The sequence below is a fragment of the Brevibacterium album DSM 18261 genome, from assembly GCF_000426445.1.
In the GTDB taxonomy this organism is placed as follows: Bacteria; Actinomycetota; Actinomycetes; order Actinomycetales; family Brevibacteriaceae; genus Brevibacterium; species Brevibacterium album.
Genome location: NZ_KE384526.1, coordinates 391,324 through 448,994, shown reverse-complemented (window position 1 = coordinate 448,994; position 57,671 = coordinate 391,324). Strand labels below are relative to the sequence as shown.

Here is a 57,671-nt window from a genome sequence, read left to right as displayed (position 1 = left end):
GACAGCGGCCCGGCCAGGCACCCCGCTCACGGCTCAGGCCGTGCGGCGCTGGGAGCGCCTGGCGGAGTGGACGGAGGCCGGAGGTCAGCTGTGGCTGAGGGTGCCTCCGCACGCGGCCGCCGCGCCCGAGGCCGTCACAGGCTGGGTCGAGGCCGTCGCCGAGCCCTGGCAGGCCGTCGGGATGAACCGGGAGGGCCTCGCCGCATTCGGTATCCTCACGGGGGAGGAGCTGCCGGTGGGCGCTCACCCGCTGCTGCCGGAGGACGCGAACCCGGAGCGCAGCCGCGCGCATCTGCGCATGGCCTCTGGCCTCGCCCGGGCACTCGCGGATCAGGCCGGGTGAGCAGCGTGCACCACTACCTCGAGGAGAACCAGCGATGAGCGGCCAGGCGGAGAACCAAGACACTGTGTCCGAGGCGGAGGCGGCCGGGACGCAGGCCCCGGCCGAGGAGGAGACGACCGGTGCGGGAGCCGCAGCCGGGACGACCCTGACCGAGCCCGGAGCCCCGGCCGAGAGCGCGGATGAGCTCGCCCGCCGGGTCCACGACCTCACGGCACGCATCGAGGAGCTGCGCGAGGCCTACTACCAGGAGAACGCCTCGCCGCTGCCGGACGCGGACTACGACGGCCTCGTCCGCGAGCTCGAGGCGATCGAGGAGAGGCACCCCGAGCTGCGCCGAGACGATTCCCCCACCCAGCACGTGGGCGGCTCGGTAGACACGACGACGTTCGATGCCGTCGAGCACATCGCGCGCATGTACTCCCTGGACAACGTCTTCTCCCACGACGAGCTGCGCGCCTGGTTCGCGCGCGAGCGCCACGCCGTTCCGGAGGGCACGCGCTGGCTCACGGAACTCAAGATCGACGGGCTCGCGGTGAACCTCCTCTACCGCGACGGCGAGCTGGTGCGGGCGGCCACCCGCGGCGACGGCACGACGGGCGAGGACATCACCCCCAACGTCCGCACGCTCGCCGACGTCCCCCAGCACCTCGACACCGAGCACCCGCCCGCTCAGGTCGAGATCCGCGGCGAGGTCTTCTTCCCGGTCGAGCGCTTCGCGGAGCTGAATGCCGCCCTCGTCGAGGCCGGGCACAAGCCCTTCGCCAACCCCCGCAATGCGGCTGCCGGCTCGCTCCGCCAGAAGAACCCGCAGATCACCGCCCAGCGGCCGCTGCGCATGCTCGTGCACGGCATCGCCGCGTGGATCCCGGCCGACGCCTCCCACCCGGAGCCGGAGACCCAGTCGGAGGTCTACGGGCAGCTGCGCTCCTGGGGCCTGCCCATCAGCGAGCACTACCGCGTGTGCGACAGCGCGGACGAGGTGATCGACTACATCGAGCACTATGCGGAGCACCGGCACTCCGTCTCGCACGAGATCGACGGCGTCGTCGTCAAGGTTGACGACCTCGCCGTCCAGGAGGAGCTCGGATACACCTCCCGGGCACCGCGCTGGGCGACGGCCTTCAAGTACCCGCCCGAAGAGGTCACCACCCGGCTGCTGGACATCCGCGTGCACGTGGGCCGCACCGGCCGGGTCACGCCGTACGCCGTCATGGAGCCGGTGCTCGTCGCCGGCTCCACCGTGGAGCGGGCCACGCTGCACAACGCGCACGAGGTCAGGCGCAAGGGAGTGCTGATCGGCGACCTCGTGGTCATCCGCAAGGCCGGTGACGTCATCCCCGAGGTGTTGGGCCCGGTCGCGGACCAGCGCGACGGCACGGAGACCGCCTTCGCCATGCCCGAGACGTGCCCCGCCTGCGGATCCCAGCTCTACGAGCAGAAGGCCGGGGACAAGGACCTCCGCTGCCCCAATGCCCGCTCCTGCCCCGAGCAGCTGGTCGGCCGCGTCATCTACCTCGCCTCGCGCTCCGCGCTGGACATCGAGGCGCTGGGGGAGCAGGCAGCCTACGCGCTCACCGCCCCGGACGCCTACGAGGGCGGGGACGCGGACAGCGTGGTGCCGCTCGTCTCCGAGGCGTTCCTCTTCGACCTCACGCGCGAGGAGCGCGCCGGCGATCTGCGCGGCGTGCTCACCTGGCAGACCGTGCGGGAGGGCGGCGAGGAGCGCAGGGAGCTCGTGCCGTACTTCTGGACGCGGCCGGAGCTGTACAGGACGAAGGCGCGCAGGGGTGAGGTGAAGACGCCCTCACGCGCCCGGAAGAACACGGACACCCTGCTGGCGGAGCTCGAGAAGGCCAAGCGCAATCCGCTGTGGCGCGTCCTCGTGGCGCTGTCCATCCGGCACGTGGGTCCCGCCGCCGCCCGCGAGATCGCGGCCGCCTTCGGCTCGATGGCCGCCGTCCGCCGCGCCTCGGCCGATGAGCTCGCGGCCGTGGAGGGCGTGGGAGAGGTGATCGCCGCGAGCCTCAAGGAGTGGTTCGAGGTCGACTGGCACGTCGAGATCGTCGAGCGCTGGCAGGCCGCGGGCGTGGTCATGGACGACGGCGTGCTGCGCGGCGGCGCTCCCGGCTCGGCTGACCCTCATGCCGGGGGGCCGGCCGGGGCGGACCCCGAGACGGCCTCGGCCCTGACCGGTGAGATCGAGGGCGTCGCGGAGGAAGCGGCCCCGCTGGTGGCCGAAGCCGCCCGGCGCCAGGTGCTCGCCGGTCTCACGCTCGTGGCGACGGGTTCGCTCGAGCGCTTCACCCGCGACGGCATCGCCGAGGCCATCCGCGCGCTCGGCGGCAAGCCGGCCGGCTCCGTCTCCAAGAAGACCGACTACGTGGTCGCCGGTGCCAAAGCCGGGTCCAAGCTCGCCAAGGCGGAGTCCCTCGGCGTGCCGGTGCTCGACGAGGAGGCGTTCCTCGAACTGCTGGAGCACGGTCCTGCGGAGACCGAGGCGGACGCGGAGTCCGGGGGCGCGTAGGCCACCGACGCCGGCGCCGAGGCCGTGGAACCAGAGTGCGCGCAGGGCGCCGGGCCGGACACCGCGGAGCCGGACAGCGCACGCCCGTCCGGAAGCTGAGCTCACAGCGCTCATCCAGCGGCGACCTGCCTCACATTCAGATGCGGGTGCGAGAGTGGGGGCCATGAACATCGGAACGCGCCTGCTCATCTCCGCGGCGCTCGCCGTCGGCTCGACGATCGGGGCAGCGGCACTCGGGAATTCCCTCCAGCGCGACGGCTCCGCAGAGCTCGCCGCCGAATCCGCCGCCGTCGCCGGTGCCGAGAGCGGCGGGCCCGCCGCCCTCCCGGAGGCCGGTGACGGGGACGACAGCACGGCCCGGACCCGCGCCGAAGGAGTGCGCGCGGAGCTCATGGCCGCTGCCGCCTCGGGCGAGATCTCCTGGGACGCGGCCCAGCGCGTGAGCGACGACCTGGGCTCCTACATCCGCGGCGAGCGCAGCGCAGCCCTCATCGCCTGAGGCCTGGCCAGTCGCATCAGCACAAGCGGGCACCCCATCGGCTCAGGTATGTGCGAGATGCGCGCTCGCACCAAGTTCGCCGCACGGACTGCATACGCGCACGGCTCCCTCCGTCTGCGGGCAGGCCCTTCGCAGACCACAGCCGTGCGTGCCGGTGCGCGGCGAGCCAGCAACTAGACTGTCCTGCGGATCAGTACGGACGAACAGATGGGGTGAGGATGGCGGAAGCAGCCGCGATCACCGCTGAGCAGGTCAAGCACCTGGCTGAGCTGGCGAGGATCGCCATGACAGACGTTGAGCTGGAACGCATGGCGGGGGAGATCGACACGATCCTGTCCCATGTCGCACGGGTCTCGGAGGTGGCGACGGACGAGGTGCCGGCCACGAGCCACCCGATCCCGCTCTCCAACGTCCTCCGCGAAGACGTCGTGGGGACCTCGCTGAGCGCCGAGCAGGCGCTCTCCGGAGCGCCGGCGCAGGACCAGGGCAAGTTCCTCGTCCCGCAGATCCTGGGGGAGGAATGAGCATGGGCGAGCAGAACTCCCCGAACAGCACCGGTGCAGCCGACAGGGACCTCACCTCGCTGACCGCCGCGCAGCTGGCGGCAGGTCTCACCGCCGGTGAGTACAGCTCCACGGAGGTCACCCGCGCCCACCTCGACCGCATCGAGGCCACCGAGGCGCAGATCGGCTCCTTCATCACCGTCACGCCGGATGCGGCACTGGCCGCCGCCGCGGATGTGGACCGCCGCCGGGCCGCGGGCGAGGAGCTGCACCCCTATGCGGGCGTGCCGGTGGCGCTCAAGGACCTCGTCGTCACGCAGGGCATCCGCACGACCGCCGGTTCGAAGATCCTCGAGGACTGGGTGCCTCCCTATGACGCCACCGTCTACGCGAAGATCAGGGCCGCGGGCCTGCCGGTGCTCGGCAAGACGAACCTGGACGAGTTCGCGATGGGCTCGACGACGGAGCACTCGGCGTTCCACGTCACCCGCAACCCCTGGGACACGGACACGGTGCCCGGCGGCTCCTCCGGCGGGGCGGCCTCGGCTGCGGCGGCCTTCCAGGCGCCGCTGTCCGTGGGTACGGACACCGGCGGCTCCGTCCGCCAGCCCGCAGCCTTCACCGGCACGGTGGGGGTGAAGCCCACGTACGGCTCCGTATCGCGCTACGGCATCATCGCGATGGCCTCGAGCCTCGACCAGGTGGGCCCCATCGGGCGCACGGTCGCCGATGCCGCGGCCCTCCACCAGCTCATGGCCGGCCACGATCCGCACGATTCGACCTCGCTGCGCGAGCCGGTCCCGGACTTCCTCGCGGCTGCTGCCGCGGGAACGCGGGAGGGCTCGCTCAAGGGCAGGCGCCTGGGTGTCGTCAAGCAGATCATGAGTGATGGCTGCGCCTCCGGCGTGGCGGCGGCCTTCGACCGTGTGCTGGCTCTCGCCGAGGCCGCCGGCGCGGAGATCGTCGAGGTCGATATGCCCTCGCTGTCCTATGCGCTCGACGCCTACTATCTGCTCATGCCGTCCGAGGTGTCCTCGAACCTCGCCCGCTACGACGGCATGCGCTTCGGGCTGCGGGTGGAGCCGGAGACCGGTCCGGTCACCGCCGAGACCGTCATGGCGGCGACCCGGGCCGCAGGCTTCGGCTCCGAGATCAAACGCCGCATCCTCCTGGGCACGTACGCGCTCTCCGCCGGCTACTACGATGCCTACTACGGCTCCGCCCAGAAGGTGCGCACGCTGGTGCAGCGGGACTTCGCCGCCGCCTTCGAGCAGGCGGACGTGCTCGTGTCCCCCACGGCCGCCACGACGGCCCTGCCGTTCGGCGAGGAGGAGTCCGGTGACCCCATGGCCCTGTACGTGGGCGATTCCTCGACGATTCCGGCCAACCTCGCCGGGATCCCGGGCATGAGCCTGCCCGCGGGACTGGCCGAGGGGATGCCGGTGGGCTTCCAGCTGCTCGCGCCTGCGCGGGAGGACGCACGCCTGTACGAGGTGGGGGCTGCGGTGGAGGCGCTCGTCTCCGCGGACCGGGGCGGGCCCGTCTGGCAGAGCGCTCCCACCCAGTACTCCTCCGAGGCCGCTGCCGCGACCGCCACGAACGCCTGAGGAAGCAGATATGAAGTACCAAGACGCAGTCGCGAAGTACGATCCGGTGCTCGGCATCGAGGTGCACGTGGAGCTGGGCACGGCGACGAAGATGTTCGACGCCGCCCCCAACACCTTCGGCGGCGGCCCCAACGAGAACACCACCCCGGCCTCGCTCGGCCTGCCCGGGGCCCTGCCCTCGGTCAACGGGAAGGCCGTCGAGTACGCGGTCCGGATCGGTCTGGCGCTGGGCTGCGAGATCGCGGAGTCCTGCCGGTTCGCCCGGAAGAACTACTTCTACCCGGACGTGCCCAAGAACTTCCAGACCTCGCAGTACGACGAGCCCATCGCCTTCGACGGGCAGATCGACGTGGAGCTCGAGGACGGGACGATCGTGCCCGTGCAGATCGAGCGCGCGCACATGGAGGAGGACGCGGGCAAGAACACGCACGTGGGCGGTGCCGCCGGTCGCATCCACGGCGCCGAGCACTCCCTCGTCGACTACAACCGCGCGGGCGTGCCGCTCGTGGAGATCGTCACCCGTCCCATCGAGGGCGCGGGCGAGCGCGCTCCCGAGGTGGCCGCTGCCTATGTCCGCACGCTCCGCGACATCTTCCGCGCCCTCGACGTGTCCGAGGCCCGCATGGAGCAGGGCAACGTGCGCGCGGACATCAACGTGTCCCTGCGCGAATCCCCCGATGCGCCGCTGGGCACGCGGACGGAGACGAAGAACGTCAACTCGTTCCGCTCCATCGAGCGGGCGGTGCGCTTCGAGGTCGCCCGCCAGGCGGATGTGCTCGACGCGGGCGAGGCCGTGGTCCAGGAGACCCGCCACTTCCACGAGGACACCGGCGGGACGAGCCCCGGACGGCCCAAGTCCGATGCGGACGACTACCGCTACTTCCCGGAGCCGGACCTGGTGCCGGTCGCGCCGCCGCGGGAATGGGTCGAGGAGATCCGTGCCGCACTGCCGGAGCTGCCCGCAGCCCGTCGCCGTCGCCTCCTGGGTGAGTGGGGCATCGGCGAACTGGAGATGCGCGACATCATCAACGCCGGCCTGCTCGACCAGGTGGAGGCGACGGTGGCGGCAGGTGCTGGTCCGGATGCCGCGCGCAAGTGGTGGATGGGCGAGATCGCCCGCCTGGCCAAGCAGAGTGAGGTCTCCCCTGAGGCCCTGGCCACGCCCGAGGCCGTGGCCGAGCTGCAGCAGCTCGTGGAGGCCGGGAAGCTCAACGACAAGCTGGCGCGGAAGGTGCTCGCCGGGGTCGCCGAGGGCAGGGGCATGCCCGCCGAGGTGATGGCCGCGGACGGTCTCGAGATCGTCCAGGACGACGGTGCGCTCGAGGCCGCGGTCGAAGCCGCGCTCGCGGACAACCCGGATGTGGTCGAGAAGATCAGGGGCGGGAAGATGCAGGCCATCGGAGCGCTCATGGGGCCGATCATGAAGGCCACCCGCGGCCAGGCGGATGCCGGCAAGGCGCGTGAGCTGATCCTCGCGAAGATCAACGGCTGAGGCAGACCTCCGCCGCTCAGCAGTCCGCCGCTCAGCGATGAGCTGAGCGGCGGACGAGCCTGAGCGGCGAACGCACGCTGCCGAGGGCGGAGACGCGAGAGCGGGCCGTGGGCAGCTTCCCGGAAGCCCACGGCCCGCTCTCAGTCTGCGGTGTGCCGGGGCTCAGCCCAGCGAGACGCTCGCGGCCTCGGAGAAGATTCCGCCCTGGAACTCCAGGTGGCTGGGGGAGACCTCCGTCGGCACGTCGAACACGAGCACTCCCTCGGCGGTGTTGCCGGGGTTGATCTCCTCGAGGAAGAGGGCGTCCTCGTCGGCGTAGATCCCGGCCTCGGAGTCCGAATTGTAGGAGTTGCCGCTCTCGTCGCTGAGCGTGATGTTGTTCTCGAAGAAGTACTCGGGGCTGGATCCTGCGTTCTTCACCGCGAGGTCGACGACCACGAACTGGCCCTGCGCGGTGGCACCGAGGTACTCGTTGCCGACCTCGGCGACGCCCTCCTCCACCGCCTTGACCGTGACCTCCCAGTCACCGGAGACCACGGTGTCGCCCAGGCCGTACTCGGCCGCCGGCTCCTCCTCTGCCGCTCCGCCCTCCTCCGCGCCGCTCTCCTCCGCGCCGCTCTCGGCTGCTCCGGCCTCCGCGGAGGAGCCCCCGGCGTCCTCGGCGGAGTCGTCGCCGCCGCCCAGGGCTGCGCCGATCACGATGACGGCCAGCACGACGAGAACCCAGAACCACCAGCGCTTCAGCAGCGGCTTCCTGGGTCTGCCCCGCTGCGGCGCAGGTGCCGGCGGTCCGGGCTGGGGCGCCCACTGCTGCGCCGGCTGCTGTGCCCACTGCTGTGCCCACTGCGGGTCGGCAGGACCCTGGGGGTGCGGCTGGCTGTGGGGCGGCTGCGGGGTGTGTGGGAGTGACATCGTGCTCCTCCGGTGACGCTGTTCGGTGCTTGCGGCGACATGCCCCTGCTCCCGACCGAAGCCCGGACACAGGGGTGGTGCTGTTGACGTGACCAGCTTTCCGCGGAGGGCCGTGGGCGGGCATCCGCTGATCGGCTCGATGCGGGGCGCCGATCGGCTGAGGCTCGTCACCCGGACGGATGACCGCCGGAGCCCGCGTCCGGGGATACCGTGTCGCCTGTGCCAGGTCAGCAGTTCCCGTCTCCGCCGCCTCGACGGCCGGCCCGTCCCCCGAGGCCCGTGCCGCCTTCCGCCGGGGCGCCCCCTCCTCAGGGTGCTCCCATGCCGCAGGGTGCTCCGCGCTCACCGGCGGACGGATTCTCCGGCGGTGCGCCGTTCGCGTCCGGGCAGGCGCACTCCTCGCCCGAGGCCGGGCCCGGTCTGCCGCCGGGGATGCCGCCGGCACCCCGGGATCCGACGTGGCGCGGCCGGACGGCGGAGCGCGGAGAGAGCGCTCGCCGCGGGCTCCGTCGGGCCGGGCGGACAGGTTCCGGCGTGCTCATCCTCGTCCTGGGGATCTGCGTCTCTGCGATGGGTCTCGTGGCGGTGCCGGGGGCGCTCGACGGCACCGGGACGCTGAGCGACGCAGGCGTGCTGGTCTTCCTCCTGGCCGTGGTGCTCTGGACGACCGTGTTCCTGCGCGCACGCATCCCGTGGGTGACCTTCCTCGCCGGGTGCGTGCTGGCCGCGGCATGGGGCGACTGCCTGCTGCTCCTGGTGGGCATGTTCCACATGGTGGTGCGGGCCAGGCGCGCGCATGCGGTCCTGGCTGCGGTCCTCGGCAGCGTGCTCGTGCTCGTGGGCATGCTCCGCCTGTGCCTGGGACCGTCCGCGCGGAATCCCTTCAGCCTCTTCTTCGTCGACGATCCGGACAGGGCCTTCATGCTCAGCGCACCGCCTCCTCCCGCGGAGTCGATCCTCGCGATGAACATCATGACCGTGCTGGCCGGGGCGGTGGGCCTCGGAGTGAGCATCGGCTTCGGCATCCTGCTCAGACGCACGCGCCGGATGAAGGCCGTGGAGACCTATGCGCAGCGGGAGGCTCGGCGCAGCGAATCGCTGACTGCGGAGCTCGCACGTCGTTCCGAGCGCGAACTCCTCGCCCGCGAACTGCACGACACCCTCTCGCACCGCCTCTCCGTGATCTCCCTCCACAGCGGTGCGCTCGAGGTCGCCGAGGGGAGGGACGAGGCGGTCTCGGAGACGGCTGGCGCGCTGCGCCGGGAGGCGCAGGCCTCGCTCGCGGAGCTGCGCGATCTGGTGGGCGGCGTGCGCGAGGGGACTCTGGGGGCGCGAGGACCGCTGGCTGAGGCGGCAGTCCCGCCCAGCCTCGCCTCACTCCGCTCCCTGCCGCAGCTGCTCGCCTCCGTGCGGGCGACGGGGACGGCGGTGCGGCCGTCGATCATCGTGCAGGACGCGGAGGCCGCGCCCACGGTGCTCCATCGCGCCGTGTACCGCATCGTGCAGGAGGCTCTCACGAATGCCCTGAAGCATGCTCCCGGGGTGCCGGTCACCGTCGAGGTCGAGGTCGCGGGGGACCTCGGTGCCCGCATCCGCGTGGAGAATCCCGTCGTCGAGGCCGCCCCGGCGACCGCCGCCGGCCTCCATGAGCTCGCCGTTTCCGGTTCCGGTTCGGGGCTCGAGGGCATCCGCGAGCGCGTCCACGTCCTCGGCGGCACGGTGCGGATCGGGCCGCGGGGAGAAGTCTTCGTCGTGGAGGCGACTCTGCCGCCGTTCGCGGCTCCGCAGGTGTGAAGGCAGGTGCGGCTGGAAATCGCTGTCGGCAGAGCCTATCCGTGAGGACGCGAAAGGGCACCGCCTTCCTTCACGTCCTGGATTCTGCCGCTCTCATCCCCTGCCCGGCGGCAGAATCCAGGCCGCGAATGCAAGAGGCCGCCGCCCCGTACCGCCTCCTCGCGAGCACAGGCGACGGGCATGACGGGGCGGATCGCCTAGCATGGCTCCCATGTCCGAATCCCGCACCGCCATCCGCGTCCTGCTCGTCGACGACGACCCGATGGTGCTGACTGGCCTCGAAGCGATTCTCCGCGCGGTCGCGGACATCGAGGTGGTGGGCCGCGCCCACGACGGGGAGACTGCGCTGAAACAGACGGCGCTGCACTTCCCGGACGTCGTGCTCATGGATGTGCGGATGCCGGGGATGGGCGGCATCGAGGCGACGGAGCGCCTCGCGAACAGCGTCCGCGCGCCGAGAGTCGTCGCGCTCACCAGCTTCGACACGGACGACCACCTCTTCCGTGCGCTCGAGGCTGGGGCCGACGGCTTCCTCCTCAAGGACATCGGGCCGGACGAGCTGGCCCAGGCGATCCGCACCGTCCATGCGGGCGAGGCGATCCTCGCGCCGTGGGCCACGGCTCGGCTCATCCGCTCCTTCGCCTCGGGTGAGGATCACAGGGCCAGGCGGGACGCTGCGGGACTGGTCGCCTCCCTCACCGCCAAGGAGCGCGAGATCGCGCTGCTTGTGGCCCGGGGACTGTCCAACCGGGAGATCGCGGCCGAGACCTACTCCAGCGAGGCGACGGTGAAGACGCACCTGGCAAGGATCAGCGCGAAGCTGGATGCGAACAACCGCGTGCGGATCGCGGTGGCCGTGGAGCGGGCGGGCATCGTCGAGGAGTGAGCCGGGGCAGGCGTTCGCGCGCGGCCGTAGTGCCTGGGGCGCGCTTCACGAGTGTCTTCGGACCCTGGCGACCGGACAGCGGCGGGCGTATCGTTGATCCATGACCACGATCGTCCCGCACATCTGGACCGACGGCACGGCACTGCAGGCGGCGGGCTTCTACCAGAGCGTGTTCCGCGACGCTCGGGAGACTGCCCGTCAGCACTACCCGACGGAGCACCTCCCGGACTTCCAGCGAGATAAGGCCGGTCAGGTGCTCACCGTCGAGCTCGACGTCCACGGCCGCCGCATCGCGCTCATCAACGCCGGATCGGAATTCCGACCCAATCCCGCCGCGGGCTTCATGGTGAACTTCGCCCCCGCACATATGGATGACGCGGCCGAGTACCTCGACGCGGTGTACGCCAAGCTCACGGACGGCGGATCCGTCCTCATGGAACTGGCCGAGTATCCTTTCTCGCCGCGCTACGCCTGGGTGGAGGACCGCTACGGCGTGAGCTGGCAGCTCATCCTCACGAACCCGGAGGGGGAGCCGCGTCCCGTCGTCCTTCCCGCGCTCATGTTCTGCGGGCCCGCGCAGAACAGGGCCGCCGAGGCTGTTGCTCACTACACGAGCCTGTTCCCCGGATCGCGGGCGGGGAACTCGGCACCGTACCCGGAGCAGACCGGGCCGGCCGTGGCCGGCGCCCTCATGTTCTCGGACTTCCGGCTGGGCCCTGAGCGCGAGGATCCGCGGGAGGAGTTCTGGGTGACCGCCATGGACTCCGCTGTGGAGCAGGACTTCACCTTCACGGAGGGGCTCTCCCTGCTCGTCGAGGCGGACGGACAGGAGGAGCTCGACCGGCTGTGGGCGGCGCTCTCGGCCTCACCGGACCATGAGCAGTGCGGCTGGTGCAGGGATGAGTTCGGACTGAGCTGGCAGGTCGTGCCGACAGGACTCTATGCGCTGCTGGAGCGTCCGGGGGCCTACCAGGCGCTGCTCGGGATGAAGAAGATCGACATCGCCGGTCTGCCCGAGACCTGACCGCCTGAGGCCGTGCCGCACACTCATGGAGGCTTCAGCCGGTCTCACTAGACTCGGCGGGAACGGACGCAGAAGGGGGCCGCACTGCGCGAGCACCCTGCGAGAGGCGAGGAGGCGGACCCGATGGCCGCACAGCATCCCTGGCGGGCACTGTGGAAGGAGCACTGCGCCCGGCGCGTGCCGGTGTACCGGGTGCTGGTGCCGGACTCCGTGCCCGATTCCGTCCTCGCGGTCTGGGATGCGCGCGGCTACCCCGTGAGCGCTTCACGGCAGACCGGTGCGGTCCGCCTGCTGGCAAGCCCCGGGGAGGCCCGCAACCTCATCCGCTCGAACATCCTCTTCAAGGGCCTCACGGGGGCGGGCGCGGGAGTCACGGGCATCACGGGGCTGAGCGCTTTTGGGGTCTCCTGGATCACGGGGGACATCGCAACAGGAGGCTTCGTCGCGACCGGTATCCTCGCCGCAGGCACGGGCGTCACCGGCGGTCTCACCGGGTCGAAATATCTGCGCGATCCCAAGCGCCTCAGCCGCGCCGACCGACAGCGGGCGCGCCAGGCGCGCTGGATCACCCCGGTCTCCCTCGGGTACCTCGGCGGCGGGAAGAAAGGGCAGGACACGGATGAGCAGAGGCTCTTCCAGCTCGCCGTCACCATCGCCACGCGCATCGCGGCGACTCGATCGTGGACGCATCCGGTCCTCGCCGACCACGTGGCCCGGGTGGATCTCGATGCGATCATCGGCACTCTCGGGACCCGCCTCGTCGAGCTGTGCGAGGTCCGCTCCCAGCTCGACGAACTTCGCGACACGGGGGAGGCCGACCGTGTCTCCGCGTATCTGCGCAGGCTGGCGGGGGCGTTCAGCTCGATCGCCGACCGCGTGGTGAGCATGCACGAGTACCTCGAGCATCTGCGCAGTCTCGATGCCCAGCTCATCGCGCTCGACCACTCCGAGCGCACACGCGAGATGGGCGAGCGGGTGCTGGACGTCGTCGCCCGGACCGCCGGGGACGAGACCGTCGAAGGGCATTTCCGCGACCTCAACCTCGAGGCGGAATCGCATGCGGACTCGATCCGCCAGCTGCTGGGCGAGCTCGACGAGACCGCGGAGGAGTTCGACGACCTCGACTCCCGGATCGCGCAGGCCGTGCGGCAGCTGCCGGAGGAGGCGAGCCTGCCCACGGTGGAGGAGCTCGGGGGCTCGTCCGCGCAGCGCAGGAGCGCCGAGCACGAGCGCTGAGGCGCAGCGCACATTCCTCCGCGGCCATCGGCACGGGCATATAGTCAGCCGCGTGCTTTCGACAGATGTCGAAAGCACGCGGTTCGCGTTTTGACTCCTGACTGAAGACCGCGCACGCGCGGTCTGGTTCCATGAGAACAGCGTGTGGCGGACGTCACGCGGTCACTGCGAACAGAGGAGTCTCAGACACATGACGAAGCCGAGAATCGCCGTCATCGGGGTCGGGTCGATGGGAAGCATGGTCCTGTGGCAGCTGGCGAAGGCCGGGGCCGAGGCGGTCGGCTTCGAGCAGTTCGGGATCGGACACGACCGCTCGGCGGCGGGCGGGGAGTCCCGCATGTTCAGGACCGCGTACATGGAGGGCGCCGACTACGTTCCGCTTCTCAAGGCCTCCCGGAAGCTCTGGGAGGAGCTCGAGGCGGAGACCGGCCTCGAGCTGCTCGCCCTCTGCGGCGGGCTCATGATCGGTCCGCGGGAGCACCCCAAGATCGCGAATGTCATCCGTTCGGTGCGCGAGTTCGACATCGACCACGAGATCCTCGAAGCAGAGGAGGCGATGCGACGGTTCCCGCAGCACCAGCTTCACTCGGGCGAGATCGCGGTGCTGGACCGGGAGGCGGGCTTCATGCGCCCGGAGCTGGCGGTCTTCGCGGCCGCGGAGCGGGCGGAGGCTCTGGGTGCGGTCATCCACCGACACACCGCGGTCGAGGCGATCGAGGAGACGGTCGAAGGCGTGCGGGTGCGCGCCGGAGGGGACGACTTCGAGTTCGATCGGGTGATCGTGACGGCCGGGCCGTGGACGGCGCGCTTCCTCCCACCGCTGGCGGAGAGTCTCGTCCCGCGCAAGATCGTCATGACCTGGTATCTCTCGTCCGAGCCGAAGCGCTTCTCCTCCGAGAGCTTTCCCGTCTTCGGCAGGGTGGGCGGTGCCATCGACATCTTCGGCATTCCCACACTGGAAGGGACGATGACGAAGATCGGCAGCGTCGACACCTTCGGCGATGTTCCCGATCCGGATGCTCTCCACCGCGACGTCGAACTCCCCGAACTCCGCCACATCAACGGCGAGGTCGAGCGCTGCATGAACGGACTGAGGCCCGATCCGGCACGGATCTCGGTGCACATGGACGGCTACACGACGGACGAGCACGCGGTCGTGGGTGCGATTCCCGGCAGTGAGCGGCTGTTCGTCATGGGCGGATACTCCGGCCACGGCTTCAAACTGGCGCCCGTCATGGGAGAGATCGGGAAGGACCTCGCACTCACCGGAAGCACGGCGCACGGCATCGACCACCTGGCACCGGAGCGCTTCCTGCGCTGAATGGTGCGTCCGGCCACATCATCGAGGAATTGAGGAGTCATGAGAACCACTATGCACATACGCGCTGCAGGCGTCGCAGGAGCGCTGGCCCTGGGCCTCATCGCTGCAGGCTGCGGCAGCACCGGCGGCGGGGGAGACAGCATCACCCTGCGTGTCGCGGGACAGAACAACGAGGAGCACCCCAACACCACGGAGCTTGAAGCGATGGCCGTGGCCGTGGCCGAGGGGACTGACGGCCGTGTGACGATGGAGATCTATCCGAACAACCAATTGGGCGATTACACCCTCATGTACGAGGAGATCAGCCAGGGAACGGTGGACATGGGTCTCATCTCCACGCCCACACACCTGGACAGCAGGCTGGAGATCCAGTTCCTGCCCTACCTCGTCACCACCTACGAGGACGTCCACGAGCACTACACCCTCGACTCCGTGCTCGGACAGTCGATGCAGGAGATCCACCACGATCAGGGCATCGAGCTGCTGGGGCTCTTCGCCGAAGGGTTCGGAGGGATCGCCACGAACAGGCCTGCGGCGGAGCCCGCCGATCCGACGGTGGACAAGGGGGTTCAGCTCCGGGTTCCGGAGATCGCCATCACCGCGAAGAACACCCAGGATCTGGGGTTCAGCACGGTCTCGATGGCCTATGCCGACGTCTACCAGGGACTGCAGACGGGAGCGGTCGAGGGGTGGACCGGGGGACATCCGCTGGTGAACTACCTCCAGTTCCGGGACGTCATCGACCACTACTACCAGTACAACAACTTCTTCGAGACCACCCACGTCCTCATCAACCAGGAGACCTTCGAGGGCCTGTCCGCCGAGGACCAGGAGGTCATGCGAGAGGCTGGTCTCCAGCTGACCGAGAACAGCTACGAGATCGCGGAGTCCATGGAGGAGGAGTACCGGGGACTGCTCGCCGAGGAGGGGATCGAGGTCGTCGAGTTCAGCGAGGAGGAGCTGCGTTCGCTCGCGGAGCACTCTCGTGCGGAGTCGTGGCCGACCCTGGACGATCCGGAACAGGTGGAGCTGCTCGAGAGGGTTGCGGAGTCCATGGGTCTGGACCTCTGAGTCCTCTACTCACATCACCGGAGGCGATGCAATGAAAGCGGCGCTGTCAGGAGGAGCCCGGGGGCTCCTCGCCGCGCAGAGATGGATCATGTTCCTGTCCTGCGCGCTCATCATCGTAGGGCTCTTCAGCGAGGTCGTGCTCCGGTACGCATTCGGCACGAGCATCCTCGGGATGAACGAACTCATCGTCATCCCCGCCCTCTGGATGTACTTCATCGGGGCCTCCTATGCCTCTCAGCAGCGCAGTCACATCTCTGCGAACGTGCTTCAGGTGTACCTGCGCGGGGAGCGTGCTCGGGCGACGCTCAGGCTGGTGACCGCTGTCATCAGCCTGGGTCTGGCCCTGGTGTTCACCTGGTGGGGGATGCTCTACCTCGTGAGCAGCGCTGAGCGAGGGGGGACCTCGAGCGTGTTCGGACTGCCGCTTCTGCTTTCGCAGAGCGCCGTCACGTGCGGATTCGTGCTCATGACCCTGTATGGCGTCGGCGATGTCGTCAGCGCGTTGCGCGATATGCGTGCTGCGGGCGGGCGACCGGAGTCCGCCCCGCGGACGCAAGGGGAAGAGGGAGGGGACTGACCATGGAGATCCTCATCGGACTGCTTCTCCTCATCGTCATGCTGGTGGTGGGAGTTCCCGTCTTCTGGACGTTCCTGGGTGTGGCGATCTTCCTCGTCGTGAGCCTGGACTACGACCCTGTCTTCCTCCTGCCCTACGGCTACAGCCAGCTGAACTCGCCCCTCCTTCTGGCGATCCCCCTGTTCATCATCGCCGGGAAGCTCATCGAGCGCGGAGGGCTGGGCGATGTCATCGTCGAGTGGACGGAGGTGCTGCTGGGGCGCATCAGGGGCGGTCTGGGAATCACCGCGGTCGTCGCCTGCGCGATCTTCGGCTCCATTTCCGGCAGCGCGCTCGCTGCGCTCTCCACCATCGGCTCGATCATGTTCGGCAAGCTCCACCGTGCCGGATATCCGCGGGGCTTCGCCGCCGCGCTCGTGGCGAACGCCTCCATCCTGGGCCTGCTCATCCCGCCCAGCGGCATCATGATCCTCTACGCCTGGATCGCGAACGTCTCCGTGCTGGCCGCGTTCCTTTCGACACTGGTGCCCGGCATCATCCTCCTGGTTCTGCTGAGCGCCATCAACCTGGTCCATATGCGTGGCAGGCTGCGCAGCGGTGCCGGCGCTCAGGGAGAGCCCCGCGCGCTCCCGGATCCGGCCCCGTTCGGGGCGCAGGCGAAAGCGTTCGGGACGAAGACGGTGAAGGGCATCCCCGCCCTTGTGCTCCCGGTCATCATCCTGGGCGGCATCTACGGGGGCGTGTTCACCACCGTCGAAGCAGCAGTCGTGGCTGCGCTGTACGCGATCCCCGTGGGGCTGTGGGTGTACCGGCGTCTGCGCATCTCCGAGCTCAGGGAGGTGCTCATCGAGGCTGCGAGCACCACCGGCGTGGTGATGGTGATGGCCTACGCGATGATGATCCTCAGCCGGGTGTTCACGATGGAGAATCTGCCCACGGCGGTGGGGGACTTCCTCTTCGCGATCTCGGAGAACCCCGTCGTCATCCTCATCATGATCAACGTCTTCATCATCATCCTGGGAATGCTCATCGACGATGTGAGCGGCACGCTGCTCATCACCCCGATCCTGCTTCCCGTGGCGGTGGGGATCGGTGTGGACCCCATCCACTTCGCAGCGATCCTGGGCGTCAATCTCGGCATGGCGAACATCACCCCGCCCACAGCACCGCTGCTGTACTTCGGCAGTCAGCTGGGCAATGCGCCCATCAACGAGATGATGAAGCCCACGCTCGTCATGATCTTCTGCGCCTGGATCCCCACGCTCATCGCCACGACATACATCCCGGAGCTCTCGCTGTGGCTGCCGGAGGTGATCCTCGACTACTGATCCGGGCACCCCGGCCCGGTGCGGACCCTGCCAGACGGAAGGAGCGATGGATATGAGACAGGCGGAGTTCGGAGTCATCGGGGTCGGCACCCTGGGTGCGATGGCCCTGTGGCAGCTTGCGCGGCGCGGATGCGATGTCGTGGGCTTCGAACAGCACCAGCCCGGTCACCAGCTGGGCGCGGCCGCAGGCGACACCCGATGGGTGCGCACGGCTTCGGAGGAAGCGGACTGCATCCTGCTGATGGAGCGGGCTCTTCCCCTCTGGCGTGAGCTGGAGAGGGATTCGGGGCACGCCCTCCTCGATCTGTGCGGAGGACTGTACGTGGGCCCGCCGGATGGAGACTTCATCTGCGGTGTACGGCAGAACTGCGATGACTTCAGTCTGCCGCACGAGGTTCTCACCGCTCCACAGATCCGGAGCAGACATCCGCAGTTCGCGGTGGCGGATGGAGAGGTCGGAATCTTCGAGGGGGCCGCGGGGCAGGTGCAGGCCAGCCTCTCGGTGGCAGCCGCAGCGGCGGCAGCGCAGAGACACGGTGCGCGGTTGGAGATCCGCTGCCGTGTCGAAGCGGTGGAGCCGCGAGCAGATGGCATCCATGTCCTCGCGTCCGGAGAGGAGTGGCGCTTCGACCGGGTGCTGATGGCCACCGGACCGTGGGGCCGGAGCCTGCTGCCCGACCACATCCCCCATCTGGAGGTCGAGCGCTTCCACGTCTCCTGGTACCCGATCGACTCCAGTGCCCGCCGAGGCACGAGCACTGAGCCCATCCTCGAGCGGCAGGGGGCGGACTACATATTCGGGAGCTGGCCCTCCGTCGACGGCCTCACGGCCAAAGTCGGATTCGCCGCTCCCGCAGATCGGCTCGCAGGGGCAGAGGACATGCACCAGGCCGTCTCGCCGGCGGTGATCGAGCTCACCGACGAGTATGTGCGCCGGTGGCTGCCCGGTCTGGTCGCCCGCAGCGTGCGGCATGTGATGGGCATGGACGCGCACACCTCGGACAGGAAGTTCCTCCTCGGGCCCAGCCGGGCGGACTCACGGATCGTCCTCGCCCTGGGGATGGCCGCGCACGGATTCAAGATGAGCCCTGCGACAGGAGCTGCCGCCGCCGACTATCTGCTGCACGGTGAGTCCTCGGCGGATCTCGCCGGCTTCCTGCCCGAGCGGTTTCCTGTGCTCCCGTTCCTCGACTACCGGAGCGCCTGAGCACCGAGGCGGCCTCGCGGATCACCTGAACCTCACCTCGAGCTCGAGCCACAGATGGAGCATGAGCCGGTTGCGCCCCGAACTCAGATCAATCCCCGTGGCCTCCTCGAACTGGCGGAGACGGTAGTAGACCGTGGTCCGGTGGAGGTGCATCCGCTCCGCCGTCGCGGCGGCGTTCCCGCCTGTGTCCAGATATGCGCGGACCGTCACGAGGGACTCACGCGGCTGCCCTCCCACCGTCTCCCTGAGCACCGTCGGCAGGCGAGCGGAGTCGAGTTCGGCAGGCATCATGCAGTGCAGCAGCCCGCAGAGGGGGTGATCGTCCCACAGGATGCTGTGCCCGGCGGGCGCCTCCCCGCAGTCGTCCTCCCCGCTGCCGCCCCTGAACGCCAGGGCCGCCTGCGCCTGCTCATAGGAGAGGTGTGCCTCTTCCGGCGCCACCGCGCTGCCGATCCCCAACCGCAGATCTGCAGCCGTTCCGGGACTCAGGACCTGCAGGTGGCGGACCAGCGCGTCCGCGGTGTCGAGGACCATGGCGCGGACTTCGGTCCCTGCCGCATCGAGGAGGGCCAGGCCACGATCGCCGGAGACGGTCAGCGACCTGCTGTTGAGCGCGGTCGTGCTTCGGCTCCACGCACGCCGCAGCGCGGGCAGGGCCTCGTGCACCGCTGCGGGTGCACCGGCGTCCAGCACCATCGCGACAGCCCTCCGCCCCGGTGCGAAGAGGCCGTGCGCACGCAGCGATTCCAGAGCATCCTCGCGTGCAGCGGGGTCCCGTGAGATCAGCGCTTCCATCTCCCGTCCCCTCCGCTCATCGGCCTCGGTGCTTCGGGCGGCCCGGTCGCGCATCAGCCCCTCCAGCGCGTCCCCGGCCTCGCTGCACGCAGCGTGGTCCGCCTGGGTGAAGTCGCCGTCGTGCATGATCCACATGAGGCCCACGAGCTGGGAGTCAGCGCGCAGGGGGTAGATCAGACGATCGTTCTCGAAGCCGTGCCGGTGCATGGCCGGCAGCAGGTACGGCTCGGTCCACCTGCGCAGACCGTGCGCGAGGACGTACTCCCGCACGGGCTCCGGCGTCCGCCGCTCCACGAGGGTGCGGAGCCGGATCATGTCCTCGTCGCCGAACCTGTGGGAGCTGTGGCCCACGTAGTTGAGGTCCTCGTCGTCCACCGCGACGCTGCGGCCGATGCGCTGGGCGAGGCGTTCGATCACATCCATGATCGCGTCCCTGTTCGACATATGCCGAAGGTACCGTGCGGGCCGCAGGGACGGAACACGGCGCCTCCGCATTCGCCCCGCCGTCCGCTCGCACCGACACTTCATCCGGAGTGATCCCCATCCCTTGCTGACATCTATAGATGGCATTAGTCTTAAGTCAGAGAGTGAGAGGTGAATCACAGCTATGAGTCGTTCCAGTGCTGCTGCGACTCGGGTCCGACAGGCGGAAACCGCGCCGAGCACGGATCCGGCCAGCGATCCTGACCTGGCGGCCGCGCTGCGCCGGCTGCGGAAGCAGACTGGTCTCACGCAGGCGGACCTGGCGTATGAGGCGGGGGTGAGCACATCGTTCATCTCCCAGCTCGAGCGCTCAAGCACGGATGTCACCTTCTCGACCCTCAACCGGATCTGCATGGCGCTGGGAACCACGGTCGGGCATCTGCTCTCGCCCCCGCAGCCGTGCGGCACTATCCTCCGGAAGGACAGCTGCCGCTTCCTCGACTACAACGGCGTGGACAAATGGGTGCTCACGCGCGAGTCGATGGGGGACGTGGACGTCTGCCTCTTCGAGTTCCCGCCCGGGTCGAGCACGGGGCTGCGGACGGTGACCGCCATGGAGCGCACGGAGCTGTGGATCTGCCAGAGCGGCTATCTGGGGGCCGAACTGGGCGGCGCCGTGCACATCCTGCGCCCGGGGGACAGTCTCGACTTCGCCTCGGGCCAGCCCAACACCATCTACAACCCGGGGCCCGAGCGCTGCCAGGCGCTTCTGGTGATCAAGAACCACGACATGGGGCGAGCCGCCCCGCGCGCACCGCGGGGGCCGGCGAATCGGCACGGTGACACGAGGAGGGAACCATGAGGAAGCAGACGATCGCAGCGGTGGCGCTCGCCGTCCCACTCGTCCTGAGCGCCTGCATGCAGGGCGGCGGGCAGGACGCCGGAGCACTCGACGAGGAGGACTTCAGGAATCCGGTGGCCGGCGAGGTGGGGGACGGCGTGCTGGAGGGCACCACGATGACGTTCGTCTCCTGGGGCGGCGAATTCCAGAACGGACAGGAGCAGGCGTTCTCGCAGCCGTTCGCGGAGGCCTCGGGCGCGGATCTGCTCTCCGACGGTCCCACGGACATCGCGCGCATCCAGGCACAGGTGGAATCGGGCAACGTGGCATGGGACGTCGTGAACGCCAGCCCTACGCTCAACTCCGCGCACTGCGGCACCCTGTTCGAGGAGCTCGACCTCAGCCTCATCGACACCTCGAAGATCCCGGAGGGCACTCCCGAGGGCGACTGCTTCCTGCCCTCGCAGAGCTATGTGTACGGCTTCTTCTACGACGCGGACAGGTACGGAGAGGACCCGCCGGACTCCTGGGCGGACTTCTTCGACACAGAGAACTACCCCGGCGTCCGCGCTGTGGAGGGCCGCCCGACGCCCACGGCAGGGACGTTCGAGGCCGCGCTCCTGGCCGACGGCGTCGCCCCCGAGGAGCTCTACCCGCTCGATGTCGAACGGGCGCTCGAGGTCTGGGACGGCGTGCAGGACGATTCCGTCTTCTGGCAGAGCGGAGCCGAGCAGACGCAGATGGTGCAGGCCGGCGAGGCGGACATGATCTTCGGCTGGAGCGGCCGGATCTTCGAGGCGAACGAGAACGGTGCGAACTTCGCTCCGGTCTGGAATCAGGGGTTCCTCGCAAGCGACTCCTTCTCCATCACCAAGGACACGCCGAACCGGCTCGCAGCCTATGCCTATATCAACTTCGCCCTCGGTGCGCAGCAGCAGGAGGAGATGGCGGAACTCACGAGCTACTCGCCGGTGAACACCGATTCCGCCCCGGACTTCTCGCCCGCCGCCGCGGAGTTCGACGTCTCGCGCCCGGAGGTGCTGGAGCAGACCATCGCCCAGAACCCGGTGTATTGGGGTGAGAACCTCGACGAGCTCTCCGAGGACTGGACAGGCTGGCTCAACAGCTGACGACCGCAGGTGGTCGCGTCCTGCCGTGAGACGAGAGGAGGAGTGCTGTGACGAAAGCGGGCACGCTCGCATGGCCGGCACTGGTGCTCATCGCCGCTGCGTTCTTCGTGCCGGTGGCGATGATCATCGCGCGCAGCTTCACCGATCCGGAGCCCGGGCTGCAGAACTACACCTGGCTCATGACGAACGCGACGGCCCAGGGCGTCGTGCTCCGCACCGTGTGGACCGCGCTGCTGGCGACGGTCATCACGGCGGTCCTGGCCTATCCCTACGCCTATCTCATGGCGACGTCGTCACCGCTGATCCGGGGACTGCTGCTGATCGTGGTGCTGCTGCCGTTCTGGACGTCGATGATGGTGAGAGCCTTCGCCTGGATCATCATCCTGCAGCGGAACGGGCTGCTCAACACCGCGCTGGACGCGGTGGGCCTGCCGCCGGTCGCCATTCTGGGCACCAACGCCGCCGTGCTCATCGGCATGTGCCAGGTGCTCATGCCGTTCATGGTGCTGCCGCTGTTCTCGGTCATGCTCGGCATCGACATGAAGCTTCCGCTCGCGGCGCGGATCATGGGCGCACCGGGGTGGAAGGCCTTCCTCGGCGTGTACCTTCCGCTCTCGCTGCCGGGGGTCTTCGCCGGTGCGCTCATCGTCTTCATCCTGTCCCTGGGCTTCTACGTCACACCCGCGCTGCTCGGCTCGCCGCGCGAGCAGCTGGTGCCCAACGCCCTCTACTCCCAGGTGCTCGAACTGCTCGCCTGGGGTCGCGGCGGTGCGCTCGCTGTCGCGCTGCTGGTGCTGGTGGGCGCGGTGTTCCTCCTCCTGTACCTCGTGGCACGGGCGTTCGGGGTGCGGATCGGAAGGATCGGAGGTGCGGCGCTGTGAACAGATCGCGCATCGTGCTCTGGGTCGCCTGTGCGGTGATCGGCCTGTGGCTCATCGCCCCCACCCTCGTGGTGATCCCCCTCAGCTTCAATGAACAGCGGTCGCTCGCCTTCCCGCCGCAGGGCTTCTCCCTGCGCTGGTACGAGAACTTCTTCTCCGATTCCCAATGGTTCGGCGGTCTGCTCAACTCCCTGCAGATCGCCGTGCTCGTGGCCGTCCTCGCGACCGTGCTGGGCACGCTCGCCGCCTACGGCCTGTCGAAGGTGCCCGGCTTCCGGGAGGCGTTCGGTCGCAACATCCTCGTCTCGCCCATGATCATCCCCTCGGTGGTCTTCGGCGTGGGCCTCTATGCTGTCTTCCTCAACCTGGGACTGGTGGGGACCCTGCCGGGCTTCCTCATCGCACACACTGTGCTCTCGGTGCCCTATGTGGTGGTGACGGTCGGCTCGACGCTCGCCTCCTTCGACACGCAGCTGGAGCAGGCGGCCTGGGTGTGCGGCGCCTCCAGAGCAAGGGCCTTCGTGACGGTGACGGTCCCCGCCCTGCTCCCGGGAATCCTCTCCGGCGCGTTCTTCGCCTTCATCACCTCGTTCGACGAGGTCATCGTCTCGATGTTCATCTCGAGCCCCTATCTGCAGACGCTGCCCGTCCGGATGTTCGCCGGCATGCAGCGGGAGGTCGATCCGACGATCGCGGCGGCGGCCACCCTCATCATGATCACCACGACTGCCGCCGCCATCGGCGGGATCCTGTCCCAACAGCTGAGGAGGAGGCGACGATGACGAGCAGGGGCACAGGTGCGGCGCTGCGGCTCACGGAAATCTGCAAGAGGTTCGGCTCCGTGGCAGCGGCCACGGACATCTCCCTCGATGTGGCGCCAGGGGAGTTCGTCTCGCTGCTGGGGCCGAGCGGTTCCGGCAAGACCACGACCCTGAATATGATCGCCGGCTTCGAGGAGCCCACATCCGGGCGCATCGCGATCAACGACAGGGACGTGACCGGCATCCCGATCCACAGGCGCAACATCGGGATGGTGTTCCAGGGGTACGCCCTGTTCCCTCACCTGACGGTCGGGAAGAACGTCGAGTACCCGCTGCGCCAGCACGGCTACGGCCGGGACGCGCGGCGTGAGGCCGTGGCCCGGGCACTGGAGACGGTCTCGCTGTCCGGCCTCCGCGACCGGATGCCCGCACAGCTGTCCGGAGGGCAGAGGCAGCGCGTGGCGCTCGCCCGGGCCATCGCCTATGACCCGCCGCTGCTGCTCATGGACGAGCCGCTGAGCGCTCTCGACAAGGCGCTGCGGGAAGGGCTGCAGTTCGAGATCAGGCGGATCCACCGAGAGCTGGGCACCACCGTCGTGTACGTGACGCACGATCAGGATGAGGCGCTCGCGCTCTCCGACCGCATCGTCGTCTTCAATGACGGCAGGGTGCAGCAGGTCGGAGCGCCGAGCGAGCTGTACAGCCGGCCCGCCAATGACTTCGTCTCCCGGTTCCTCGGTGAGTCGATCCATCTCAGGGGCGCGGTGCGAGAGTCCGGCAGGGGACTCGAGTTCGTGCTGGAGGATTCCCGTGCGGATGTGAGCGCCGGTGGTGAGATCTCCTGGCCGGTGAAGGAGGCTCGGCTCGGTGCGGCGCAGACGATGATCCGGCCCGAGAACGTCACCCTCGCTCCGCTGGACGGCACCTCGGCCGGTGAAGGAGCTCCGGGAACGACCGGAATCCGCGCAGTCGTGCGAGACGTCGTCTACACCGGCCATTCGGTGAAGTACGTGGTGGAGTGCCCGAGCGGCGGGGGCGTGGTCCGGATGAGCTCGAGCGGAGCTCCCAACGTCTCCCCGGGCCAGGAGGTGGGCCTCAGCTGGGACATCGGCAGGGCGCGCGTGTTGGGCGAGCGCAGCGTGCGGACGGAAGCAGATGGGGCTCAGGTCGCAGGAGCGGTGCAGAGCGGAGAGAACGAGGAGCGGCGATGAAGAACGGCAACGGATCCTTCTGGCTCGATTCGACGCGGGAGCAGGCCCGCGTCCGGCCCCGGCTGGAGGGGGACATCCACGCGGATGCGGTGGTCGTGGGCGGCGGCTACACGGGCCTGTGGACGGCCTACTGGCTCAAGCGCGCAGATCCCTCCCTCTCCGTGGTCGTGCTGGAGCAGGAGTACGTGGGCTTCGGCGCCTCGGGCAGGAACGGAGGCTGGATCTCCGGGAAGACAGTGGGGGTGCGCCGGAATCTGTCCTCCGGCGCTGTCGGGCGCGAGGACGTGCTGGCCATCGAGCGGGCGTGCCATGAGGCGGTCTTCGAGATCGACGACCTCATGCGGGGCGAGGGGAAGGAGATCGACGCGCAGCGCGGCGGCTGGATGCAGATCGCGCGGACTGAGAGCGAGCTCGAACGGCTGAAGCGCCACCTCGCCGAGGATCGGGACTGGGGACTGACCGAGTCCGAGGTGCGGCTCATGGACGCGGAGGAGACGTTCGGCAGGGTCCGCGCGCCGGGGGTGCGCGGCGGAATCTTCAGCCCCTATGCGGTGAAGTGCAATCCCGCGAAGCTCGTCTATGCGCTCGCGGAGCTGTGCGAGGAGCTGGGCGTCGTCATCTTCGAGAACACCCGCGTCGAGTCCTTCGCCGACGGCGACTGCCGGACGACGCGCGGGCATGCGCGGGCGAACACCGTGGTGCTCGCAACCGAGGCGTACACCTCGCGGCTGCCGGGGCGCAGACGCGAGATCCTCCCGATGCTCTCGTCCATGGTGGTCACGGAGCCGCTGGAGGAGGCCGCATGGGAGGAGATCGGCTGGAGCGGGCACGAGTGCATGTCCGGAGCACAGCACATGTACTTCTACTCCCAGCGCACGGCTGACGGGAGGATCGCACTGGGCGGGCGCGGGGTCCCGTACTTCTGGAACTCGGATCTGGATCGGAACGGAGAGCTGGACCGCGGCACCATCGCCCAGCTCACGGAGACGGTGCAGAGCCTGTTCCCCGCGGTGCCGATGACGTTCGCGCATGCCTGGCGGGGAGTGCTCGGCGTGCCGCGGGACTGGTCGCCCTTCGTCCACCTCGACCGGACCCGTCGCCTGGTGCGCGTGGGCGGCTACGCGGGTCAGGGCGTGACGGCCGCCTATGTGGCCGGACGCATCGTCGCCGATCTGCTGAGCTGCCGGCCGAGCGAGCTGAGCCGGAGCGCCTGGGTGCGTGCGCTGCCGCGGAAGTGGGAGCCGGAACCCCTGCGCTGGGTGGGATCGCGTGCGGTGCAGTCGCTCTACCACGTCGCGGATTCCGTCGAACGGCGCCGCGGAGGGCCGCGGACCTCGGTGTTCGGCACCGCGGGCGATCTCATCTCCGGACGCTGAGCGACGGTGCGGCTCAGCGATGGTCCGATGACGGACAGGACAGGTGCGAGGCAGAGCGGGGGACATGGGAGACGTGCGGGTGTGCATCATCGACAGGCCGGACAGAGCGGGCGCGCAGGCGCTCGCCGCGGTGGCCGGCGAGTGCCGGGCGCAGGTGCTGCTGCCGGAGGAGCTGGAGCACATCGACCCGGCGACGGAGGCGGTGTTCGTCCGTGCCGGTTACTGGAATGACGTCGATCGGCTGCTGGACCTCACTCCCCGTCTGCGCTGGGTCCACATCGCGATGGCGGGAGTGGACCATCTGCTCACCGACAGGCTGCGCGCGTCCTCCGTGGTGCTCACGAATTCGCGAGGTGTGCTCGACTCCGCGATCGCGGAGTTCGTCGCCGCGGCGGTGCTCCTGTGGTCCAAGGGGCTGCTCGTCTCCGCGAATGACAACCGGGCAGGGCGCTTCCGCTACCGCGAGCCGCTGGGCAATGAGGAGCTGACGACCCTGGTGGTGGGCGCCGGCGGGATCGGCAGTGCCTGCGCGCGGGCGCTCAGGGCGCTGGGGGCTCCGCTCGTGCACGGGGTGCGCCGGAGCGAGCGCACGCAGGACCCGGCGTTCGACTCGGGGATCACGTTCGAGGAGGCCGCCTCCCGGCTCGGCGGGTACCGGGCCGTCGTCGCCGCGCTGCCCGCCGACCGCACGACCGAGGGCCTCCTGGACGCCGCATTCCTGGCCGGGCTGGGACCGGAGACGGTGTTCGTGAATGTGGGACGGGGGCGCACGGTCGACAACGTCGCCCTGGCGCGCGCGATGGCCGACCGCCCGGGCTCGGCGGCGGTGCTCGATGTCACGGAACCCGAGCCGCTGCCCGAAGGCCACCCGCTGCTCGCATGCGAGAACGTGGTCATCAGCCCCCACATGTCCGGTGATACGCGCAAGCGGCACGAGAGGTACGCGGCACTGTTCCTCGAGAACCTCGCCCGCTTCGAGGCCGGAGAGCCGCTCGTCAACGAGGTCGGCCCTGCCGCGGGCTGAGGCAGCGGCTTCGTCTCACAGAACCCCTCGAGGCGTCGAGGTGCGCCCTTGCTGCCTATATGATCCCTCCATGCCACACGACAGCACCGCGCCGGCAGGCGCTCCGGGCGGCAGCGCGGCCGCCCCGCAGGATGCCGCCCGGGAGAAGCGCATCCTGCGCCGGGTGACCCTTCGGCTCATCCCGTTCATCATCGCGATGTACTTCATCAACTATCTGGACCGGACGAATCTCAGCATCGCCGGCCCCGGCGGCATGAACGAGGAGCTGGGGCTGAGTGCGACGCAGTTCGGCTTCGCCGCCGGTGTCTTCTTCTTCGGCTATCTCCTCCTCGAGGTGCCGTCCAACCTCGCCCTTCACCGCTTCGGAGCGCGCTTGTGGCTCGCCCGCATCCTCGTGAGCTGGGGCGTGCTCGCCTCGCTCATGGCATTCGTGCCGAATGCCGGCTGGCTCTACGTGGTCCGCTTCCTCCTGGGCGTGGCCGAGGCGGGCTTCTTCCCCGGAGTCGTCCTCTACCTCACGTACTGGTTCCCCAACAGCGTGCGCGCACGCGCGACCGCGCTGTTCATGCTCGCGATCCCGCTGTCCAATGTGGTGGGCGCGCCATTCTCCACGTGGCTGATCGAGGTCGGCAACTCGCTCTTCGACTTCTCCGGCTGGCGCTTCATGCTCTTCATCGAGGGCCTGCCCGCCGTGGCGCTCGGCATCATGTGCGTCTTCTACCTCACGGACCGTCCCGCGGACGCGAAGTGGCTGGATGCGGACGACCGCGTCTGGCTGCAGAACCGCATGGACGCCGAGGCCGGAGCCACCGCCGCCTCCCACCACACGGGCGTGCTGAAATCGCTCGGGAACCCGCGGGTGTGGGCACTGGGCTTCGTGTACTTCGGCGCCGTCTACGGCCTGTACGCGCTCAGCTTCTTCCTCCCGACGATCATCACGGGCTTCTCCGAGCGCTTCGGCACGGAGTTCAGCTTCGTGCAGGTGGGCCTCATCACCGCGATCCCGTACGCCTTCGGCGCGGTCGCGATGTTCTTCTGGTCCCGCCACGGGGACCGGACGGGGGAGCGGGTCTGGCACGCCGCGCTGCCGCTGTTCGTGGGGGCGGTCGCGATCTCAGTGGCCCTCTACCTCACCTCGCCGTTCACCACGATGGTCGCGGTGACGGTGGCCTGCGTGGGCATCTGCTGCGCGCTGCCGTGCTTCTGGCCCCTGCCGCAGGCGTTCCTCACCGGCGCGGCCGCTGCGGCGGGCATCGCGCTCATCAACACGATCGGCAATTCCGCGGGCTTCCTGGCCCCGTACGTGACGGGCTGGCTCACGGATCTCACCGGCACCTCGAACGCGGGCATGTGGGCCGTGGGCGGTGCCATGGTCGCGGCGGGCGTCATCGTCCTGGCGCTGCGCGACGGCGCGTCGGCACCGAAGAGCGTGACCGCTGAATGAGCCCCGTTCCCACAGCCTGATGACTCGCACAGCGTGATGAAGGAGACCCCATGGACCAGGCACAGATCGCCGAGCAGCTCGGCCCCCGCCTCGGCGACGGCGTCCTGGTGCTCGATCCGGACGTCATCGGCGCGCACTCCAAGGACGAGGCCCTGTTCTGCCCGCACGACGGCGCGGTGGCGCTGGTGCGGGCGAAGACGCCGGAGGATGTGCAGGCCACCCTGCGATTCGCGAACGAGCACCGCATCCCGGTGGTCCCGCAGGGGGCACGGACGGGGATCTCCGGCGGGGCGAACGCGAGCGAGGGTGCGATCCTGCTCAACGTCGCGGCGATGGATGAGGTGCTGGAGGTCAACACTGCCGAGCGCACCGTGCGGGTGCAGCCGGGCATCATCAACCAGGTGCTCAAGGACCACCTGCGGCCGTTCGGCCTGTCCTATCCGCCGGACCCCGGTTCGGTCGCGATCTCCTCGATCGGCGGCAACATCGCGACCAACGCCGGCGGCCTGTGCTGTGTGAAGTACGGGGTCACGCGCGACTACGTGCGCAGCATCGACGTGGTGCTCGCCGACGGCACGCGGACGACCTTCGGGCCGCAGACGGCCAAGGGCGTGGCGGGGCTGGACATGCGCGGGCTGTTCATCGGCTCGGAGGGCACGCTCGGCGTCGTGGTCGAGGCGACGCTGCGGCTCATCCCGCTCATGCCGGAGCCGGTCACGGCCATCGGCATCTTCCCGGACGAGCGCTCCGGCCTGCAGACGGTGGCGGACTTCATGGCCGCGGGCGGACAGCCCAGCCTCTTCGAGTTCCTCGACGGCACGAGCATCCGCATGCTGGCCGGCTACGGAGACTTCGGCCTGGACGAGGAAGCGGGCTCCATGCTGCTGGTGCAGTTCGATCAGGCGCCGGCCGAGGCCGCGGCCATGCTGGAGCAGTTCCAGGCGGTGGCCGAGGCCGCGGGCGCCCTCGACGTGGCCGTCTCCGACGATCCCGCGGACTCCGCCGCGCTCATCGCCGCCCGCAGGATGATCCAGCCGGCGTATGAGAAGTTCGCGCACGCCCACGGCGGCGGACAGCTGCTCGACGATGTGTGCGTGCCGCGGGCGGCGATGCCGGAGTTCTGCGACCGCCTCGCCGCAGTGCGGGAGGAGACCGGTCTCACGATCGCCCTCGTGGCCCATGCCGGTGACGGGAACACCCATCCCTCGGTGTTCTTCGACGCCGCTGATGCGGCGGAGACGCGGCGGGCGCAGGCGGCGTTCGAGGAGATCATGGGGATCGGCCTGGAGCTTGGCGGCACCATCACCGGCGAGCACGGAGTGGGCCACCTCAAGGCGCGCTGGCTCGCGAAGGAGCTCGACGAGGGATCCCGGTGGGCACAGCGGGCGGTCAAGGACGCCCTCGATCCCCACGGCATCCTCAACCCGGGCAAGATGTTCGCGCACGTGTGAGGGGTGATGTCGCCTCGTGCGACACTGGGGGCATGCTCACACGCCTCGAGATCGACGGGTTCAAGAACCTGTTCGGCGTTGCCGTGGACTTCGGCCCTTATACGTGCATCGCCGGTCCCAACGCTGTCGGCAAGTCCAACTTGTTCGATGTCATCGAATTCATGTCCGCCCTCGCTTCTTCGAGCTTCGTCGAAGCCGCACAGAGGATTCGTTCGGGTGGGGATGCCTCGCCCGATCCCGAGCTGCTCTTCTACCGGCGAGCAGACGGCTCCTATGCGCAGATGACGATAGCTGCAGAGATGCTTCTGCCGTCGCAGGTGATCGACGACTTCGGCCAGCGGGTAGATGCTGCCAGCACCTACGTGCGCTATGAACTCGTCTTCTCGTTGAGACCCGAGTCTGGGCCAGGCGGTGTAACCGTTAACCGGATGGTCCTCGAGCGCGAGGAACTCGTCCCGTTGACTAGGGCGAGTGCGAAAGCTCGGCTGCAGTGGCTCCCTAAGGACTCGATGTCGTCCCGCGTCCAAGAGCTCGTCAAAGGCAAAGCCCGTAATCCGTATATCGAAATGGGTGATTCTGAGGGAACCACCGTGATCAAAGGGTTCGCGAAGGGCAGCGGCCGCCCCCGCCTCGTGAACACCGAATCGACGCAGCGCACTGTGGTCTCCACAGCGAACACCGGCGAGCTGCCGACGGTACTTGCAGCGCGTCGGGAAATGGAGGGGTGGCGGAAACTGGCGCTCGAACCCTCGGCGATGCGTTCACCCGATGATGTGGCAGAGTCTGCGGGGGTTGGGGCGAACGGCGCACATCTGGCGATTGCCCTCGCGCGCCTTATGGAAACGGATGAGGAGGCCGAATCCCAGGTCCGGGCGGGAGCTGCGGCCCTCACCAATGTGCGTGAGGTGCGCGCAGACGTGGACCAGGTGCGGAGGGTCGTGACGCTGACGGCCCGTGTGGGAGAGGGACCTGACCTGCCAGCACGGGCGCTGTCAGAGGGCACATTGCGCTTCCTCGCTCTCGCAATCATCCAGCTTGACACCTCGTTCGGCCACCTCATCTGCATGGAAGAGCCGGAGAACGGCATCCACCCCGAGAAGCTCCCAGATATGGCGCAGGTTCTTCACGACCTCGCCTATGATCCGGAGTTTCCCCCAGACGCGGACAACCCGCTGCGACAGGTGATCGTCAACACCCATTCGCCTCATTTCGTTGCCGAGCACGATGACTCCGAGATCCTCGTGGCAGTGGCTTCTTCGCGGCGGGTGGACGGGGGATTCGCGGAGTCGCTCGTGTTCGGAGCGCCTGCCGGAACCTGGCGGGACGGTGCCACTCGGGATCGCGGCGATACGCATGGGGACCCGTAACCGATATCGCGCGATTCCGTGGAAGGGTATTTGTCATTCAGAGAGAATGGCCCGCAGCTTCGTGGGGGCACCCTCCCTAACAGGAGCCTTTTGGAGCAGAGCGCATGACGGAGGGGAAGACGCTCACCTTCCTGCTGGTGCGTGAGGGAGCAACGGATGACGCCTTGGTCGATGTCATCCGCAAACTGATCGAGAGATGCGCAGGCAACGCGGTCTTCGCCATCACGGGAGACCGACGGACGTACAGAGGTCGTCCCGCCGCCCAGCTTGAAGCGGTGCGCAGTGAGGGCGCGGAGCTGCCGAATCTGGTGTTCGTCCATCATGACTCGGACAGTCGAGATCACACAGGTGTCGAAAAGGAGATCATGCACGCTGCGACGACGGTGCTGGGTGAGACGGAGCGCATCATCCCGGTGATCCCGGTGCAGGAAACTGAAGCCTGGATGCTCGCCGATGAGGAGCTCATTCAGTCGGTGGTGGGACGGTCGGAGAAGACCTATCGCAGCAGGGAACAGCTGAAGCTGCCGCCGGTGAGTCGGATCGAGGAGACGGCCAGCCCCAAGGAGGTGCTACGGATGGCCCTCGTCCTTGCCGGGAAGGAGGGCGCTAAAGCGCAGAAGAAGACGAAGCAGCGTTTCGATGCTCACCGCGAGCAGCTCTTGGAGAACATTGAGCTGGACGGGCCGATCGCACAGCTGCCCTCGTGGCAGAGATTCGTCGTGGAGACGGAGCGCGCCGTCGAGGCCTGTCTGCGCGATGAGGCTGGTGAGAAACTGAGCGAATAAGGTCTCTGTCGCCGTTGCAGGGACAGTCCCTGCAACGGCGACGGATGCACCTGTTGGTGAGGTGCATCTGCCTCGTGGTGCCCGAAGTCGGCGTCAGACCAGGACGGCCGAGGTTTCTCCCTGGCCTGGGTCTGTGAGAGCGATCAGCTCGTTGTCGAGCCGCACCCTTTTCGAGTACATGAGGATCTTCAGCGCCCTTTCCAGCCGACTGCGGATATTGCTCCTCAGGCGAGCCCATCCGAAGACCGCCATCGTCTCGCGCAGGAGCGAGTCCGTCGGCATCGGACCGGTCTCCGAGAGCTCCGCGAGCATCGCATTGGCGAGTTCTTCAATGCTGATCTCGTGCACATCCACCGTGCCCTCTTCAGGAGAGCGAGGCCGGTACCCGCTGTACGTCTCGGGGTTGAGGCCCTCGGGCCAGTAGAAGCATCTGCCCTTCTCCGAGTCGGGAGCGGGACTGTACGGGGTGCAATCGAGGATCTTTTTCCGGACGGCCTCCGTTATGCGGGAGCGCCCGAATCTTCTCACGACGATCCGCACCAGGCGGCTCTCTTCCACCGGGCCTTCGAGCTCGATGATCTGGCGGAGCTCCTCGCGCACGAGACCACGCACCTCCGGCGTGAGATCACCGTCGAGGCACTGCTGGTCATGCACCTGCTCATCGGAGGCTTCGATGAAGGGGTGTTGGCCCGACCTGTCCGCTGGGGAGACGGGTGCCGCCTTCTGTTCGATGCTCGCCTCGGCTGCGGTCATGCTCCGCATCGGTGCCAGCGGATCGATGTCATGGTCGGCATGGGAGACAACGTCCGGGGACTGCGCATCATCGGGTCCGGAGGTCTCCTCCGAAGCAGTGTGAGGGTGCACAGCGGAATCCAGGTGTGGGGGACCGGGAGCACCCTCGGCAGGGAGTGCGGAATCCTGCTTGGGTTGGGGCACCAGGCTCTGCGCTCTTTCCTTGATCTGGCGGACCACTGCGCCTGGATCGCCGATCCAGGCAGGGAGGTACACCTGCATGGTGTCCTGCCAGCCCAGTGTCCGCTGCAGTATCTCCGAGGGCAGGGACTCCCTGTCCGCGGTCGTGAGTCTGGACGCCCACTCCGGAGAGTCCAGGACGAGCGCGAGCCAGCCGAGGTCGGTTCCGGCTCGGACTGCCAGATCGACGCGGAATCTGGACGTGCCGATGTCCTCCACCACTTCGAGTCCCTCGGCTCGAAGCGCCGAGAGGAGCTCCCGCCGGTAGAGGTCGACGCTCTCGAACTGCTGTGCGCCGGAGGACGCGTGCAGCGTGCCGTGCTCTGCGTACGCGAGGTACTCCTTCAGATGCAGCAGACCCTCTGCGCGAGTCTTTCGGGGGTCGATCTCAATGGACCTCAGAGAGGTGAAGAGAACCACCTGCCGCCGTGCTCGCGTGACCGCGACATTGAGCCTGCGTTCCCCGCCGCTGGCGTTGAGCGGTCCGAAGTTGTGGCTGAGCACCCCGGTCTCGGGATCCTTGGCGAAGGCGATGGAGAACAGGATGACATCGCGCTCATCGCCTTGGACGTTCTCTAGGTTCTTGACGAAGAGGGGCTCCGTGTCGCGTTCCAGCGCCCTCTGCACAGCGGCGGAGCCGGACTGCTCGAGGCGGTCGAGGATGAGATCCCGCTGCTGCATGTTGAAGGTGACCACTCCGAGTGACGCCTGTGGATCTGTCGCGAGTCGGCTAGTGATGTCATCGACGATGGCTTCGGCTTCTTCGGAGTTGGTGCGGGTCCTGCCTCGTTCGAAGGTGCCGCCGACGAAGACGGCGCGGATGCCCAGACCGGGCCGCTCCTCCGGCGGGCCCGGGAACACGTTCAGCTCGCCGCTGTAGTACTTCATGTTCGAGAAGCTGATGAGGCTTTCGTGCTGCGACCTGTAGTGCCAGGAGAGCCAGCGCTGCAGGAGGCCGGAGCTCACTGCCTCGGAGAGGATTGATTCCTGGTCGGTCGCAGCGAACTGGACGCCCGTGTCCTCGGAGGCAGCCGGTGCGAGTTCCTCGTCCTCGGCGCTCCCGCCGTCTCCGTTGAACAGGCTGCTGGGCGGCATCTGCTTGGAGTCGCCCACGATGACAGCTGCGTCCGCACGTCCCAGTGCACCGATCGCATCGGCGACTTTCACCTGCGAGGCCTCGTCGAAGATGACGGTATCGAAATGAGGCTGGTCCGCGGGCAGAAAGCGCGCCACGGAGGCGGGACTCATGAGCACAACGGGTGTGAGATTGAGGATCTCCTGTCCGTAGTGCTCGAACAGCTGCCTGATGGACCCGCCTCGCTTGCGGTCGATCTCCTTGCGCAGTCCTACGCTCACCCGCGCAGCGGTGCGCCGTTCATGCATCAGCCTGGCGGGAAGCTCGCTCCGCATCCGAAGCTTGAGATCGCGGGAGATCTCGATGTACTGTTCGACCTGGCCGGCACGGTCCTCGGGGCTGAAGACGTCGAAGCGGCTGTCTCTCAGCTGTGCCTCCAGATTCTGCCGTTCGACGGCGAGGATGACGGCCTCGGCGAGGCCGGAGGTCCCGTGTCCCGCATGGATGGCCTCGGCCTCATGGCGCAGACCCGCGTCGGTGAGGGCGCGGAGAGCCTGATGGAGTTCCACCTGCCGCTGGAAGTGGTGCCGGGCGCGCTGATCGGCCTCGGTCTCGAGCCAGATGGGTGTGCATTCGCGGATTCGCGCGAGGAGCGCGTGTTCTCCCTGCCACGCGCGGAGCGAGGAAGCAGTGGCTCCGGAGGCTTCGCACAGGCCGGTCCACGCCGTGCGGAACCGCTCGACGGACTGCCCCAGGCGCCCCTGCAGTGCGCCGGTCGGATCTGCCTGGACGAGGGCGTCGAGGACCGTGCCTGAGTCGGGTACCGCCTGCAGGAACGCCCGTGTGAGCGCCGCGTGAGCCTCGTAGTCCCGAGCGTCCTGGGTCTGCTGCGCGAGGACGCCGGCGACGCCCGGATCGAAGAGGTCGGCATGCTCGAGCCCGCCGATCCCATGCGCAAGCCGTGCTCGTGTCTCCGCATGGTCCCGCTGGAGTGTCCGAAGCTGTGTGAGGAAGCGCTGAGGGTCCTGGGTGACCCAGTCGCGATGGTCCTCGCTCGCGAGCGCGGTGATCTTCCCGAGGGCGTTCTGTGTGAGACGCCCGCGCCTGAACAACGATGCGCCCACTGCGGTGTCGAGCTCAGACTGCAGCCTGTCGACATCGGCATGCATTGCATCCCGGGTCAGGCGGGGGCTTTCGGTCGCCCATCTGCGGAGGAACCCTTCCAGCAGCGCCGTGCGGGCATGCAGATCCTCTGCGGTCATCCGGGGAGCGCCCAGCCTGTGCGGCAGCACGGCTCTCCCGCTCGGCAGATCGGCCAGCCAGGCCTCGAGCCGGCTCGTCTGTTCGGCGTCCATCCGGTCGAGGAGGTCGCTCAGCGGGCGTGGGAGGTCGTCCAATGCCCGGGTGACCTCCCGTGCGCATGTGAGCAGCACGTCCGTGGGCTCTTCTGCGCCTGGCGATCCGGAGCCCTGCAGGTCTCCGATGAAGCTCCAGGCGTGCGGCAGGCGGCTTCCGACCGCCGCACGTGCCGCATGGTGGACGCTGTTGGCGAGGCTCTGGAGCACCCGTGGTCCCAGCTGCAGAGTTTCGGCACCGACGCGCACGTCTTCGGGATTCCAGTCCGCCGGAACCTGGCGGTTCTGCTCCAGGAGGAGACAGTGCTGGTACCGGTCCCAGATCGTGGCACCGGTCCCGCCGTCGTGAAGCCTGGCCGGATAGTCTCCGAGATCCTCGATGCGGGTGCGGAGGATTCCCCGCTGTGCGTCGAAGGCTGCTGCGTTTCCCTTCGGGTCGGCCTGGATCGACTGTCTGATCTGCTCTCTGATGAGGTTGATCGACTGGTCCTTCCCGTGCACGTTGAGCGTGAGCGGTTCGAGGCCGATCCTTCTCAGACGGTCGTGGACCACGGAGAGGGCAGCCTGCTTCTCCGCGACGAAGAGGATGGTGCGGCCCCGCGCGAGCCCGTCCGCGATCATGTTCGTGATCGTCTGCGATTTGCCTGTCCCGGGAGGCCCCTCAAGGACGAAGCTGGCTCCTGCCGAGGCTGCCTTGATGGCTTCCAGCTGACTGCCATCGGCCGGTACGGGGAGGTAGGAATCGGCTTCGTCTGCAGCTCTGAGCGGTCGGCTCTCCACCGCATCAGTGAACAGTTCGCTCGGCCGGTGGACGAAGTGGCCGACGACAGGATTGTGCGCCAGGCTCTCCCAGTTCTCGCCCACGTCGCGCCACATGTCGAGGGTGGCGAACTGCAGGATCGCGAGATGGGCGCGGCTCTCCACGGAGAAATCGAGTCCCTTCTCGAGGAACAACTCCCTGAGCTCGCGGAAAACCTGCGCGAGGTCGATCCCTGCGTCATCCGCGGGAGGGTTCTCCAGCTGCGGCAGCACGAGTCCGTACTCCTGCCGCAGCTTCTCGATGAGGCACTGGTTGGCCTGCACCTCCGCGTTGGGCTCCATGTGGATGGAGTACGGGCGCGTTCTGCTCCCCTTGAGCTCGACGGGAAGGAGGAACAGAGGGCTCCTCCCCTCCTTCACCGTGCTGCCTTGGCCCGCGGACTTCCACTTGAGGAGACCCAGGCTCACATAGAGGGCATTGGCGCCGGTGTCCTCCCGGATCGTCTTGGCCTCACGCCGCAGCCGCGTGAGCTTGTTCAGAGTGCTGGATCGATGTGCGCGGACGTATGTGCGGGCTTCTTCGCGGAAGAGTCGGGAGAGTTGAACGCTGTCGTACTCCGCGGCAGAGCTCAGCCCGCGCTGGAGGTCGATGGGATCGATGTGATCGTGCGGAGTGAGCGGCACGGATTGGTTCCCTGCGAGCCTGTCCTCGAGTGGCCCGAGATCGTCATCGGCAAGTATGAAGGAGAGACCGCGGGAGTCGCTGAGCCTGAGCAGCGGATTCCGGAAGGATAGGTCCAGCAGGTCAGATCGCCACCGCTGCACCCGGTAGGGGAGCTGTTCTCCCAGGAGATGCTTGGTCTCACCGGTCACGCGATCCGCGGGCGGGAGGTCCGCCGTCACGACGCGGTCGCGACCCGCCCGGTTCTCCACTACGACTATGGTGCGGTCTCCGCTCCCTTCCACTATGGCCGGTAGCGGGCGGATCCTCCTGTGCGCGGCCTGGATGCTCACCGCTGCCCGCACCGCGCGTCCGTCTGCACAGCGTATGAATCCGGCCCGCACCGCGTCATCGAAGCTCGCGCTGCTCCCAGCCGTGCACACCGTCGTCTCGATGGGGACGAAGACATTGCTGCCGAAGAGGTTGCTGAGCGTGCCCGGTTCGGACACGACCATCTCCGTCGTGATCTCCCGGCGAGCGAACCCGACCATCGCGTGCCCCTTGAGCAGGAGGACGTACGCGTGGAGACCCGCCTCCTCGAGCGCAGCGGCGAAGAGCACCGTGGTGTCGAGACAGGTGCCGAACCGGTCGCGGACGACGGTGTCGGAGGTGCGGATCTTCTGGCCGTGTCGTTCGAAGGAAGCCGGGGGCTCCGAGTACCTGATCTCGAGGCTGCGCACCGCATCGTAGAGTGCTCTGGCAGTCTCGACGACCCGTTCCGAATCCTCCTGGTACCCGACGATGGACGGACTGCCCGTGCGCTCTGCGAGAAGATCCGAGGCGGTGGAGATGACAGTGCGGACGGCCTCGGCCCGCGGGCGGACGAAGGCGGCGATGATCTCCGGCACCGCGGTGGGCGTCCACTCGTCGTGGGCGAGGACTCGGATCGGGATGGAGCGGGAGACCGGCGCTCCATCGAGATCGAAGTGCAGCTCGATACTGGTCTCGGTTGCCTCCTCGACGCGAGCGAACTGAGCAGGAGGGAGGTTCCAGGCGAGATCCGAGGGCTCAGCGTGCCATTCCTCGCCGGGGCTGAGGCTGAACTGCGGTCCTTCCCATGCGGTAGTTCCGGCGCCTGCCTCAGCGGGGCCGCTGCCCGTGACCTGTTCGGCGGAGAGCCCGGGCCCGAACTGCGCGCGAAGTCCTGTGACCGTGCGAGTCCGCTCCTTGAGTTCCGGAGCGGTGCCCTCGGGCTCAGGTTCCGGTGGCAGCCAGACCGCACCCATCCCGGCGAAGACGCTGACCCGGTTGTGTGTGAGCGCGAAATTGAGGTCGCGGCGGTAGAACACGACCACGTGAAGGTGCCCCGCTGAGATCACCGAACAGTCCAGCCCCTCCGGGCTCCCGGGGATATAGGGGTAGAACCGCTCGATGAGCTCTTCCTCCCGGTCCTTGTTCCGGCGACCGGCCCGCTTGTCCTCGGATGCTGCCGTCACAGAGTGCGGGACGGTGCTCTCGGGCTGCGGTGACGGTGGTGCCGTTGCAGTGAGGACCTCCGGTTCCGCCTGCCGGCGGGTCTGCCCAGGAGCATCTGCTCCATCAGCCGCGGCGGTCGCAGTCACGTGGTCCTGGGCCGCGTCAAGATGCTGCCTGTTGATCTCCGCGATGACTGCGGGATCTGCTCCGAGACTTCTCGCGAGGTCGTGCGCGGTGCCGAGGAAGGTGGTGAGATGTATCAGCGTGATCTCGGCCGGTACGTGCGCGGCCCGGTTGAGGGTGTCCAGCAGGAAGACCGCAGAGCGAGTCTGGCTGGGCTTCGTGGGCTGGCGGAAGTGCTTCCAGTATCTCGTGAGCACCTGCAGCAACACCCTGACATCGGCCATGCTGCGGGGACGTGCGGATCTGCCGTCCACCTTGTCGGCCGCCTCGAACAGGGGGAGCCAGGAGTCGGCTTCACCCTGCGTGGGCGCATTGACAGCCACAGCGGGGGAGATCGCCGCAGCGACCAGTGAGCCGGCTCGGTTGATCCGCTCTGCCGGAGTCAAGATGGCCATGTGCGGTCGCCTTCCGTCGAACAAGGGAAAGGTGGTTCTGCTGGTACTTTAATGCGATCTCGGGCTTTGCCGACATTCGGGCAGGACGGCGGATTCAGAGTGGCGGGAGAGCTGGGTATCCGTCTGTGCCGCGGCGGCGAGCTTCGCACAGAAACAGGCGCCGGGAAGAACTCGGAGCTCTCCCCGGCGTCGCCGTCCTTCAGCGCGCGAGGGCCGGTCCCCGCGCTGGCCTCACACCCCCACGCGGCTGAGGATCGCCGTCAGGCCGGCGCGGACGGAGGTGGTCAGCGAGGTGCGCACATCGTCGGGTCCGAAGAAGGGGGAGTGGTTTCCGCCCGGGATGCCGTTCTCCACGGTCTCGGCCGAGTAGCCCCCGAAGAACCAGTACACCCCGGGGATGCCGAGCGAGTCGGGGAAGACGCCGAAGTCCTCGCTGCCGGTGACCGGCGGGGTCTCGCGCACGGCATCCTCGCCCAGCTCGGCGCGGAGCGCTCCGATGAGGCTCCGGGCCTCGGCCTCGTCGTTGAAGCAGCGGGGGAACCTGTACATCTCCCTCACGGTGGGCGCAGGCGCGCCGGAGGCGAGGGCCTCGCCCTCGAGGATCCGCTTCACCGCTTCGAGGACCTTGTCCCGCACCGCCGGCTCGAAGGTGCGGATGTTGATTTTGAAGACCGCCCGGTCCGGGATGATGTTCTCCTTGGTGCCGGCATGGAACGTGCCGACCGTGACCACCGCCATATCGGATCCGGAGATCTCCCGGGAGACCACCGTCTGCAGCCGCGTCACCATGTGCGCACCGAGCACGATGGGATCGATCGAGGCCTCGGGCTGCGAACCGTGGGCCTGCCTGCCGTGGACCGTCACCTCCAGCGAATCGGCCATCGCCATCGCAGTGCCGACGGAGACGTTCACCGTCCCCGCGACCCCCGGCCACACGTGCTGGCCGTAGGCGACCTCGGGCACGGAGACCCTGTCCCAGAGGTCGTCCTCGACCATCGCGACGGCACCGGCACTGGTCTCCTCACCCGGCTGGAAGAGGAAGACCACGGTTCCGGACCAGGCATCGCGGTGCTCCGTGAGCAGTCGCGCGAGCTCGAGGCCCGTGCTGATGTGCGTGTCATGGCCGCAGCCGTGCATGACCTTCGTCTCCGTGCCGTCGGGCAGCACGCCGGTGGCCGTCGAGGCGTAGGGCAGACCGGTGTCCTCCTCGATGGGCAGGCCGTCGGTGTCCGCGCGGTAGGCGACGACGGGGCCCTCGCCGTTCCGCAGCTCTGCCACGACACCTGTGCCGCCGCACAGGAAGGGCTCGAGGCCGAGGCCGCGGAGGTGCTCGGAGATCTTCTCCGCGGTCCGATGCTCCTCCATCGAGAGCTCCGGCATCTGGTGGAACTCGCGGTACAGCGTCTCCAGGTCGTCCATGCCGGCGGCGAGGTCGTCGAGGATCGTGGTGGGCAGGGTCATGTCTGTGTGCTCCTTCTCTCCGGGGGTGTCTGGCTGTCTGCGGGCCTCTGACGGCCGGTCGCGGCGCACTCCTGCAGCGGCCGGCGGGCTCTCATGCGATGCCGATGGTCTCCTCGTCCCCATCGGCGCGGGTGCGCGCTCCGCGCATGCTCCTGGGGCGGGCGAACCAGACCACGACGATGGTCAGCAGCACCACGATGCCGGTGTTGAATCCGGCCAGCGCGGGGACGAACGGCAGGACGCCGAACACCATCGCCGCAGCGATCGCCATCGCGATGAGGGCGGCCTTGATCTGCTTGAGGGTGGCGATGAGCTGGACGACGATGCCGCCGAGGATCGCGGGGAGGATGTAGAGGCGGGCGACCTCCGTGATCTCCGGCGGCGTGATGGAGACCAGCCATGTGCCGAGCAGGCCCACCAGCAGGAGGAGGGAGACGACATGGACCGCGGCGGCGCCGCATATGGCCGCGGTCGCGGCGAACTCGGCCTTGCGGGTGCCTGGCCTGGCGTTGATCGACGACTGCGCCACGATCGCCGAGGGCAGCAGCTTGTTCGAGATGTTGCCGATCATGAACGCCTGGTACATGCCTGCGGGCCCGAGGATGGGGTAGTAGGTGACCGGCTCTACGATCCAGAAGACGCCGTAGGTCGCGGCGACGGCGAGGAATCCGGTGAGCACCTGCGCTCCCGTCACGCTCACCCCGCCGAAGAAGAGGAGGTAGAAGGGGACCGAGGTCGCCAGCAGGAGGCTGATGATCATGGTGATCCGCCCCCACCGGTTGGTGGTGACTGTGTAGGCCTGGTCCATCGCGGCGAGGCGTGCGGGGACCGCCTGGGGCTGGGCGTCTGAGTTCGCTGACATGGGATGCTCCTCGATCAGCCTGCGTGGTGGACGAAGTATGCGACGGTGAGCGCGCCGACGATCGCGAAGCCGAGCGCCCACTCCTTGAGCCAGGCCGCCCTGAGCCTGTTGGCGATCAGGAGGCAGACCGCCATGATGACGGCGGAGACGGCGACCGCGACGGCGTGCACTCCCGATTTGGGCAGCTCCGTCATCGCGAGCGCGGCGAACGCCGCGAGCAGCGCCGCTCCCGGGACGATGGACATGAGCGCCGGATTGACCTTCTGGAGCTTCGCCGAGCCCGTCTTGAGCACGGGGGTGAGGATGAGGGTGGCGAGCATCCAGCCGGCACCGGAGAGGCTCATCGCCATGAGGGCGACGACGAAGACGTCGGTGGTGTAGCCGTCGCCGCTGAGGCCCGAGCCCATCGTCTGCGCGGCGAGCTCGGCGGAGGCGACCTCGGTGGCGGCCGAGCCGATCAGGCCGATCCGCACCAGCACCGGGGGAGTGCCGAAGAGGGGCAGGAGGGCTACGGCGACGAGGACGACTGCGAGGGAGGGACCGATGGCCGCGATGCCGCCGGCGCGGAAGGCTCTGTTGACCTCGCGCGGGGACATGTCTGCGGCCTCGGCGTTCCTGCGGACCGCGACCATGTAGATTGCGGACTGGATGCCCACCACGCTCAGGACGGCCAGGGCGAGGATCCAGAGGATGGGCGTGTTCGCGAGGCCCGGGACGTCCGTGGAGGCCAGGAGATCCGGTGAGCGGTGCGGCGATGCCGAGGCAGGGAGGGGCTGAGGGGACAAAGCCGTGCCTTTCGGTGCGGGTGGACGGGTGCGATGGCGGCTGGCGTGCGCCCTCCCGCTGGCATACGGGCGCGGACGGTGGGCCGCTCACTGCACATCATCTGCCGGAGCAGTGGTGTGAGGCACAGTGTATTCCCGTGCTTCCGTGCTGTGCCATACGGACGGGCACGGAACCGATGAGCCTCCCTTGACACCCGTCTCCGCCAAAGCGTAAGTATGGGTCATCGGACGCGGTGCGGCTCCGTTCCCCGATGCTCAGAGCCCGGCGGGCGGACAGGGACAGGCAGGGTGGACATGGAGGATCAGCAGGTCGCGCACGGCGTTGAGGGATGGCTGCAGGGACTTGCCGCGGGCAGGAAGGTGTCCAAGAAGATCGCGGCCGTCCTGCATACGATCTCGGTGAACCCTCGACTCGCGTCCTATGGTTCAGTGGGCGTGGTGGCGGAGAAGGCCGGGGTCAGCATCAGCACGATCACGCGAACGGCGCAGAGCATGGGCTTCGCGGGCTGGCCGTCCTTTCAGGACGAGCTCAGGGCTGTGTACATCTCGTCGCTGTCCGTGGCGGAGATCTCTGCGCACAGGCAGGGGACCGAGGCCAGGCCGGCCAGGGAGTGGGTCATGCGCGACCGCGACAATCTCAGTGCGTTCGCGAACTCGGCAGACTTCGCCAAGCTCGCGCGAGTGGCTCGCCACATAGCCGAGAGCGAACGCACCTTCGTGGTGGGGCGGGGCAGCTACAGCGGAATCGGGCAGGTGCTGTCGCACTCCGCGGAACTGTACGGATACGATGTCCGGCCTCTCGTCGAATCTGCTCAGGTCTCCAACGCGATCGCCCATCTGAGGGCGGGTGATCTTGTGATCGTGATCAACTTCTGGCGTGTCTACAGCCAGACGAAGGCGATCGTCGACTCCTGTGCGGAGCGAGGGCGCTCAGTGATCCTCTTCGGCGAGAACATCCCCCGCGAGATCGAGGAACGCTGTCTCGAGGTGGTTCGGATACCCACGGAGGCGGTCGGCTTCACTCCCTCCCTCACGGTTGTGACTTCAGCGGTGCATGCCGTCGTCGCTGAACTGCAGAGCATCGATGAAGATGCATCCGGCCGTGCGGTGGAGGACGCTGAGAAGGAATGGGGCAGGTTCTTCGGCCACGGGCACGGATGAGCGCCCAGCCCGGAGTTCGTTCACTTCTCCCCAGCACCGCTGTGCGCTGAGAGGCTGATCCTGCCCGTCCGGCTTGTGCTCGTGGTTACCAGCGTCTCCATCGCTGCGCCGATCTCCGCTCGTGCCGGGTGCTCCAGCCAGCCCTGATAGTCCTGCTCTGTCGGCCATAGCGCGAGGACGGCGATGGTGTCGTCCTCCGCGACTGAGAGCTCGCCGCTGAGCGCCCCGCAGAGCTCGATCGCCTGTTCCAGCACCTTCAGCTCCCGGTATGCCTCGATCACTTCGGCTGTTCGTCCGGGGGCGGGGATGAGCGTGAGCATCGACCGATACATTATGAAAACCTTCTTTCAAAAACTTGCATCAGCATATGTCTTGCCAAATATCTTCCCGGATGGGTAGCGTGATGTCCACCACTGGCAGAGCTTCGATGGGGAAGCGAAGGGAACACGGAACGATGAGACGCAGACTCTGGCACACCGCGCTCGCGGCATCGCTGACCGGCACCGTCCTGCTCGCGGGGTGCGGTTCCGGCGGCGGAGACGGGCAGTCCGAACAGACCCTGCGCTTCGGCATCAGCGGCGAGGTTCCGGTGCTGAAAGCAGGACAGGAACAGGGGAACTTGGGGGCGACTGCGAACAGTCTTCTGCATCGCGGGCTGATGACGTACGACAGCGAAGCTCAGCTGGTGCCTGCGCTCGCGGAATCCTATGAGCAGATCTCGCCCACGGAGTACAGCTTCGTCCTCCCGGAAGGTCTCACCTTCCACGATGGCACTGAGCTCACCGTTGACAGTGTGAGGAGCAGCTGGGAGTACTTCGCCGATCCGGAGAACGGGTCTGCGCAGGCCGAGGCCTATGCCAACATCGAGGCGGTCGAGGCCGGTGAGGCCGGGGAGTTCACAGTCGTTCTCAAAGAGGCCAGTTCCGCATTTCTCCAGACCCTCGCCGATGTCAGCACCCCGATCCTTCCTGAGGCCGCTCTGGACCCCGAGGCGGAGAGCGACGTGGGGGCGGGGCCGTTCTCCGTGGTCGATCAGCAGTCCGGCGTCGGTATGACGCTGGAGAAGTTCGACGGGTATGCGCATGCGCAGGAGGTCGCCCTCGACGGTGTCGAACTCGTCTACTACGCCGACGGAGCATCACGGGTGAACGCGCTGCAGGGCGGAGACGTCGACCTGATCGACTACGTGCCGTGGGAAAGCTTCGACCAGCTGGAGCAGGCGGGATTCACCGTGGACGGCAAGGCGGGCCCGGGCCTCGATGTGCAGTTCAACTTCGAGGCGGAGCCGTTGAACGACCCGCTCGTCCGAGAGGCCATCGCCTATGCGATCGATCGGGAGAAAGTCGTCGAGAACGTCTTCTCCGGCTATGCGGAGCCGGTGTTCGGCCAGATCGTCGAGGAGGGCGGTGAGTTCGACACGCCCGCCGTCACCGAGATGTACGACTACGACCCCGAACGTGCGAAGGAGCTCCTCGCCGAGGCCGGCCACGAAGACGGATTCGACATCTCCCTCCTCGGAACCTCGCAGTACGCCTTCGTCCAGGACACCGCGATCTCCGTGCAGCAGGACCTGGAGGCGGTGGGCATCCGCACGGAGCTCGAGCTCCCGGACTGGCCCACCATGATGGACAACATGCTCACGGGCGAGTACGAACTCGGCATCGGCACCATCTCCGCGACGATCTCCGACCCCAGCTATCTGCTCAGGTTCGTCGACTCGCCGGCCTATGTGCATCCGTGGGGCTACGAGAATGCGGAGCTGACGCAGCTGCTCAAGGACGGTCGGGCTGCGGAAACGGACGAAGCGCGCATCGAGAGCTATCAGCGGGCATTCGAGCTGCTGCGGGAGGACACTCCCTATGCGGTCATGATGCAGCGTCAGCAGGCCTACGCATACAGCGAGAAGGTGAGCGGCTTCTCGACGCTGCCGGGGCTCATCGTGTTCGGCTCCGGTGTCTCCGTCGCTCACATCAGTCTGAGCTGAGGGCCGGAGCGATGCGCACCATGCTCGACCGGCTGCCGGGCCCGATCGGGTTCTTCTTCCGGCGCCTGCTGATCGGAGTCGGACTGCTGGTCGCGGTGGCCGTCCTGACCTTCGTGATGATCCAATCGGTGCCCGGTGACCCCGCGCGGCTTCTCCTCAGCGGCGATTCCGGCGGAGGATCCGAGGAGGCCGTCGAGGCGCTGCGCGCGGAGCTGGGCCTGGACCGACCGTTGGCGGTCCAGTTCCTCGCCTTCCTCGGCGGCATGTTCACCGGTGATCTGGGCACCTCCTTCGTTCATCGTCAGCCGGTGATGGATCTGATCGCGTCGCGCCTGCCGAACACCCTCGAGATCGTGGGGGCTGCGGCTGTCCTCTCAGCACTCGCCGGGGTGGCGATCGGTCTCCTGTCGGCGATCGTCTCCCGGGACCGCCGGGGTGGGACCGTGTTCTCGACCTTCACCTCACTCGGACTGTCGGCACCCGTCTACGTGACCGGAACCCTGCTGGTGTACTTCGTCTCGGTGAAGCTGCATCTGCTCCCGGCCGGGGGCTTCGCCTCGTGGTCGCAGGATCCGGGCCGGCACGTGCAGCTGCTCGTCCTTCCCGTGCTCACCATCGCGATCGGACTCATCTGCATCCTCGCGAGGGCGACCCGCAGCTCGGTCCTGGAGACTCGCGGCCAGGACTGGGTCCGGACCGCGAAGGCTCTGGGGCATTCGCCGGTGCGGCTCTGGCTGCAGGCGGTGCTCCGGAACTCCCTCACTCCGGTGGTCACGCTGATCGGCTTGGAGATCGGAGTGCTGGTGGGCTCCACGGTCCTGGTCGAACAGGTCTTCAACTGGCCGGGTCTGAGCTCACTGCTCATCGAGAGCGTCGCCCATCGCGACTATCCCGTCATCCAGGGGGTCATCCTCGTGACGTCTGCGATCTTCATCGTCATCAACATCATCGTCGACTACCTCTACGGCGTCCTCGATCCTCGCGCTAGGAGCGGATCATGAAACGCGCGCTCACGCACGCGTTCGGCGGTTTCAGGGTGATCCACTGGATCGCGCTCGCACTCATCGTCACAGTCGTCCTGGCGAGTCTCCTCATCGAACAGGTCTCCTCGGCGTCTCCGGTGGCACAGACCGAGGCCCGCTTCCTGCCGGTCGGCTCCGAAGGGCACCTCCTGGGGACGGATCAGTACGGCCGCGACATCCTCATCCGTCTGATCTACGGTGCGCGCATCGAACTCTTCATCGCGGTGTCGGCCACGCTGGGCGCCCTCGTGCTCGGCACTCTCCTGGGGGTGATCGGCGGATACTTCGGGGGATTCCTCGGGAGTCTCACCATGCGTGCGATGGACGTGCTCATGACCATTCCGGCCCTCATGCTCGCGCTGTTCGTCGTCACCCTCTACGGGCCGGGCAGCGTGACGCTGACGATCGGTCTCACTCTGATCTTCATGCCCTCCTTCGCGCGCATCGCCTATGGGCAGACCCTCTCGGTGCGGGAGAAGGAGTACGTGGAAGCGGACGTGCTCTACGGGGCGAAACCGGCTCGGATCATCTGGAGGACCATTCTCCCCAACATCTCTGCACCGATCATCGTGCAGTTCACCCTCATCATCGCCGCCTCGATCCTGCTCGAATCGGGACTGAGCTATCTGGGCCTGGGAGTGGTCGCCCCCACTCCGTCGTGGGGATCCATGGTCGCCGAGGCGACGCGCTTCATGGCGAGCAACCCGTCCGTGCTCATGGCGCCCGCGCTCGCCGTGGTCATCATGATCCTGGCCTTCAGCGTCCTGGGAGACGGCCTGCAGCGCTCTCTCGATCCCAGAAGTGGAGTGAGAAATGTCCGAGCATGATCACATGTCCCGGCTGCTGGACGTCTCCGGTCTGCGGGTGTCCTTCGGGGGCGGCGAAGAGGCCGTGCGCGGCGTCTCGCTCTCGGTGGACCAGGGACGGATCACCGCGCTCGTGGGAGAGTCGGGGTCCGGGAAGTCCGCCACGGCGATGTCGGTCCTCGGACTGCTGCCCGAGACCACCGCCGTCTCAGGCACGATCACATTCGTCGGCAGAGAACTGTCAGCGCTGCCGGAGAACCGGATGAGGGAGATCCGCGGCGGCGAGATCGGCACGGTCTTCCAGGAGCCCATGACGGCGCTGAACCCGGCGCTGCGCGTCGGGGCGCAGATCGTCTCGGCTCTGCGCGGCGGCGACCGCGACAGGGAAGCGCTGCGGGCCCGGGCGACCGAACTCCTTGAAGCGGTGCACATCCGCGATCCCGAGCTCAAGCTCCGCCAGTTCCCGCACGAGCTCTCCGGTGGGCAGCGGCAGCGCGTGATGATCGCGATGGCCATTGCGAACAGGCCGCGCCTGCTCATCGCGGATGAGCCCACGACCGCCCTTGACGTGACGGTCCAGGCCGAGATCCTGCAGCTCATCCGGGAGCTGCGCGACGAGCTGGACATGGGGGTGCTGCTGATCACCCACGATCTCGGTGTGGTCGCCGATATCGCGGACAGGGTGAATGTGATGCACGAGGGAGCCATCGTGGAGACGGGATCGGTGCGCGACATCTTCACGGCACCGCGGGCTCCCTATACGAAGAAGCTGCTGTCCAACTCGAAGATCGGTGACGTCCGTGCACAGGTGCGGCGGGAAGAACGCCCGACTCCTGAGGTCTCGAGGGCACCGGAAGCGTCCGCGTCTCCCGCGACGCGGGAGGAGCTCCTGTCCTTCCGCGGCCTGTCGGTACGGTACCCGGGCATGCGTGCCCGCCAGGAGCCGATCATCAAGGGGATCGACATCGACGTGCGGGTTGGTGAGACCCTCGCGGTCGTGGGTGAATCCGGCTCGGGGAAGTCGACTCTGGGACGTGCCCTCACCGGCCTGCTGAGGCCTGAGTTCGACGAGGCCAGGCTGGCGGGGAAGCGCATCGAGCGACCTCGTGACGTGCGGGGGGTGCTCACGACCTCCTTCGTCTTCCAGGACAACGCCTCCGCGCTCAATCCCCGGATGACGATTGGCGACTCGATTCTGGCTCCCCGACGGTTCGCAGGAGCTGAGCGGTCCGCTGTCTCGGAAGCCGCTGCGGCCGCGCTTCTGGAGCACGTGGGTCTGGACCCGGGGTGGACGGGACTGTTCCCGCATCAACTCTCCGGAGGTCAGCGTCAGCGCGTGGGCATCGCCCGCGCGATCGCCCGCCGTCCGCAGCTGCTGATTGCGGACGAGCCCACGAGCGCGCTCGACGTGGCGGTGCAGAAGCGCATCCTCGTCCTCCTCGCTCAGCTGCAGGAGGAGATGGGCTTCAGCTGCGTCTTCATCACCCATGACCTCCACCTGGTGAGAAGCTTCGCCGATCGCGTGGTCGTGCTGCAGGGCGGGCGAGTGCAGGAGCAGGGGGAGGTCTCGGCGGTGCTCGACGACCCGGCGAGCGCGTACACCAGGAAGCTGCTCGCTTCGACATTGGAGGTCTCCGTCGACGCGGATGGGTGAACCGCAGGCACCGGACACACCGTCCGGCCGCACGGATGCGCGGCCGACCATCGAGCTCTGAGGAGGGCATGCATGTGCAGTGAGGATCAGGAAGGCGGGCACGGGCACTCGCCGGTCCCGAGCGCGAGGCGGCAGGTTCCCGCCCCGGACCGCGCGGAGGGCGCGCATGCGGGACGGACGGTCGTCATGCGAGGGGTGACGATCATCGACGGCACCGGGGCACCGGCCTACGGTCCCGCCGACCTCGTGCTGAGCGAGGGGCGGATCGTCGAGATAGCGGACCGCACGGACCCCATCGCCCGGTCCCTAGGAGGCTCCGGCGACCTCGAGCACAGGCATCCCGATGCGCTGCACCTGGATCTGAAGGGTCACTATGTGATGCCCGGGCTGGTCGACTCGCATGCCCATATCGGGAGTGCCGCGCAGGCGCCGAGCGCCGAGTACGTGTACAAGCTGTGGCTCGCTCACGGGGTGACGACTGTGCGCGAGGTGGGCTGCCTCAACGGTCTGGACTTCACCCTGCATGAAGCCGAACGCAGTGCCGATGACGCGATCACCGCACCCAGGATCCTGCCCAATCCCGTCTTCGGCCTCGGCGGCCGCGGACCCATCACAGCGCCCGAGGAGGCCATCGAGTGGGTGCGGGGCATCGCCGGCCGCGGGGCTGCGGGCGTGAAGTTCTTCGGCGCCGAGCCCGGGGCGTTCGAAGCGGCGCTGCGGGAGATCAACGAGCTCGGTCTCGACAGCGCCTGCCATCATGAGCAGCGGCGCGTCCGGCAGGTGAATGCGATGACGACGGCGCGCTGGGGGCTGCGCAGCGTCGAGCACTGGTACGGCCTGCCCGAGGCGATGTTCCGCGACCGGACCGTCCAGGACCTGCCGCCGGGCTACAACTACAGCGACGAGCCCGCGCGCTATGCCAGCGGCGGGCCTCTCTGGCTGCAGACGGCGGCGCCCGGGAGTCCGGTCTGGCAGGAGACCCTCGAGGAGTTCGTCTCGCTGGGCCTCACCATGAGCCCGACCTTCAACATCTACATCGGACACCGCGACGCCGCTCGCGTGCGCGGCTCGGAATGGCACGGCGAGTTCACCGCTCCCCAGCTCTGGGACTTCTTCGAACCGAGTCCCGACAGCCATGGCTCCGTGTACGGGGACTGGGGCACCGAGCAGGAGATCCCCTGGAGACAGGCCTATGTCAGGTGGATGGCCCTGGTGAACGACTACAAGAATCTCGGGGGTCGGGTGACGGCGGGATCCGACTCCGGATTCATCTACAAGACCTTCGGCTTCGGCATCATCGAGGAGCTGGAGCTGCTGCGCGAAGCCGGGTTCCACCCGCTCGAGGTCGTCCGAGCGGCCACCCTCTCAGGGGCGGAGCTCACCGGGCTGGACCGGGAGACCGGCTCCGTCGAGGTGGGCAAGCGAGCGGACCTCGTCGTCCTGAGCGAGAACCCGCTGCAGAACCTCAAGGTCATGTACGCACACGGTGCGCTGCGCTATGCAGACGGGGTGGGCGCCCGGCATGCGGCAGTGAGGTTCACCGTGAAGAACGGGATCGTCTATGACGCCGAACGGCTGCGCGCGGATGTGCGGGAGATCGTCGCGGAGGAGAGAGCACGGGCGCACGCGGTCGGCTGAGGAGCGACCACAGCGGGTCATGCGCAGCGCGCGAGCAGGCACACGGGAGAACGAGGAGAACGAGAAGATGTCAGGACTGGCAGTTCGGAATGCGACGATCATCGACGCCACCGGGGCGCCGCCGCTGCAGGGCGGGACTGTGGTGATGGGCGAGGACGGTCGCATCGAGGCCCTCGGACCGGACCAGGAGGTCGCGATTCCTCCGGGCGCTGAGACGCTGGACGGGACCGGGCGCTGGGTGGTGCCGGGGCTCATGGACGCGAACGTGCACCTCGTGGCGGCGCGCACTCCCGACACCCTGCTGGAATTCCAGGGCCGCTATGAGGAACTCGCCTTCGAGGCGGCGGAGCTCACCCTGAAGTACGGGGTGACGACGGTGTTCGACACCTGGGGGCCGGCGGGGCCGGCGACGAGGGTGCGTGACGCGATTGCCAGCGGAACCGCTGCAGGGTCGAGAATCTACTGTTCCGGCAACATCATCGGCCTCGGAGGTCCGCTCTCCGATGACTTCGTCGCGCCAGGCGACTTCCTGCACCGGGACACCGTCGCGGCGATCAACCGCGAGTGGGAACGGGGCATGGGCCCGCACCTGGCCACCATGTCCGTCGCTCAGATCGCCGAGGCCACTGCGCAGTACATCGAGGAGACGGGCGTCGACTTCATCAAATGGGCCGCGACCGATCACCTCGCCACCGCGGGCGGGATGATCTTCCTGATGTTCTCCGAGCAGGCGCAGGAGGCGATCCATGCCACGGCGCACAGCTACGGGAAGCCCACACAGGCGCACACGACGACCGTCGACAGCCTGAGGATCTCGGCGGACATCGGCGTAGACCTCCTCCAGCACGGCGATCTGACAGTGGGCAGACCCGCACCCGAAGAACTGCTCGACCAGATCGCGCAGAAGGGGATCCCCACCGCCGCGCTGGTGTGCACGGACGAGCACCTGGCCTGGAGCGGCTCTGCTCCGGCCGCAGCCAGGATGCATCCCGTGCGGGTCAACGCGGACCGGAATCAGCGCGGTTTGATCGCGCGCGGAGCACGCCTGCTCCTCACGACCGACGGCTTCGCCTACGGACCGCGGATCACAGAGCACCCGGGATTCCGGGCCGGAACCCTGTCCCCGGAGGTGCCGGATCTTCCGGTGCAGCTTGGATACAGCCATCTCAACTGGATCCGAGGCGCCGCGCAGCGGGGGCTGGGGATGATGGAGATACTCCGTTCGGCAACCGCCTACATCGCCGAGGCCTACGGAGTGGCGGATCGGCTGGGAACGCTGGAGCCCGGCAAGATCGGGGACCTGCTGATCCTCGGGTCCGACCCGCTCGAGAGTCCGCAGGCCTATGCGGACATCCGCGAGGTCGTGAAGGAGGGAATCCGGGTCGACCGCGACGCCCTCGCCCGGAATCTGCAGGTGGGGCTCGACGTCCTCGCGGCACGAGTCTGATCACGATCCCACCGCGTATCCGGTCAGCGGATGCGTCTCACACCCCGGAATGGAGCGCATATGACGAGCAGACTGATCATCCGCAACGTGACGGTCATCGACGGGACGGGTGCGGATCCGCAGCCGGCGTCCGCCATCACCGTCGGTTCTGACGGGCGGATCGCCGCAGTGTCCCGAGAGGATCCGGCCGCGCCTCCACCGCCGGGGGCTGAGGTCTTCGACGGCGGTGGGAGGTATGCGATCCCAGGTCTGATGGACGGGAACGTCCACTTGGTCGCAGCGCGCACCCCTGACACCCTGCTGGAGTTCGAGGGCAGGTATGAGCAGCTGGTGCGAGAGGCCGCGGAACTCACGCTGAAGTACGGGGTGACGACGGTGTTCGACTCCTGGGGGCCGGCGGGTCCGCTGACCCGTGTGCGCGATGCGATCAGCCGCGGGGAGGTGAACGGGTCCCGCATTCTGTGCGCCGGGAACATCATCGGACTCTCGGGTCCGCTGTCGGGAGATTTCGTCGCACCCGGTGCATTCCTCGAGCGCGCTGCGGTGGAGAGGATCAATTGGGAGTGGGAGCGGGGCGTCGGGGCCGATCTCGGATTCATGACCGCTGCGCAGGTATCCGAGGCCGTGTCGGCCTACATCGAGGAGACCGGTGTGGACTTCATCAAATGGGCGGCGACAGATCACATCGCCGGCAGCCGCATGCAGTACCACGTCTTCTCCGAGCTGGTGCAGGGAACGATCGCCGAGACGGCCCGGTCGCACGGTCGCCCGATTCAGGCGCACACGACGACTGTGGACAGTCTGCGCATCTCCGTCGACCTGGAGGTCGACCTGCTCCAGCACGGCGACCTCACATACGGCAGGGCGATCCCCGGCGAGCTCCTCGACAGGATTGCGGAGAAGGACCTCATCACGGGAGGCCGGTTCATCACCAGGCGCCATATGGAATGGACGGAGAAGAGCGCCGCCTTCGCTGGGAGGCGGGAGATGCGGAGGATCTCCGAGGCGAATCAGGGCGGGCTGCTGGCACGGAACGCCCGCATCGCGATGGCCACCGATGGCTTCGCGTACGGTCCTCGCGTGTGGAACCACCCCGGGTTCCGGGCGGGCACGCTCTCTCCGGAGGTGCCGGACCAGCCGGTGCAGCTCGGCTGCGGGCATCTGCCGTGGATTGCTGGGGCGTTCGAACGGGGAATGGGGCCGATGGAGGTTCTCAGATCCCTGACATCGCATCCTGCCGAGGCGTACGGCATCGCCGAGGAGGTGGGCACCCTCGAGGTGGGAAAGGTCGCCGATGTGGTCCTGCTCGACCGGAACCCACTCGAGGACCACACCGCGTATGCCGACGTCAGCGAGGTGTTCAAGGAGGGGCGGCTCATCGACCGGAAGGCGCTCGCGATCGACATGGAACTGGGTGAGGACATCCGGAGCGTTCGAGGCCGCGGCTGAGTCTCGGTCTCCTGCTGTCTTCTCAGGTTCTCCGGGCCCGGCAGCGAGCTCGAGGCCCCGCTACCATCGGACCATGCCGCCGCCAGAGTCCTCCCATGCCCCGCCGGGTCTCCGCATGCGAGTCCAGGAGTCGATGGCGGAGCTGAGCAATGCGGAGCGGAAGGTCGCCCGGGCCCTGCTGGCCCGCTATCCCGGAGCCGGCCTCGGCACCGTCTCCGAACTCGCGCAGGAGGCCGGCGTCAGCGCTCCCACGGTGCTGCGGTTCGCCGGCCGGCTGGGGTTCTCCGGCTTCCTCGGCCTCCAGCGCGCACTCGTGGCCGAGCTCAACGAGCTGGGCTCCCCGCTGCGGCAGTACGAGAGCAAGCGCGCGGCGGCCGGGGGCGAGGGGGTCGTCGCACGCACCGGGGCCTCGTTCTCCGCCCTGCTCGCGGCCACCTACGCGGAGCTGCCCGAGTCCGAGGTGGCCGCCGTCGCCGGCCTCCTCGCCGATCCCGCCCGGCGGATCGTCGTCCACGGCGGGCGGTTCTCGGGTCTGCTCGCCGACTACCTCGTCCACCACCTGCAGCTGCTGCGCGCCGATGTCTCCCTCCTGCCCCCGGAGGGCATCGCCGCCCGCGATGCGGTCCTCGCCGCCGGTCCCGCGACGGTGCTCCTCGTCTTCGACTACCGCCGCTACTCGGAGGGCTGCTCGCGGGTCGCGGCCGAGTTCGCCGAGCGCGGTGCGACGGTCTGCCTCATGACCGATACGTGGCTCTCGCCCATCGCGGAGATCGCCCGGCACGTCCTGCCCGCGCACGTCGACAACGCCTCGCCCTTCGACTCGCTCGTCCCCGCCACCGCCGTCGCGGAGACGCTGGTCGCCGCCGTCACCGATCTGCTCGGCGACGGCGGCATGGAGCGCCTGGCACGATTCGAGGCCCAGTCCGAGCTCCCTCGGCCGCAGCCTCGCGGCGGAGTGTGACCCCGCGCCGGCTCTCACACTGCGAACAGGCCGGTGCGCACCCCTCCGGGCCTGTAATATCCGTTACAGGACCTTCTTGCAGACGCAGTTCTGGAACGACAGGACGCTCATCCTGACAGGCGAGCCGTCCGGAGCCGGGTCCCGCGTCCGCATGCAGCTCGAGCAACCGGTGAGGAACCATGGCGCTCCCCGCACTGACCTTCATTGCCACCAGCGATCTGGTGGGCCACGCGCGAGGGCGCTCCGTGCCCTCCTCGGGAGCCACCCAGGCGCTGCGCCGAGGCGTCGGCTGGGTCCCGGCGAACCTCGCGATCAACACCTTCGGCGAAATTGCAGACGACAACGTCTTCGGGGCCGCGGGCGATCTGCGCCTGGTCCCCGACGCGACGACCGGCATCGACATCCCCGCCGGGCACGGACGGCCCGATCTCCGTCTGCTGCTCGCGGACCAGCGCCTGCCCGACGGCTCCGAGTGGGACTGCTGTCCGCGGACCTTCGCACGCAGGGCGCTGCGCGGCTTCACCGAGGCGACGGGGCTCGAGGTCGTGGCCTCCTTCGAGCACGAGTTCGCCATTCTCGACGCGCCCGCGGCCGGTCCCTTCTCGCTGCGCAGGCTCCGCGGGGCCGAGCCCTTCGGCACGGAGCTCGTGGAGCTCCTCGACTCCACGGGGCTCCAGCCGGAGAACTGGCTGCCGGAGTACAGCCCGCAGCAGTACGAGATCACGCTCGAGCCCGCACCGGGCCTCATCGCCGCAGACCGCGCCGTGCTGCTGCGCGAGCTCGTGCACGACCTCGCCGCACGCCATGAGCGCACCGTGACCTTCGCGCCCATCGCTGCCCCCGGCGCCGGAGGCAGCGGCGTGCACGTGCACCTCTCCCTGCACGACGCCCGCACCGGGGCCCCGGCCCTCTACGACGCCGATGCCCCCTCCTGCCTCTCCGAGATCGGGGCGAGGTTCTCCGCGGGGATCATCCGGCACGCCGGCGCGCTCACCGCGCTGAGCGCGTGCAGCCCCTCCTCCTACCAGAGGCTGGCCCCGCACAGCTGGAGCGTCGGCGGCGCCTTCCTGGGGGAGCGGAACCGCGAGGCGCTGCTCCGCATCTGCCCCACCTCGACCCTCGGCGGAGGCGACCCCACCCGCCAGCTCAACCTCGAGTTCCGGGCCGCCGATGCGACCGCGAACCCCTGGATCGTCCTCGGCGCGCTCGTGCGGGCAGGGCTGGAGGGCCTGCGGCGCGGCTACGAGCCCGAGCACATCTGGCCGGAGGAGGCGACCGAGGCGGAGCTCGCCGGCGTCCCGCGCATCCCCGGCAGCGTGGACGAGGCGCTCGCAGCGCTGACGGAGGACGAGGTGGCCGCAGGCTGGTTCCACCCCGATCTGCTGCGCACCTACCTGGACGTGAAGCGATCCGAGTCCGAGGCCGTGCGCGGGCTCACCCCCGAGGAGATCTGCAGGAAGGTCGCCGATGTCTACTGAACAGCCTGCCTCGCAGTCTCACGGGAGCCCGCTGGAGGCAGCGATGCGCATCCCCCTCGTCGACCATCACGTCCACGGCCCGCTGGCCCACGATGTGAACCGCCGCGAGCTGGAGATGCTGCTGACCGAATCGGATCGGGAGATCCCCGCCGGGACCACCGTCTTCGACTCGCAGGTGGGCTTCGCCGTCCGCCAGCACTGTGCGCCGATGCTGGGTCTGGCTCCCGGCGCCTCGGCGGAGGAGTACCTCGCGCGGAGAGCCGAGCTCAGCGCGGACGAGCTCGCACGCATCTTCCTCGAGGGCGCCGGGGTATCTGACTGGATCGTGGACACGGGCTTCGGCACGGACGCGATCTGGACGATCGGGAAGATGGAGGAGCGGCTGAGCGGGCGCACGCACGAGATCGTCCGGCTCGAAGCGCTGCTGGAATCCGTCGCGGCGGACTGCCTCGCGGACGGCGGCGGGCCGGGGGAGCTGCAGGACCGCTTCGAGGCGGCGGTGGCGCAGGCCGCCGGTCACGCCGCGGGCTGGAAGTCGATCATCGCCTACCGCTACGGGTTCGACTTCGACCCCGCGCGGCCCTCGCGGGAGGCGATCCGCGCGGCCGCGGAGCGCTGGCTGGGAGAGGCCGATCCCGCGCGTCCCCTCCGCGCCGCCGATCCCGTGCTGCTGTGCTGGCTGCTGTACGCCGCCTGCGACACGGGCCTGCCCGTGCAGCTGCACTCCGGCTACGGCGATCCGGACCTGGACCTGCACCGCTGCGATCCGCTGCTGCTCACGGACTGGCTGCGGGCGGTCGAGCACACGGGCAGCTCGATCATGCTCCTGCACTGCTACCCGTTCCATCGCAATGCCGGCTACCTCGCGCAGGTCTTCCCGCACGTCTACTGCGATGTGGGCCTGGGCATCAACTACTCGGGTGCGGCCTGCCGGCAGATCGTCTCCGAGTCGATGGAGCTCACTCCCTTCGGCAAACTGCTCTTCTCCTCCGACGCCTGGGGCCCGCCCGAACTGCACTATCTGGGCTCGCTGCTGTGGCGCAGGGCGACGGCGGCGGTCATGTCCCAGTGGATCGCCGCCGGCGACTGGCCCGCCCACGAGGCGGAGCGGATCCTGGGCATGGTGGGCCGGGACAACGCGGTGCGGGTCTACGGCCTCGACCGGCGGGCGTCCTCCTCCGCGGAGGGCGGTGCCGGTGAGCGCTGAGCAGACCCTCGCGGAGCCTGACACGGCGGCGCTCTGGGCGGCTCTGGAGCGCCATCTCCCCGCCGCAGTGCGGCTGCGCCACGAGATCCACAGTGCTCCCGAGGTCTCGGGGGCCGAGCAGGGCACCCGTGACCGGATCGCGGCCGCACTTCCCGCGCAGATGACGAGGGCGGATGTCGCCGGGACGGGTGCGGTGCTCCGGCTCGGGGGCGAGGGGCCCGCGATCGGAATCCGCGGTGAGCTGGACGCGCTCCCGGTGACGGAGACGACGGGAGTCGAATGGGCCTCGGCGGTCGAGGGCGTCATGCACGCCTGCGGACACGACGTCCACATGGCGGCGCTCGTCGCGGTCAGCCATGCCGTCGCCGAGGCCGGGCCGCCCGTCCCGCTGCTCGCCGTCCTCCAGCCGCGGGAGGAGACCTACCCCTCCGGCGCCGAGGACATCATGGCCTCGGGCCTGCTCGCGCGTCAGGGCTGTGCGGCGATGGTGGGGGCACACCTGCAGCCCACGCTGGGCCGTGATGTCGTGGCCTGTGTGCCGGGAGGGGTGAACGCCGCCGCCGACGAGTTCGTCATCGAGGTGACGGGCTCGCCGGGCCATGCCGCCTACCCTCATCTGGCAGAGGATCCCGTGCTCGCGACGGCGCAGGTGGTCGTGGCCCTCCAGACGGTGGTGAGCCGCCGCGTGGATCCCATGCGGGCCGCGGTGCTGGGCGTGTCCTCGATGGAGGCCGGTCGGGCCGCCAACGTCATTCCCGGCTCCGCGCGGGTCACGGGGACTCTGCGTGCGCTGGACTCCGAGACGCGCGCCCTGCTGCGCACTCAGCTCCAGGAGGTGGCGGTGGGCGTGGCAGCGGCGCACGGCTGCTCCGCGGAGGTGACGGTGACCTCGGGCGAGCCGGTGCTGGAGAACGACCCCGCGCTCGCTGTCCGCGCGCAGCGGCAGCTGGCGGGGCTGGGCTTCGAGCTCTCGGACTCCCTGCGCTCGCTCGGTGCGGACGACTTCTCGTTCTACGGCGCACAGGCCCCGTCGCTCATGATGTTCGTGGGGACCGGTGCGGCCGCGG

45 protein-coding genes (2 of these 45 only partly in view) are annotated in these 57,671 nt (G+C 68.5%); 38 read left to right on the top strand and 7 right to left on the bottom strand.

What is annotated here, in order from left to right; translation table 11 throughout:
* The 6 genes from K318_RS22490 to gatB all read left to right on the top strand — a co-directional run.
* Positions 1–343 carry the 3' portion of a uroporphyrinogen decarboxylase/cobalamine-independent methonine synthase family protein gene (locus K318_RS22490; RefSeq protein ID WP_051298102.1) on the top strand. The gene continues 920 nt to the left of window position 1, outside the view, so only the last 343 of its 1,263 coding nucleotides appear in the window; the start codon falls outside the window, past its left edge; the stop codon is at positions 341–343.
* Between the two features lie 34 nt (positions 344–377).
* Entirely contained in the window at positions 378–2,867 is a 2,490-nt protein-coding gene (gene ligA, locus K318_RS22485) for an NAD-dependent DNA ligase LigA (protein WP_084500325.1), read from the top strand.
* Between the two features lie 163 nt (positions 2,868–3,030).
* On the top strand, positions 3,031–3,366 hold the full coding sequence (locus tag K318_RS0115655; protein WP_029090173.1) for a hypothetical protein: 336 nt from the start codon (positions 3,031–3,033) through the stop codon (positions 3,364–3,366).
* A 218-nt stretch (positions 3,367–3,584) separates the two neighbouring features.
* A complete protein-coding gene (gene gatC, locus K318_RS0115650; RefSeq protein WP_029090172.1) occupies positions 3,585–3,890 on the top strand; it encodes an Asp-tRNA(Asn)/Glu-tRNA(Gln) amidotransferase subunit GatC in 306 nt (101 codons plus the stop codon).
* 2 nt (positions 3,891–3,892) lie between these two features.
* Positions 3,893–5,476: an Asp-tRNA(Asn)/Glu-tRNA(Gln) amidotransferase subunit GatA gene (gatA, locus tag K318_RS0115645; RefSeq protein WP_051298101.1), complete on the top strand. Its 1,584-nt coding sequence runs from the start codon at positions 3,893–3,895 to the stop codon at positions 5,474–5,476.
* A gap of 10 nt (positions 5,477–5,486) precedes the next feature.
* On the top strand, positions 5,487–6,968 hold the full coding sequence (gene gatB / locus K318_RS0115640; protein WP_029090170.1) for an Asp-tRNA(Asn)/Glu-tRNA(Gln) amidotransferase subunit GatB: 1,482 nt from the start codon (positions 5,487–5,489) through the stop codon (positions 6,966–6,968).
* A gap of 162 nt (positions 6,969–7,130) precedes the next feature.
* On the opposite strand, the gene K318_RS22480 is transcribed toward gatB, so the two are convergent.
* Positions 7,131–7,880 (bottom strand): DUF4352 domain-containing protein, encoded by a 750-nt coding sequence (locus K318_RS22480; RefSeq protein ID WP_084500324.1) that lies wholly within the window; start codon positions 7,878–7,880, stop codon positions 7,131–7,133.
* A gap of 321 nt (positions 7,881–8,201) precedes the next feature.
* Here K318_RS22480 and K318_RS22475 point away from each other — a divergent pair, with 321 nt between their 5' ends.
* The 9 genes from K318_RS22475 (at position 8,202) to K318_RS0115590 (ending at position 18,324) form a co-directional block, all read left to right on the top strand.
* Positions 8,202–9,674, top strand: a complete 1,473-nt coding sequence (locus K318_RS22475; protein ID WP_156914072.1) for a sensor histidine kinase — start codon at positions 8,202–8,204, stop codon at positions 9,672–9,674.
* 211 nt (positions 9,675–9,885) lie between these two features.
* Positions 9,886–10,560 carry a response regulator gene (locus tag K318_RS0115625; RefSeq protein WP_029090169.1) on the top strand — a complete coding sequence of 225 codons (675 nt, stop codon included), beginning with the start codon at positions 9,886–9,888 and terminating at the stop codon, positions 10,558–10,560.
* A 100-nt stretch (positions 10,561–10,660) separates the two neighbouring features.
* Positions 10,661–11,584 (top strand): VOC family protein, encoded by a 924-nt coding sequence (locus tag K318_RS0115620; protein WP_029090168.1) that lies wholly within the window; start codon positions 10,661–10,663, stop codon positions 11,582–11,584.
* A gap of 123 nt (positions 11,585–11,707) precedes the next feature.
* Positions 11,708–12,820 (top strand): hypothetical protein, encoded by a 1,113-nt coding sequence (locus tag K318_RS0115615; RefSeq protein ID WP_035282164.1) that lies wholly within the window; start codon positions 11,708–11,710, stop codon positions 12,818–12,820.
* Between the two features lie 190 nt (positions 12,821–13,010).
* Positions 13,011–14,141: an N-methyl-L-tryptophan oxidase gene (gene solA, locus K318_RS0115610; protein ID WP_029090166.1), complete on the top strand. Its 1,131-nt coding sequence runs from the start codon at positions 13,011–13,013 to the stop codon at positions 14,139–14,141.
* Between the two features lie 39 nt (positions 14,142–14,180).
* Positions 14,181–15,212, top strand: a complete 1,032-nt coding sequence (gene dctP / locus K318_RS22470) for a TRAP transporter substrate-binding protein DctP (RefSeq protein ID WP_084500322.1) — start codon at positions 14,181–14,183, stop codon at positions 15,210–15,212.
* 31 nt (positions 15,213–15,243) lie between these two features.
* Positions 15,244–15,789 carry a TRAP transporter small permease gene (locus K318_RS0115600; RefSeq protein WP_084500320.1) on the top strand — a complete coding sequence of 182 codons (546 nt, stop codon included), beginning with the start codon at positions 15,244–15,246 and terminating at the stop codon, positions 15,787–15,789.
* Between the two features lie 2 nt (positions 15,790–15,791).
* On the top strand, positions 15,792–17,117 hold the full coding sequence (locus tag K318_RS0115595) for a TRAP transporter large permease (protein ID WP_029090164.1): 1,326 nt from the start codon (positions 15,792–15,794) through the stop codon (positions 17,115–17,117).
* Positions 17,118–17,163: 46 nt separating this feature from the next.
* Positions 17,164–18,324 carry an FAD-dependent oxidoreductase gene (locus K318_RS0115590; protein WP_084500318.1) on the top strand — a complete coding sequence of 387 codons (1,161 nt, stop codon included), beginning with the start codon at positions 17,164–17,166 and terminating at the stop codon, positions 18,322–18,324.
* A gap of 21 nt (positions 18,325–18,345) precedes the next feature.
* Here the strand turns inward: K318_RS0115590 and K318_RS0115585 are convergent, their stop codons facing one another.
* Complete coding sequence (locus K318_RS0115585) at positions 18,346–19,563, bottom strand: PucR family transcriptional regulator (protein WP_029090162.1); 1,218 nt, start codon at positions 19,561–19,563, stop codon at positions 18,346–18,348.
* Positions 19,564–19,726: 163 nt separating this feature from the next.
* Between K318_RS0115585 and K318_RS22465 the strand changes: the two genes are divergently transcribed.
* The 11 genes from K318_RS22465 to K318_RS22435 all read left to right on the top strand — a co-directional run bounded on the left by K318_RS22465 (position 19,727) and on the right by K318_RS22435 (position 31,813).
* Positions 19,727–20,404, top strand: coding sequence for a helix-turn-helix domain-containing protein (locus tag K318_RS22465; RefSeq protein WP_035282162.1), 678 nt, complete (start codon positions 19,727–19,729; stop codon positions 20,402–20,404).
* The gene (locus K318_RS0115575) at positions 20,401–21,513 is read left to right on the top strand and encodes an ABC transporter substrate-binding protein (protein ID WP_029090161.1); all 1,113 of its coding nucleotides are present in this window, start codon (positions 20,401–20,403) and stop codon (positions 21,511–21,513) included. Before K318_RS22465 ends, K318_RS0115575 begins: the two co-directional genes overlap by 4 nt.
* A gap of 47 nt (positions 21,514–21,560) precedes the next feature.
* Complete coding sequence (locus K318_RS22460) at positions 21,561–22,394, top strand: ABC transporter permease (protein ID WP_051298099.1); 834 nt, start codon at positions 21,561–21,563, stop codon at positions 22,392–22,394.
* Positions 22,391–23,176: an ABC transporter permease gene (locus K318_RS0115565; RefSeq protein WP_029090160.1), complete on the top strand. Its 786-nt coding sequence runs from the start codon at positions 22,391–22,393 to the stop codon at positions 23,174–23,176. Before K318_RS22460 ends, K318_RS0115565 begins: the two co-directional genes overlap by 4 nt.
* On the top strand, positions 23,173–24,366 hold the full coding sequence (locus tag K318_RS22455) for an ABC transporter ATP-binding protein (protein WP_084500315.1): 1,194 nt from the start codon (positions 23,173–23,175) through the stop codon (positions 24,364–24,366). Before K318_RS0115565 ends, K318_RS22455 begins: the two co-directional genes overlap by 4 nt.
* Positions 24,363–25,742 carry an NAD(P)/FAD-dependent oxidoreductase gene (locus K318_RS0115555; RefSeq protein WP_029090159.1) on the top strand — a complete coding sequence of 460 codons (1,380 nt, stop codon included), beginning with the start codon at positions 24,363–24,365 and terminating at the stop codon, positions 25,740–25,742. The genes K318_RS22455 and K318_RS0115555 overlap by 4 nt, the downstream gene beginning before the upstream one ends.
* A gap of 64 nt (positions 25,743–25,806) precedes the next feature.
* Positions 25,807–26,766 carry a D-2-hydroxyacid dehydrogenase gene (locus K318_RS22450; RefSeq protein ID WP_051298098.1) on the top strand — a complete coding sequence of 320 codons (960 nt, stop codon included), beginning with the start codon at positions 25,807–25,809 and terminating at the stop codon, positions 26,764–26,766.
* A gap of 70 nt (positions 26,767–26,836) precedes the next feature.
* Positions 26,837–28,210, top strand: a complete 1,374-nt coding sequence (locus K318_RS22445) for an MFS transporter (RefSeq protein WP_051298097.1) — start codon at positions 26,837–26,839, stop codon at positions 28,208–28,210.
* Positions 28,211–28,260: 50 nt separating this feature from the next.
* A complete protein-coding gene (locus K318_RS0115540; protein ID WP_029090158.1) occupies positions 28,261–29,661 on the top strand; it encodes an FAD-binding oxidoreductase in 1,401 nt (466 codons plus the stop codon).
* A 32-nt stretch (positions 29,662–29,693) separates the two neighbouring features.
* The gene (locus K318_RS22440) at positions 29,694–31,028 is read left to right on the top strand and encodes an AAA family ATPase (RefSeq protein ID WP_156914071.1); all 1,335 of its coding nucleotides are present in this window, start codon (positions 29,694–29,696) and stop codon (positions 31,026–31,028) included.
* Between the two features lie 104 nt (positions 31,029–31,132).
* The gene (locus K318_RS22435; RefSeq protein ID WP_035282160.1) at positions 31,133–31,813 is read left to right on the top strand and encodes a DUF4276 family protein; all 681 of its coding nucleotides are present in this window, start codon (positions 31,133–31,135) and stop codon (positions 31,811–31,813) included.
* A 93-nt stretch (positions 31,814–31,906) separates the two neighbouring features.
* Here the strand turns inward: K318_RS22435 and K318_RS0115525 are convergent, their stop codons facing one another.
* From K318_RS0115525 to K318_RS0115510, 4 genes are all read right to left on the bottom strand, one after another.
* Positions 31,907–38,689: a DUF4011 domain-containing protein gene (locus K318_RS0115525; protein ID WP_029090157.1), complete on the bottom strand. Its 6,783-nt coding sequence runs from the start codon at positions 38,687–38,689 to the stop codon at positions 31,907–31,909.
* A gap of 231 nt (positions 38,690–38,920) precedes the next feature.
* Positions 38,921–40,150: an amidohydrolase gene (locus K318_RS0115520; protein WP_029090156.1), complete on the bottom strand. Its 1,230-nt coding sequence runs from the start codon at positions 40,148–40,150 to the stop codon at positions 38,921–38,923.
* A 91-nt stretch (positions 40,151–40,241) separates the two neighbouring features.
* Entirely contained in the window at positions 40,242–41,012 is a 771-nt protein-coding gene (locus K318_RS22430; protein WP_051298095.1) for a hypothetical protein, read from the bottom strand.
* A 14-nt stretch (positions 41,013–41,026) separates the two neighbouring features.
* Positions 41,027–41,797: a DUF5058 family protein gene (locus K318_RS0115510; protein ID WP_029090155.1), complete on the bottom strand. Its 771-nt coding sequence runs from the start codon at positions 41,795–41,797 to the stop codon at positions 41,027–41,029.
* A gap of 294 nt (positions 41,798–42,091) precedes the next feature.
* On the opposite strand from K318_RS0115510, the gene K318_RS0115505 reads away from it, so the two are divergent.
* Complete coding sequence (locus tag K318_RS0115505; protein WP_035282506.1) at positions 42,092–42,958, top strand: MurR/RpiR family transcriptional regulator; 867 nt, start codon at positions 42,092–42,094, stop codon at positions 42,956–42,958.
* A gap of 20 nt (positions 42,959–42,978) precedes the next feature.
* Here the strand turns inward: K318_RS0115505 and K318_RS0115500 are convergent, their stop codons facing one another.
* Positions 42,979–43,278 (bottom strand): antibiotic biosynthesis monooxygenase family protein, encoded by a 300-nt coding sequence (locus tag K318_RS0115500; protein WP_156914070.1) that lies wholly within the window; start codon positions 43,276–43,278, stop codon positions 42,979–42,981.
* A gap of 134 nt (positions 43,279–43,412) precedes the next feature.
* Here K318_RS0115500 and K318_RS0115495 point away from each other — a divergent pair, with 134 nt between their 5' ends.
* The 11 genes from K318_RS0115495 to K318_RS22420 all read left to right on the top strand — a co-directional run.
* Positions 43,413–44,942, top strand: a complete 1,530-nt coding sequence (locus K318_RS0115495) for an ABC transporter substrate-binding protein (protein ID WP_029090152.1) — start codon at positions 43,413–43,415, stop codon at positions 44,940–44,942.
* 11 nt (positions 44,943–44,953) lie between these two features.
* Positions 44,954–45,943 carry an ABC transporter permease gene (locus K318_RS0115490; protein WP_051298094.1) on the top strand — a complete coding sequence of 330 codons (990 nt, stop codon included), beginning with the start codon at positions 44,954–44,956 and terminating at the stop codon, positions 45,941–45,943.
* Positions 45,940–46,791: an ABC transporter permease gene (locus K318_RS0115485; RefSeq protein ID WP_029090150.1), complete on the top strand. Its 852-nt coding sequence runs from the start codon at positions 45,940–45,942 to the stop codon at positions 46,789–46,791. The genes K318_RS0115490 and K318_RS0115485 overlap by 4 nt, the downstream gene beginning before the upstream one ends.
* Positions 46,778–48,424, top strand: a complete 1,647-nt coding sequence (locus K318_RS0115480; protein WP_051298093.1) for an ATP-binding cassette domain-containing protein — start codon at positions 46,778–46,780, stop codon at positions 48,422–48,424. The genes K318_RS0115485 and K318_RS0115480 overlap by 14 nt, the downstream gene beginning before the upstream one ends.
* 72 nt (positions 48,425–48,496) lie before the next feature.
* Positions 48,497–50,062 (top strand): amidohydrolase family protein, encoded by a 1,566-nt coding sequence (locus tag K318_RS22425; RefSeq protein WP_084500310.1) that lies wholly within the window; start codon positions 48,497–48,499, stop codon positions 50,060–50,062.
* Positions 50,063–50,129: 67 nt separating this feature from the next.
* A complete protein-coding gene (locus K318_RS0115470; protein ID WP_169721481.1) occupies positions 50,130–51,509 on the top strand; it encodes an amidohydrolase family protein in 1,380 nt (459 codons plus the stop codon).
* A gap of 60 nt (positions 51,510–51,569) precedes the next feature.
* Positions 51,570–52,958: an amidohydrolase family protein gene (locus tag K318_RS0115465; protein WP_029090147.1), complete on the top strand. Its 1,389-nt coding sequence runs from the start codon at positions 51,570–51,572 to the stop codon at positions 52,956–52,958.
* A gap of 73 nt (positions 52,959–53,031) precedes the next feature.
* Positions 53,032–53,919 (top strand): MurR/RpiR family transcriptional regulator, encoded by an 888-nt coding sequence (locus tag K318_RS0115460; protein ID WP_211233346.1) that lies wholly within the window; start codon positions 53,032–53,034, stop codon positions 53,917–53,919.
* Between the two features lie 179 nt (positions 53,920–54,098).
* On the top strand, positions 54,099–55,397 hold the full coding sequence (locus K318_RS0115455; protein ID WP_029090145.1) for a type I glutamate--ammonia ligase: 1,299 nt from the start codon (positions 54,099–54,101) through the stop codon (positions 55,395–55,397).
* Positions 55,398–55,440: 43 nt separating this feature from the next.
* Positions 55,441–56,604 carry an amidohydrolase family protein gene (locus K318_RS0115450; protein WP_245579923.1) on the top strand — a complete coding sequence of 388 codons (1,164 nt, stop codon included), beginning with the start codon at positions 55,441–55,443 and terminating at the stop codon, positions 56,602–56,604.
* Positions 56,594–57,671, top strand: the 5' portion of a protein-coding gene (locus tag K318_RS22420) for a M20 metallopeptidase family protein (RefSeq protein ID WP_051298223.1). Its footprint extends 107 nt past the window's final position; only the first 1,078 of its 1,185 coding nucleotides appear in the window; its start codon is at positions 56,594–56,596; its stop codon lies beyond the right edge, outside the window. The genes K318_RS0115450 and K318_RS22420 overlap by 11 nt, the downstream gene beginning before the upstream one ends.

What these genes read in the sequence shown, in the direction of transcription:
- ligA (WP_084500325.1), top strand. Translation starts at nt 378, where the DNA reads ATGAGCGGCCAGGCGGAGAACCAAGACACTGTGTCCGAGGCGGAGGCG.
- K318_RS0115655 (WP_029090173.1), top strand. Translation starts at nt 3,031, where the DNA reads ATGAACATCGGAACGCGCCTGCTCATCTCCGCGGCGCTCGCCGTCGGC.
- gatC (WP_029090172.1), top strand. Translation starts at nt 3,585, where the DNA reads ATGGCGGAAGCAGCCGCGATCACCGCTGAGCAGGTCAAGCACCTGGCT.
- gatA (WP_051298101.1), top strand. Translation starts at nt 3,893, where the DNA reads ATGGGCGAGCAGAACTCCCCGAACAGCACCGGTGCAGCCGACAGGGAC.
- gatB (WP_029090170.1), top strand. Translation starts at nt 5,487, where the DNA reads ATGAAGTACCAAGACGCAGTCGCGAAGTACGATCCGGTGCTCGGCATC.
- K318_RS22480 (WP_084500324.1), bottom strand. Translation starts at nt 7,880, where the DNA reads ATGTCACTCCCACACACCCCGCAGCCGCCCCACAGCCAGCCGCACCCC.
- K318_RS22475 (WP_156914072.1), top strand. Translation starts at nt 8,202, where the DNA reads ATGCCGCAGGGTGCTCCGCGCTCACCGGCGGACGGATTCTCCGGCGGT.
- K318_RS0115625 (WP_029090169.1), top strand. Translation starts at nt 9,886, where the DNA reads ATGTCCGAATCCCGCACCGCCATCCGCGTCCTGCTCGTCGACGACGAC.
- K318_RS0115620 (WP_029090168.1), top strand. Translation starts at nt 10,661, where the DNA reads ATGACCACGATCGTCCCGCACATCTGGACCGACGGCACGGCACTGCAG.
- K318_RS0115615 (WP_035282164.1), top strand. Translation starts at nt 11,708, where the DNA reads ATGGCCGCACAGCATCCCTGGCGGGCACTGTGGAAGGAGCACTGCGCC.
- solA (WP_029090166.1), top strand. Translation starts at nt 13,011, where the DNA reads ATGACGAAGCCGAGAATCGCCGTCATCGGGGTCGGGTCGATGGGAAGC.
- dctP (WP_084500322.1), top strand. Translation starts at nt 14,181, where the DNA reads ATGAGAACCACTATGCACATACGCGCTGCAGGCGTCGCAGGAGCGCTG.
- K318_RS0115600 (WP_084500320.1), top strand. Translation starts at nt 15,244, where the DNA reads ATGAAAGCGGCGCTGTCAGGAGGAGCCCGGGGGCTCCTCGCCGCGCAG.
- K318_RS0115595 (WP_029090164.1), top strand. Translation starts at nt 15,792, where the DNA reads ATGGAGATCCTCATCGGACTGCTTCTCCTCATCGTCATGCTGGTGGTG.
- K318_RS0115590 (WP_084500318.1), top strand. Translation starts at nt 17,164, where the DNA reads ATGGATATGAGACAGGCGGAGTTCGGAGTCATCGGGGTCGGCACCCTG.
- K318_RS0115585 (WP_029090162.1), bottom strand. Translation starts at nt 19,563, where the DNA reads ATGTCGAACAGGGACGCGATCATGGATGTGATCGAACGCCTCGCCCAG.
- K318_RS22465 (WP_035282162.1), top strand. Translation starts at nt 19,727, where the DNA reads ATGAGTCGTTCCAGTGCTGCTGCGACTCGGGTCCGACAGGCGGAAACC.
- K318_RS0115575 (WP_029090161.1), top strand. Translation starts at nt 20,401, where the DNA reads ATGAGGAAGCAGACGATCGCAGCGGTGGCGCTCGCCGTCCCACTCGTC.
- K318_RS22455 (WP_084500315.1), top strand. Translation starts at nt 23,173, where the DNA reads ATGACGAGCAGGGGCACAGGTGCGGCGCTGCGGCTCACGGAAATCTGC.
- K318_RS0115555 (WP_029090159.1), top strand. Translation starts at nt 24,363, where the DNA reads ATGAAGAACGGCAACGGATCCTTCTGGCTCGATTCGACGCGGGAGCAG.
- K318_RS22450 (WP_051298098.1), top strand. Translation starts at nt 25,807, where the DNA reads ATGGGAGACGTGCGGGTGTGCATCATCGACAGGCCGGACAGAGCGGGC.
- K318_RS22445 (WP_051298097.1), top strand. Translation starts at nt 26,837, where the DNA reads ATGCCACACGACAGCACCGCGCCGGCAGGCGCTCCGGGCGGCAGCGCG.
- K318_RS0115540 (WP_029090158.1), top strand. Translation starts at nt 28,261, where the DNA reads ATGGACCAGGCACAGATCGCCGAGCAGCTCGGCCCCCGCCTCGGCGAC.
- K318_RS22440 (WP_156914071.1), top strand. Translation starts at nt 29,694, where the DNA reads ATGCTCACACGCCTCGAGATCGACGGGTTCAAGAACCTGTTCGGCGTT.
- K318_RS22435 (WP_035282160.1), top strand. Translation starts at nt 31,133, where the DNA reads ATGACGGAGGGGAAGACGCTCACCTTCCTGCTGGTGCGTGAGGGAGCA.
- K318_RS0115525 (WP_029090157.1), bottom strand. Translation starts at nt 38,689, where the DNA reads ATGGCCATCTTGACTCCGGCAGAGCGGATCAACCGAGCCGGCTCACTG.
- K318_RS0115520 (WP_029090156.1), bottom strand. Translation starts at nt 40,150, where the DNA reads ATGACCCTGCCCACCACGATCCTCGACGACCTCGCCGCCGGCATGGAC.
- K318_RS22430 (WP_051298095.1), bottom strand. Translation starts at nt 41,012, where the DNA reads ATGTCAGCGAACTCAGACGCCCAGCCCCAGGCGGTCCCCGCACGCCTC.
- K318_RS0115505 (WP_035282506.1), top strand. Translation starts at nt 42,092, where the DNA reads ATGGAGGATCAGCAGGTCGCGCACGGCGTTGAGGGATGGCTGCAGGGA.
- K318_RS0115500 (WP_156914070.1), bottom strand. Translation starts at nt 43,278, where the DNA reads ATGCTCACGCTCATCCCCGCCCCCGGACGAACAGCCGAAGTGATCGAG.
- K318_RS0115495 (WP_029090152.1), top strand. Translation starts at nt 43,413, where the DNA reads ATGAGACGCAGACTCTGGCACACCGCGCTCGCGGCATCGCTGACCGGC.
- K318_RS0115490 (WP_051298094.1), top strand. Translation starts at nt 44,954, where the DNA reads ATGCGCACCATGCTCGACCGGCTGCCGGGCCCGATCGGGTTCTTCTTC.
- K318_RS0115485 (WP_029090150.1), top strand. Translation starts at nt 45,940, where the DNA reads ATGAAACGCGCGCTCACGCACGCGTTCGGCGGTTTCAGGGTGATCCAC.
- K318_RS0115480 (WP_051298093.1), top strand. Translation starts at nt 46,778, where the DNA reads ATGTCCGAGCATGATCACATGTCCCGGCTGCTGGACGTCTCCGGTCTG.
- K318_RS22425 (WP_084500310.1), top strand. Translation starts at nt 48,497, where the DNA reads ATGTGCAGTGAGGATCAGGAAGGCGGGCACGGGCACTCGCCGGTCCCG.
- K318_RS0115470 (WP_169721481.1), top strand. Translation starts at nt 50,130, where the DNA reads ATGTCAGGACTGGCAGTTCGGAATGCGACGATCATCGACGCCACCGGG.
- K318_RS0115465 (WP_029090147.1), top strand. Translation starts at nt 51,570, where the DNA reads ATGACGAGCAGACTGATCATCCGCAACGTGACGGTCATCGACGGGACG.
- K318_RS0115460 (WP_211233346.1), top strand. Translation starts at nt 53,032, where the DNA reads ATGCCGCCGCCAGAGTCCTCCCATGCCCCGCCGGGTCTCCGCATGCGA.
- K318_RS0115455 (WP_029090145.1), top strand. Translation starts at nt 54,099, where the DNA reads ATGGCGCTCCCCGCACTGACCTTCATTGCCACCAGCGATCTGGTGGGC.
- K318_RS0115450 (WP_245579923.1), top strand. Translation starts at nt 55,441, where the DNA reads ATGCGCATCCCCCTCGTCGACCATCACGTCCACGGCCCGCTGGCCCAC.